Here is a 55,024-nt window from a genome sequence, read left to right as displayed (position 1 = left end):
CCCCCAAATTCACTTATTTGAAACGGGCGTTGGTTTTTTCTACAAAACTTAAGAAAAATCGTATTTTTCATCTATTTTTTGATCATATTTATCATTTTTTCTCTTATTTCTTTCAACATGAGCATTTCATTTCCAATCTTTAAAAGTCTTTTAAGCTTGAAATTTAAGCCTTAGCATTTATTTTTTCTTTCAGCAGAGTCTTACCAATCTTCTAGCAACGTTGTTTTCAGACTTAAAATCACTCTGTATTCCGTTCATCTCTGTATTTTTGATAAATCATCTTTCTAAAGACGTAGTTCTTTTATATTTGATACATGCCTAAGCTGAAAAACTGCCACGTCGCTACAAAGGCACCTAATTATTTAACAAGAATGGAGTGCTTAGTCTGTTTTTATTTCATTCGCATAAATAGCAAAACCCTCTTCTATGCACATCTCAATCAAAATAATTCAAGACAGAGCTGAAATAACAGCCACGATAAAGCTTAATGATACAGAGCATCTGGATATAAGTAGAAAACGCTGTGCTATATACTGTAAGGTAATGACCATCTTTATTGAAAAGTCTGTTGCACCTAACTTTTATGACAACTCGTTATTTGTCTGCGAGAAACTGATTTTAAAAACTAAATTTTTGCCAATAAAAAAGGAAGAGATCTCTCCCAAAACCTCTTCCTCGGAGTTAGATCGTTATCTGATCCATAGATGTCATTATTGTAGTTATCTTAAAAAGCCCCTTAGGGAAGAGACTTGAAAACTGTGGAGAGTTATTCTTATTGACCCTTCTAGCGATGTTAAAAACATCAACTAGACGTTGAAATCTTATACACACTCATTTTAAATTGCAATATTTTTGGAAAAAATTAAGCATTGTTTTTATAAGGTTTTTTTTGAATTTATTTATTTGATTTTTTTATAAAGATTAAAAAATAAAAAGCAGGCCGAAGCCTGCTTTTATATCAATGACTTAAAGCATATATATGCACTGACTTAGTCTGTAAAAGTGACTTTCGCAATGGCTTTTTTACCCGACTGGATAATTAAAGTGACATTTTCTTTAACAGAGAAACTCATATCGACCACGTTCCAATCGACTTTGACCGCACCACGACCCACGGCATCTTTTGCCGCTGCAGCATTTGGGTTTAAACCGGCTACGCGAAGAATTGTTGCAATAAACAACTCGCCACCAAATTCTGCACGTGAAATTGTCACTTCAGGTGTTCCTTCGGGTAACTCACCCTCAGTAATCAGATTGCCTGCACCTTTATGTGCATTTTCTGCCGCTTCTGCACCATGGAAACGCTCTACCAACTCAAGCGCAAGAATCTTTTTCACTTCTTGTGGATTACGCCCTTCAGCAATTTCGTTTAGCAGGACTTTAATGTCTTCAACGGATTTAAAGCTGAGTAAATCGAAATAGCGTTCAATTAATGCATCTGGCATCGAAAGGACTTTTTGATACATCGCGCCTGGTGCATCAAATACGCCAATATAGTTACCCAAAGACTTAGACATTTTGTTCACACCGTCTAAACCTTCAAGGATTGGTACAGTAATGCACACTTGTGCTTCTTGATCATAACGACCTTGAAGTGTACGCCCCATCAATAAGTTAAAGGTTTGGTCTGTACCGCCTAATTCAACATCCGCCTCAAGGGCAATCGAGTCATAGCCTTGAACCAATGGATACAAAAACTCATGAATTGCAATCGGTTGATGGTTGTTATAACGCTTGGTGAAATCATCACGCTCAAGCATACGTGCAACCGTTTGCTGTGAGGCCAACTGAATTAAATCAGCCGCTGTCTTGGTTGCAAACCATTCTGAGTTAAAACGCACTTTAGTTTTGTTCGGATCAAGAATTTTAAACACCTGTTCTTGATAAGTTTTTGCATTTTCAAGCACTTGCTCACGCGATAATGGTGGGCGTGTTGCACTTTTTCCAGTCGGGTCACCGATCATTGCGGTATAATCCCCAATCAAGAAGGTCACGTCATGACCCAAGTCTTGGAAAGTTTTCAATTTATTAATTAAAACCGTATGCCCCAAGTGCAAGTCAGGCGCAGTCGGGTCAAAGCCCGCTTTAATTTTTAAAGGACGATTTTCTTTTAATTTCTTCAGAAGATCTTCTTCAGAAATAATTTCATGCGTGCCTCGTTGAATGAGAGCAAGTTGTTCTTCAGCCGGCAGGAAATTTGACATCACAAAACCCAAACACATCAGTTATTCAATTTGTGCGATATACTAACACTTTTTCAGCACATTGCAGGCTTTAGAATAATCATGACAGCGATCTATATTGGGGTAATGACCGGCACCAGCATGGATGGTGTTGATATTGTTGCTGCTTCTTTTGATCCATTGCAGCTTCACGCCACCCTCACTCTTTCTTTCGACCCAGATTTACGCGATGAACTGATGGCACTCACTTTGCCCGGTGACAACGAAATCGACCGTATGGGCAAGGCAGATGTGGCTTTAGCAAAGATGATTGGCGAAGGCATCAATCAACTGATTGAGCAAAGTCATTTAGATCGTAGTCAAATCAAAGCGATTGGCTCACATGGACAAACCATTCGCCACCGCCCAGAGCATGGCTTTACCCTGCAAATTGGTGACCCAAACATCATCACTGAAATCACCCAAATTCCTGTGATTTCAGATTTTCGACGTCGTGATATGGCCGCAGGTGGACAAGGTGCCCCGCTGGTTCCTGCTTTTCACCAAGATATGTTCCAACATGAGAGCATTCATCGCGTCATCTTAAATCTAGGCGGCATCGCCAATGTCAGTATGTTGCCCGCAGGCCAACCTGATCAGGTCTACGGTTTTGATACAGGCCCAGCCAACATTTTAATGGACGCTTGGTGTGAACGCTTTACTGGACAGCCCTATGATGAAAATGGCAATTGGGCAGCTTACGGCCATCCGATTCGTAGCCTGCTCGATCGGCTCCAAGCACATGAGTATTTTTCTAAAGAACCACCGAAAAGTACCGGCCGTGAAGACTTTAACCTCGAATGGTTAGATGAACAAATTGCAGACTGGCGCAATGACCTTGAATATGACGAGCTTGAAGATAGTCCTGAAAATGTTCAGGCCACCTTAATGAAGCTCACCACGCGCGCCATTAAAAAAGCCATCTATCGCTCCGATATGGATACCGGTGAAGTCTACGTCTGTGGTGGTGGTGCCTATAATTCACACCTTTTAGAACAATTACGTTGGCGCTTACGTAAGCACAATTGGTCTGTACAAACCACCTCCGCCGTTGGCTTAGCTCCAACGTGGGTAGAAGCAACCGCCTTTGCTTGGTTGGCTATGCGCTTTATCCATCAACTCAGCGGCAACTTACCGACAGTGACAGGCGCACAAGGTAACCGTATTCTCGGGACGATTACCGCGGTTTAAACATCAAAGTGCTTCTGGTCTTTTAGACGCAACCCGAGCAAATCAAAAAAGCCAGTCAAGTGAATAACCAACTGGCTTTTTATCTATCTCAGCGATTTTTTGCTGTTAATGTTAACGCATCATCAACTTGGCATTTTCCTGCCGAAAGGCTTTTAAAATTTGCTGTCCCGCTCGTCCCGTCGGACTTAAACCTAAACGGATTTGCTCCTGTCGAATCGCTTGACGAGTTTTATCACCAATCAAACCATCCACCGCGCCAATATCATAGCCACGATTCAGTAAAAACTGCTGAATTTCACGACGTTCAGAACGTGAAGTGCCTGCATCATCGGTTGGCCAAGCTGTACTAAACCCACCTTGCCCTTGTAAACGGTCTGACAAATGCGCAATCGCTAATGCATAACTTTCTGCTGCGTTATAACTATAGATTGCATCAAAGTTTTTAAACACTAAAAATAGTGGACCATTTTCACCAGCAGGTGCCATCAACCCCGCTTGCGAGCTAGAAGATAAATTGCCTTGAATTAACGCTGAGCCATCTGCGCGTACCAAGCCATTCTGCACCCAGTAAGACAATGACTTCTTATTGCGACGACTTTCACCACTCAGAGAAATCGCTTGCGGATTTTTTACTTCAAAGCCCCAAGGCTGCCCAGTTTGCCAACCGCGTTTTTTGAGGAAATTGGCTGTTGATGCCAAAGCATCTGTAGTACTCGACACCAAATCACGGCGTCCATCACCATCAAAGTCGACGGCCAACTCTTCATACGTTGATGGCATAAACTGGGTATGGCCAAACGCACCTGCCCACGAGCCTTTCAGTTGTGATTCAGTTAAATCGCCACGCTGTAAAATGCGCATCACGGCAAAAAACTCTCCACGGAAATAGCTTTGACGGCGCCCTTCACAACTCAATGTGCCTAGCGCTTGTAATAATGGATATTTACCTGAAATATCGCCAAAATTACTTTCCACGCCCCACACGGCAACCACGGTCTCCGCAGGCACACCATACACTGCCGCAACACGATTCAACACTTCACGATGCTTCGCCAATTTTTGCTGACCCACAGCAACACGCTCATCATCCACCAATCCTGACAAATAATCCCAAATCGGCGTGGAAAATTCAGGTTGGTAATTTAATTTTTCAATCACAGAATAATCTGGCGTTAAATTTTGCGTGTAGCGATCATAACTAGAGGCAGACACACCATTCGCCATCGCTTGGCTTTTTAAGTTGGTAATACAGCTTTGAAATGAGTTCTGAGGGCTATAATCGGAAGTTACGACATTTGAACTGCCTGTAATTTTTTGACCATTAATAATGAGCTCAGCATTCGCCTGAGTCGCCGCTAAAAAAAATGAACCTAAAAGAAAAGCAAAACGGTGCATAAAATCCCTAATGATTCTTTATCTCTAAATTATGCTTTTTACCTTAACACTTTCGATTTCACTTTTCTGAATCAAAACGTAAATGAATATTCATTCTGGTTTAAATTCAAAACCATCTTTTAAATTTAAACCAAATTATCCACAGCACCACAAACCTCAACTTTTGAATTCAAAAACAATCTCTGACTCAGCAAGCACTTTAAATTCAATCATCTTGTTTTAAATTCATTTATCCACAAATTTTATTTAACACTAACAATCAACAACATATAGAAAATTAACCTTCAAAACCCAAGCTCAATATTTTTAAATTCAAACTCTCAAATTCATTCAGCGGTCTTTAAATTTATTCTTTTGAATTTAAATTCAAAAAGCATCAACACTTTTAAATTTAAACATTCGATTTAAATTTAAAATGCACTTTTGAATTCAAAATTTTTACTTCTATTTTTTAAATTCAAAACACGCTTACAAAGATATCCACAGACCCAAGTTAACCGAGATTTCTGCTGTTTCAGCTTTTTTAGGTGAAAATCAGTGTCACATTCAATTATGGACTTTGTTTTAAACGTACTTCTCTGCACAAAACTCGCTTTATTTTGCTTTCAGTTTATTTTTCTATACCCTGATTTTATCTAAACGGATAAAAAACATGCAATTTATTTTAAATTTGATCCGATTAACGGTCACTTTTTTCGAAGAGGCGCAATCATGCCTGAATGAATCTAAATAAAAAAGCGACCACTCTTGTGATCGCCTTTTTTAACAACAACTGAAGCTTTAGATGGTCATATCTTCACTCAGTGCCAATGGATTCGGTAAGATTTTCGCCAACTGACGACATAGCGTCGTGAGTTGAGCGGTATCATTCGGCATTAAAGTCAGGTGACCAATCTTACGACCTTCACGTTCTTCCTTATTATAAAGATGTAGATGTACACCTTCTAAGGCCAAGACTTGTTCAGACTGTGGATATTCACCAATAATATTGATCATGACCGTAGGGCGAACCACTTCAGTTGAACCCAAGGGTAAGCCTGCGACTGCACGAATATGGTTTTCAAACTGAGAGCATACTGCGCCTTCAATCGACCAGTGTCCTGAATTATGCACACGTGGCGCCATTTCATTGGCATACAAACCTTTGTCTGTGACAAACAGTTCTAAGGTCAACACGCCAACATAATTCAAATGATTCAATAGGCGAGTGATGTAGTCTTGTGCAACGGGTTGTAAGTCCGCACTATTCGGTGCAGGAACAATCGAGTGCGACAAAATACCATGATGATGATGATTTTCAGCCAATGGCCACGTTTTCACATCGCCATTTTGACCACGTACCGCAATGATCGAAACTTCACGCGAGAAGGTCACAAAGCTTTCTGCAATTAAACTTCCAGCAGGGCCTAATTCAGCCCATGCTTGTTCAATTTGTTGTTCAGAGCGCAATACAAACTGACCTTTGCCATCATAGCCACCTGTGGCTGTCTTCAGCACAATCGGTAAACCCAGCTCAGCAACCGCAGCACTTAAACTTTCTAGGGAATCTACCGCTTTATAAGGCGCAACAGGAATCTCAAGCTCATCAAATAACGCTTTTTCAGACAAGCGATGCTGTGCAATGGCTAAAGCCTGACGCGGCGGATGCATATCTTTTTGCTTGGTCAAAACATCAACATCAGACAAAGGCGTATTTTCAAACTCAAGGCTGAAGACATCTGCACTGGCAATAAAGTCTTGTAAACCGTTTTCAGTTTTGCTTGAAATCACAGTTCCTAAAGCCGCTGAAGGGCAGTCTGTACTCACATCAAAGAACGTACATTGAATATTCAGTGGCAAAGCCGCTTGCGCCATCATGCGACCCAGCTGCCCACCACCAAAAATACCGATGGTTTTATTCATGAGGAATGCCCCGTATTAAGCTTGGCCTGGAATGTTGTTGCTTGCGACTTTGTCGGTTTGTGCAGCACGGAAATCGGCCACATTTTTTGCAATTTCAGGACGTGTCAGACCTAAAATTTGTGCTGCCATAATCGCGGCATTGGTTGCACCTGCTGGACCAATCGCTAAGGTACCCACTGCAATACCTGCTGGCATTTGTACAATCGATAACAGTGAATCGACACCGTTTAAAATCGAAGACTTCACTGGCACACCAAGTACAGGCAAATCAGTTTTCGCCGCACACATTCCCGGTAAATGCGCCGCACCGCCCGCACCCGCAATAATCACTTGGATACCACGGTCACGTGCTTGTTCAGCATATTCAAAAAGACGATCTGGCGTACGGTGCGCAGACACAACTTCCGCTTCAAATGGGACACCAAGTTGCTTAAGCATATTGGCAGTGTGTTCGAGAGTGGCCCAATCTGATTGAGAACCCATGATAATTCCAACGAGAGGAGTGTCTTGTGAAGCGGCCGCATTCATTGCAATGTTTCCAGAGATAGTTAAGAGAGATAAATCTCGACTAGCGCCAAGCTTTAATAAGAGCCCCGTATTATAGACTGATTTTTCAGCTCTCCAAAATTTAACCGTGCAACTAAATGCAGATTTTTCTTGTTTTTTTATTTCGTAGCATAAAACTTAAATAAAAAGAGGACTGTAGCCTCATTTTTTGAGTTATTGGCTGCGAAAAACAAAATACACACAACCAAATAAACACAGTCCGGCCCACAAATAATCGAGCTTAAAAGGCTGTTTAAATAAGAAAAGCATAAACGGTACAAAAACCAATAACGTCACCACTTCTTGGGTGATTTTCATTTCACCCATTGACCAGCCTTGCTGTGACAGCATACGGGTCGCAGGAATCATAAAACTGTATTCCACCAAGGCAATGAACCAGCTAAATAAAATGGCTTGCCAAAGCGGCACACCCGGCAAAAATTTTAAATGTCCATACCATGCAAGTGTCATAAAACAGTTGGCAATAATCAATAAAATAAAGGGCAGGGACATGAAGCAAAATCGCTGAGTTTAGGAGCATTTTATTCTACGTTTTTTGCGAGGAAATTCAGCAAATATTGCACTTTTCAGCCAGCTTTTTTACAAAATAAAAGCGTTTTTCAAGCCGCAGAATAATTAAACGATTAGATACAAGAATCACTATCTTTTCGCTAAGCGCCTTGCTATGGTTGCTTTCACATCGAATTAATCACGACAACAGCACCAACAATACGTGATGTGTCTATAAAAGCAGTGGAGTGAGGCGGAATGCATCTGCATATTTTGGGTATTTGTGGCACCTTTATGGGGTCTTTAGCGCTTTTAGCACGTGATCTTGGCCACACAGTGACGGGTTCGGATCTAAATGTTTATCCTCCCATGTCCACCCAGCTCGAAAATGCAGGCATTACCTTAATGCAAGGTTATGACCGCAGTCATTTACAACCGCATCCTGATTTAGTCATCGTCGGCAACGCGATGAAACGCGGGATTGATGCAGTTGAATACATGCTCAATGAAGGCTTACCGTATATTTCAGGCCCACAATTTTTGGCCGATCATGTGCTCCAAGGCAAACACGTACTTGGTGTAGCAGGGACCCACGGTAAAACCACCACCACCACTATGTTGGCTTGGGTGTTGGATCAGGCGGGTTTAGAGCCAGGTTTCCTGATTGGCGGTGTACCTTTAGGTTTCTCTGAAAGTGCACGTTTAGGTGGTGGCAAATACTTCTGTGTCGAAGCCGATGAATATGATTCTGCCTTTTTCGACAAACGTTCGAAGTTCGTGCATTACCACCCTAAAACAGCCATTTTAAATAACCTTGAATTTGACCATGCCGATATTTTTGATGATCTAGCAGCGATTCAAAAACAATTTCATCACTTGGTCCGTACCATTCCAAGTGAGGGTCGTATCATTGCTCCAATTACTGAAAGCAATATCGATGAAGTTTTAGAGCAGGGCTGTTGGACACCTGTGGTTCGTACCTCTTTAGAGGCCCACGACAAGTCTGAATTGTATGCCGAACAACTCAGTGCTGATGGTTCACACTTTAAAGTACTCCAACACGGCGTGGTGAAAGGCACGGTGCAATGGAACATGACTGGGCAGCACAGCGTAGCCAATGCTTTGGCGACTATCGCTGCGGCTGAACATGTTGGCGTAAGCATTGAAACAGCGTGCGAAGCACTGTCTAACTTTGGTGGCGTGAAGCGCCGTATGGAGCTTTTAGGCACGGTGCGTGGCGTTGAAGTGTATGATGACTTTGCCCATCACCCAACCGCAATTGATACTACGCTAGAAGGCGCACGTAAGCGTTTAGGCGAACGTAAGTTGTGGGCAATTATTGAGCCTCGTTCAAATACCATGCGCATGGGAAGCCATAAAGATGGACTCGCACACTCTGCACGTTTGGCCGATGAAGTGATTTGGTATCAACCAGAAGGTTTGGACTGGGACTTGCAACCTGTCATTGCCGCTGCACCCAACAAGGCCGTGGTCGTACGTACATTAGATGACATTATCCATACCATCGTCAGTGAAGCAGGCGAGGGCGATGCTGTCGTGATCATGTCCAATGGAGGCTTTGGTGGTTTACACCAAAAATTGATCAGTGCCTTAAACGCAGAATAAGTTGTCCCATTAGAAGAAAAAACCCGCATATGGCGGGTTTTTTTACAAGCGTATCCAATTAAAAACCAGACATCGTACCCGTATATTCAAAGTCTTTTAGTTTTGACCAACCTTGAACCGTGTCTCCCAAGCGTTTACTAAAATACATGATCGAAATCCACTGTTCTTGGCCATCATCATAGGTGCTATAAGCAGTGATATGGTCATTTTTAATCATAAACAGATCTTTGATTTTACAAGCATTGCTCGGTGCTGAATAAAAATATACTCTGGTTGGAGCAATCACTTTCATACCCCAACGTGGAATGATCTGAACTTCTTTTTGTTCTGCCTTTTCCTCAAGTTTTACACAATCTTCAGCATGCAATAAAGGGGCAACTGAACAGAATAGGGCAATAGATAAAAGCGTCTTCATATACTTTAATTTCACCATCATTCAGCGCTGCAAAACACAAAATAGAACTGTAATGGCAGCTATATCGATCTCATTTTAGTTTAACGCTTAGAACCGCGATGAATGCTGTGAACAATTAAGCCGCGACATCTTCAAAACTTTTCTCACGGCGAAACATCACATCGACATAAGAGCAGGTCGGGATAATCTTCAGGTTTTTCTCACGTGAAAAATCAACCAGAGTATCCAACAGCAAACGCGCCACACCTTGACCTCGCAGTGAATCATCGACCCAAGTATGGTTGGCATCAATGGTTGTGTCATCCCGCCAAATATAGCTAATTTCAGCAATGCGCTGACCTTCTGCATTATTTAAAAAAAACTCACCTTTTTGATCACGATCTACATGTTGAAATTGCATAGCACACTCGTTGAATGGATTGATTTATCGTTCTCTATCTTAGTGGAATAAAACATCATGAATAGATGGATCTTTGTCGAATACCGATTTGGAAAAGGGACATAAGGGTAAAATTTTCACGCTCTTATCACGGGCAAAGTTAACCAAAACATCCAATAACTGACGCCCCACATGTTGCCCACGGAGCAACTCACTGACCCAAGTGTGATCAATGATAAACTTATCATCCCCAGCCCAACTATAAGTCATTTCCGCCACACGCTCGTTTTCTTGCTCAACAAAAACTTCGCCTTTACTACCTGTTTCTTGATGTTGAATTTTCATTATTATTCCTCTTTGGTTTACTGTTTTTTTTAGCTTGCCACAAATTGAAGCAAAATTTTGTCTCATTTATATTTCATCTACAATTTTCTTTAATATTTGCTCAAACCATAAAAATATGCGATGCTTAGCTCACTTTTGGATCAAATCCAAAACCAAATTTATGTTGAACAAGGGGAGTAGCCTCCTCCAAACGTGAAAAATCAATGCCATGCATAACTTTCACGTGTCAGATTATCGTCATTACACTTTGCAAAAAGTCGGTATCTGAGCATTTTAGCGCACAAAATACATACGCTAAAATGTAGGCAAGACCTTGATCATGTTGTCACAGATGTTTTATTTCATCTGGCAGCAGGTCAAGGTTTTTTTGTGGCCGATTGCTGGATGTGGAGGATTTCATGGAATCTATCGGCAATTTATGGCTATACCTTGCTTTTTTCGGCATTGTTACCGTGATGCTACTGATCGACTTTTTAGGCTTTAAACAAAAAGAAGGCCAAGAAGTTAAAATCAAAACAGCCGCGTTATGGAGTATTGCGTGGGTTTCCGTCGCATCACTCTTTGGTGCAGGTCTCTGGCTGTATTTACAACAAACTGCAGGTGTCACTGTGGCCAACACCAAGGTCATGGAGTATTTCGCAGGTTATTTACTTGAAAAATCTTTAGCCGTCGACAACGTCTTTGTCTGGCTGATGATCTTTGCTGCTTTTGCCATTCCACCTGCACTACAACGCAAATTACTGCTGTATGGTGTATTGGGCGCAATTATTCTACGTACCATCTTTATTTTTATTGGCGCGTGGTTCGTACAAGAGTTCTCATGGATTCTGTATATCTTCGGTGCGTTCTTGGTGTATACGGGTTTCAAATTCTTCAAAGGGCAAAACGAAGAAGAAACCAATATCGAAGACATGGCGATCTTAAAATGGTTGCGTAAACATATGCGGATTACCCCGCAAATGCATGGCAATAAGTTCTTTGTCCGTCAAAACGGGATGTTGTGGGCAACGCCGCTGTTCTTGGTGTTAATTTTAGTTGAAGCGTCGGATGTAATTTTCGCGGTGGATTCCATTCCTGCAATTTTCGCGGTGACTTCTGATCCGTTTATTGTGTTGACTGCAAACTTAATGGCAATTTTGGGTCTACGTGCGATGTTCTTCTTGTTGTCTGGTGCAGCAACCAAGATGCATTACCTCCCGTATGGTTTAGGTATTATCTTGGTATTCATCGGCTTTAAGATGCTCATGCTGGATGTGTTCCACATGCCAATTTGGATTTCACTGGGCTTTATTGTGTTGGTGCTGACCATTACTGCGATCTTGTCGATTCGATACAGTAAGAAACATCATCAAACCACTCTCTAATGTTTTAAAAAGCCTTCCTCTGTGAAGGCTTTTTTCTGATCAAATTTTAGTATGCACAAGACTTAATCCTATGATTTTCTGTGCAAATGCACTGTACTTTATGCAAACAGCTCCCTATGATAAGCGGGCTTAAAACCCTTGGTTTTACCTGTAAAAATAAAAGAACCTGAAGGTTGCTCATCCATGCGTACCAAAAAATTAACTCTTGTTGTAGTGCCCGTTTTACTCACGGCATGTAGCGGTTCTAAAACCCTACAACAGGATGTTTACAATAACCAATACAACTGCTACCAAGACTGGCATTTTGAACTGTGCGAACCTGCTAACGAAAATAGTGAATCGAGCTATAGTGGCTCTACTGGGGTTTATATCGGCCCACAATATTATAAAAACAACCGTAAAGTCCGTTACATGGGCCAAGTCTTGAAAGCTCGCGGACGTCATTCAACGGGCGCACCCAGAATCTCGACTCATGTTTTTAGCCATGCCAAATCCCAGCCCATTCGCGGAGGCTTCGGCCGTGGCGGGGGCTCATTCGGAGGTTAATACATGAAACGAGTTCTACTGCCTGAGCGTGCAAACTGGCAACAGGCGCATCAAGAGATTGGTTTTGACTACTACAACTTGCCGTCGCGGGATGGTTCAATGTATTGGTCAGAAGGGGTAGCCTATGAGTTTAGCCTCAAGCAAATTGAACAGCTAGAAGATGCCTCGAACGAATTACACCAAATGTGCCTTGAAGTGGCAGGGGATATGATTCAACGCGGTCATTATCCCGAATATTTTCAACTCCCCCCAGCAGCGATTCCTCTGATTGAGCACTCATGGAAAAACCAAGCGCCGATGCTGTATGGCCGTTTCGATTTTGCCTATGATGGTCAAGCCATCAAAATGCTGGAATACAATGCCGATACGCCAACGGGTTTACTCGAAGCCTCAGTTGCACAGTGGCATTGGATTGAACAAGTCGAAAACATTGCAAACCGTGATCAATTCAACAGTATTCATGAAAAGCTAATTGAGCGCTGGAAACAGCTCTATCCTGCGCGAAGCCGTATCCATTTCGCAGCCTGCCAAGAAGCAGGCCGTGAAGATTGGGGCAATTTAGAATACCTCATGGATACTGCTTTTCAGGCAGGCTTAAATGTCAGCGAACTGTCGATGGAAAACATCGGTTGGAATGGCACAGCCTTTGTCGATTTGCATCAGCAAGAGATTCAGCATTTATTTAAGCTGTATCCGTGGGAATGGATTTGGGAAGAAAATTTTTCACAGTTTCTCAAACCTGAAACCGAATGGATTGAACCATGTTGGAAAATGCTGCTCTCCAATAAAGCCCTGTTGATCGAGCTATGGAAACGCTTTCCGAATCATCCATTATTGTTAGAAACCCATGCTTATGATGCGCACGCCCACTATGCAGGGAAATGGGTGCGTAAGCCAATCTTAGCGCGCGAAGGCGCAAATATTCATATCTTACAAAACAATGTCGATTGCGGCGCAGCCTCAGGTAGTTTTTACTTCGATGACTACGACAAATATGGTTATGTCATGCAGCGCTGGGTAAAAACTCCGTTGCATGAAGGCATGCTGCCCACCTTGGGACTTTGGATGGTCGGAGATGAATGTGCGGGGATGTCACTGCGTGAAGATGTGTTTGATGTGATTGGCAATGATGCGCATTTTGCTGCGCATTATTTTGTGGGATAAAGAGGCGCTCTAAATCACCTATTTAAAATAGATGTCCAAAGATTAAGCGGGTCTGTTCAGGCGTTTTAGTAGGAGCACCATCACTTTTAGGTTATTCACGGCGGAGTCTTATCTTTTTTAAGTTCGATACTGGGAGCTCAATTATTCTTTTGTTTCACCAAATGAGAAGCGAAGCTTCGTAAGGAAAGCATTTGTCCTCCGCAAAACCTATTCACTTTCTATAATTAAAAAATTTGTGTTGCAAAAATAATCTACTCCAAACACTACGCAGGTTGCGGGTGACGCTTCCATGTATCAAATAAAGTTTAAATTGAAAAAAAAATGCCTGTCAACTCTAAAACTGACAGGCATACATTCGAAAACAATATTTTTTTCAAGCTTAAATGGTATGCGCTTTAACCCGCTTCATATAAGACACTAAACGCGTGAAAAACAAGATTTGCAGGAAGATGGTAAATAGCGAAATAGTCCACTCATACCAATTATCAAACGCCGTGCCTTCTAGATTAAAAGCAAAATAAAGGCCTAATAACACTGCACCAAAGACAACACCAGCCACAGTGGTTTGTACCAAAATGGGAAAAGACAACGCTGTGATTCGACCTAAGAAATGCTCACCCTCATCGCCACCATTGGCTTTGTAAGCGCTTTGAATCCCGATAAACATAATCAATAAAGTCAGAAGTCCCTCAACACCAATCACACGGACATCACCATAGGGCGAATACATCCCGTAGTAATACACCACTGAAACCAGCAAGGCGGTGACTAAGTAATAATTTTTATAATGCTTTTTATCGAGGGTGTTGCTAGATAATTCATGTGCTAATGCTTTGGTATTCCAAAAATACATGCCGGTCATTGTCTCTTATTTTATCAATGCCGACACTGTACTGACTCAGCATTTAAAGATAAAGACTTTCTCAACAAAATTTTGCGAATAGATTGAATCATTTAAGCTCAAAGCTTGTGCTTATGGATTGCATAAAAAAATCATGATCTTATCGATGGCATGGATACATGTTTGGCCTTAAAACAGTTCAATTTTTTAGAAAATACTGCTCCAGTCTTCCATTTAAAATCTAGCGTTCACAACACACATAAAAACTTCAGTAAATAGCCGTGAAAAAAATCCAGTTTACGGTACAATCAATCGAAAAAAAGTCAAAACGCAGGTTTAAAATGTCTTCTGTAGTTGCAACGACGGCGGTTCGCGGTCGCTTCCTAGATATTCAGAATACGGTTGCCCAAGCGCGTGAAATTCACGACCAAGTGCGTTACGTAGAAGATGGTTTACTGATTAGCCAAAATGGCAAAATCCAATGGTTTGGATCTTGGCAGGAGGGGCAACAGCACCTTCCTGTTGGCGTCGAGGTTCAGCACTATCCTGAACAATTGATTGTGCCCGGTTTTATCGACACCCACATTCATTTTCCACAAACAGAAATGGTGGGGGCCTATGGTGAACAGCTACTCGAATGGCTCAATACCTATACCTTCCCAACCGAATTACAATTTTCCGATAAAGCCTATGCCGACCAGATTGCCCAATTCTTTGTGCAAGAACTGCTGAAAAATGGTACCACCACAGCCTTAGTCTTCTGTACCGTGCATACCGAATCGGTAGATGCACTATTTGAAGCGGCAGGGCAGCACCAGATGCGTCTGATCGCAGGTAAAGTCATGATGGATCGTCATGCACCTGAAGATCTGTGCGACACACCTGACAGTGCTTATGCCGACTCTAAAGCACTGATTGAAAAATGGCATGGCAAAGGCCGTAACCTGTATGCGATTACGCCACGTTTTGCCCCAACCTCGACACCAGAGCAATTGGCTAAAGCAGGGCAGCTCAAAGCTGAATATCCAGATGTGTATGTGCATACTCACTTAAGTGAAAATAAAAATGAAATCGCTTGGGTAAAAGACTTATTCCCTGAACAGCAAGGTTATCTCGATGTCTATCATCACTTTGGTTTAACCGGTTCACATTCGGTCTTTGCCCACTGCGTACACTTAGAAGAAGCTGAGTGGGACTGCATGCATCAGACTGACTCTGCCATTGCTTTCTGTCCGACCTCCAACCTATTTTTAGGCAGTGGTTTATTTCCATTGAAAAAGACTTGGGACAAGCAGGTAAAAGTTGGGCTGGGTACAGACATTGGTGCGGGGACCTCTTTTAACCAACTACAAACCCTCAATGAAGCCTATAAAGTGCAGCAGCTTCAGGGCGATAAACTGTCTGCGTTTGAATCGTTCTATCACGCTACGCTGGGCGGTGCCAAAGCTCTGAGCTTGGATGATAAACTCGGTAACTTTAATTTGGGCAAAGAAGCCGACTTTGTGGTGCTCGATCTCAAAGCAACTGCGTTGCAAGCATTACGTCAGCAACGTGCAAAAGGGATTGAAGACGCGTTATTTGCCCTAATGACCATGGGTGATGACCGTAATATTCATGCGACTTATATTTTTGGTCAGAAAGCCTATGTGCAAAACTAAGTAGCAAATAGCGAAAATTTAAGCAGCTAATCGAGTTTTGAAACAACTTTGATTTTCTCCTCTAAGCCAAGCTGCATCCCGCCTGCAATGAAATGATTACATTTTCAGCGGGCAAAAGGGGGTGCATCTCGTTTAGAGATATATTAAAATTAATGCATATATAGAGGTGTTGCAGGTCAACGCCTTTTTTATTTTTGATTTTTTTTAATTTTTAGGTATCTACCCATGACCGTTCAAATGAGCGTAATGATTTCTACTGAAGAGATTCAAGCGAAAGTAAAAGAGCTTGGTGCACAAATCGATGCGCATTATGCAAACAGTGATAAGGAACTTGTACTGATTGGTTTATTACGCGGTTCAGTCATTTTCATGGCAGACTTATGTCGTACCATTTCAAAACCCCATGAACTCGATTTCATGACGGTTTCAAGCTACGGTGGCGGTACGGTATCTTCACGTGATGTAAAAATTTTAAAAGATTTAGACGGCGAAATCCGTGGTAAAGATGTCTTGGTCATTGAAGACATCATCGACTCAGGCAACACCTTGAGCAAAGTACTCGAAATTTTAGAAACACGCTCGCCCAACTCAATTGAACTTTGCACCTTAGTCAGCAAACCTTCACGCCGTGAAATTGAACTCGATGTGAAGTTTTTAGGCTTTAATGTCGAAGATCGATTCATTGTGGGTTATGGCTTAGACTACAACCAAAAGTACCGTCATTTGCCATTTATTGGGGAAATTGGTCTTTAAGAGCAATCGACAAAAGAGTGGCCGAAGGCCACTTTTTTTATTTTTACTGTTAGCTAAGTACATAAAACATACAGTTTTTAGCAGATTCGCTCTACTGCACAGTCGCATTATGCCCGATGATATTTTTGCACATGATGTAAAAACAAAGACATGATAAAAAAGGAGCTGGCTCATGTGGTCACTTATTGTTGCAATCGTGATTGGTTTTATTGCAGGTCTCATCGCACGTGCTATCCATCCTGGCGATGACAAAGCGGGATTTATTGTCACCACTTTACTGGGGATTGCAGGTTCTCTCGTAGCCACTTATGGTGGTCGTTTACTTGGTCTCTATAGTGAAGGCTCTGCCGCAGGCTTTATTGCGTCAGTTATTGGGGCTATTGTTATTCTATTCATTTACAACATGGTCACCAAAAAAACCTAAACTCAGTCATTAAAAAAAGCACCGTTTCAGGTGCTTTTTATCTGTATCTTTGAACTCTTATAAGCCCAGTTCACGCCACATATTTTCAATAGTGGTTGAAGGCACAGCACCATTCACTTTAAAGCCATTTGAGAAAATAACCACGGGCGTCCCTTGTAAACCCAGACTACGACCGAGTTCAATGTTGCGCTCAATTGGATTGGCACACGGTTTTTTCGACGTTGGCTGAATCCCTTTCGCAATCAAATTTTTCCATGCGAGGGCAGGGTCTGCTTCACAAAACACTTGTTTCGACGGTGCAATCGATTGCGCCTTAATGGCATAAATAAATGTATAGATGGTCACATCATTTAGTTTATTCAGTTCAGCCTCTAACTGCTTACAGTAAGGGCAGTTTGGGTCTGAAAAAACCGCCAATTGGCGTTTGCCGTTGCCTTTAACGCTTTTAATGGCATCTTTTAGCGGCAGCTTGTTCCAATCAAGCGAATTCTGTTGCACATATAAGGCAGCACTTAAATTTTTCTGATCTTTTAAGCGTACCATCGAACCGGCAATCACATGCTCAGCCGCTTCGCCTAAATACACAATTTCGCCATCTAAAGATCCGCTATAAATGCCCGACATTTCTGTTTTTTGAATATTTTGAACATGAATATTTGGGTAATTCTTTTTTAAGTTGGCTTGAACACTTTCTACGCTGGCCATACTCATGCTTGCAATTGCACTTGTAAGTAGTGCCAAACCCAGTTTTTTTATCATCACTTTTTGCTCTTTCAATCGGAGAACCACGGCGCTAGTGTAGAGCGTATTATTCAAGCATTGAATCATTTTTTCCTTGGCTTTACCGAAACCCAACACGCCTTGCTTATGAACTGGCCAAAGTTTCACGTGGAACAGTTAGAGCCTTGCTATTAATTTCCACCGAGACATGAACAATTTCCTCATGAATCGAGAGCATTGCCCGCACGCGATCCGCAGTTAAGTCTACCGTCGTTTCTAAAGCCAAAATGCAGGAAAACTTACCTTTGCCTACTTTCCACACATGTAAATCAGTCAAGGTCGTATGCGGTAGTTCTGCCAACACTTCGCGAATTTCATCCACCACATGATGATCCATTTCAGCATCTAACAAGGTTTTTCCCGTTTCTTGCATTAAGCTCAATGCCCATTTGGCTACCAGTATTGATCCTACGATTCCAAGGGCAGCATCGAGAAAATCCCAACCCAAATATTTACCAAAAATCAGTGCGATAATCGCGAAAATAGAAGTCACTGCATCTGCCACCACATGCATAAATGCAGCTTTCTGATTTAAATCATGATGATGGCTATGTACTTCTGATGCATGATCATGATGGTGATGGTGATGGTGATGGTGATGGTGATGGTGATGGTGATGGTGATGGTGATGGTGACCATCATGCAGCAACCATGCACAGATTAAATTCACCAATAAGCCTAAAATCGCAATTGGAATCGCTTCGTTATAATGAATTTGTACAGGCGAGAATAGACGCTGAATCGAGTGAAAAGCCATAAAACCTGCTACTACCATCAGCAAAATAGCACTGCTGTAACCTGCAAGAATTTCAATTTTCCATGTGCCGAAACTAAAGCGCTGATCATGGGCATAATGCCGTGCAGCACGATAAGCAAAATAAGCCAAACCCAGTGCCAACATATGCGAACTCATATGCCAACCATCCGCCAGCAAAGCCATTGATTGGAAAATCCATCCACCAATCACTTCTAATAACATCATGACTGCCGTTAAAATGGTCGCCATTAAAATCCGTTTTTGTGCCAGTGGATTACCGTCATCAAAATGATGCGTATGCTGACGTGATGGGGTATTTTGCATTTAAAATCATTCACCAATATACTCCCTCTTAGTATATTTATTTTTGGAGCAATGTGTTGAGTCATTTGCATGAAGATAAAAAAATTTTAAACCGTGTGAAACGCTTACAAGGACAGGTCAACGCCGTTGAACTCTCGATCACACATCCCGATGCCAGTTGTATCGACGTTTTACAACAAGTCGCTGCTATTAAAGGCGCGGTCAATGGGCTGATGAATGAACTGGTTGAAGCACACTTACGCCATCATGTATTAGCACAAGCTGAACAGGTTAATGAAGAGGAGTTGGCTGAGTTCTTAAAACTGCTGAAACGCTATGGCTAAGTTTTATTGCGTTCTTTTTCAAGTTTTTAGTTGACCATTTTTTCCACAAACCGATACACTGTTGCTCTCTATCCTTTTTCTCTTGGGCATCAAAATATTCTTGTTTTGACCGAGAGAGCCGCATGGCATTTGCATGACAACAAGCACTTCTTGGCGTCCATTTTGTATGGTCAGCCTCGCCTTAATGATGGGAACCATGGGGACTGCCTTAGCCAGTCCACTTTACCCGCTGTATCAAGCCTTATGGCATCTGGTGCCGAGTCAGATCACCTATATTTTTGTGGCTTATATGTTTGGTTGTCTCGCTACTTTACTGTTTCTCGGCCGGACCAGTAATAGCATTGGCTATTTACGAACCTTACAAGTAGGGTTGATGTTTATTAGCATCGGGTTGGTGATTTCCGCTTATGCTTCTGATGCTCTCATTTTATCTTTGGGGCGTTTTATTATTGGTATTGCATCTGGTTTGATGACCACTTCTGCCTTACTGGGACTGATGTATACCGTGCCCAAAAGCCATCAACAGATTGCACCACAACTCAGTTCGATTATTACCGCAGTAGGCTTTGGCTTAGGCCCGCTGATTGGTGGCCTGATAGCTCAATTTTCAGAATATCCGTTGGTCAGTCCTTATCTACCCGTTATTCTTGGCGCTGTACTGTGTTTCTTTGGTTTATTTTGGGTTCAATCTCCCACGTTTACCTCACAGCCCTTTAGTATCGCCCCAAAGCTACTCCGTCCAGAAGTGCAATATCATCAGTTGTTTTTGATCGTTGGATTTACCGCATTTAGTGCCTTTGCCGCGTTTAGCTTGTTTGCATCCTTATCTCCTTCATTTGTGCGGGATATTTTGCCGTGGCACGGCCCCCTCATCAGCGGTTCTGCTATTACCAGTATTCTAATTGTCTCTGCCGTGGTGCAGTATTTTGCCAGAAGTATTCCTGCTTATAAGTGCCTCAACTATGGCTTAATCACCTTGATTGCAAGCTTAGGCATTTTGGTGCTGTGTATGCTATTTCAACTGAGTGCATTTTTCTTTATCAGTGATTTTCTCGTTGGTGTCGGACATGGCCTGACCTTGATTGGTTCCTTTGGTCTCATTCATGCCATGACCAGCTTAGAGAATCGTGCTGCAGTAATGTCGACTTATCTTTTTATTGGTTATTTGGGTACGATTGTACCCATTGTAGCTGTGGGTTATTTGGCAGATCACTTTGGATTAAGCTTCGGGGTCATTAGCTTTTGCATTGCCATCGCTTTATTGTGTTTTTATCTGTGGTTTGCGCATAAAAGCAGTATACGTCTGGCTTCGGCATAGGAAGAGTGAAGCTAAAATCATTTGGATTTAGATCGTTCTTCAGATGCCATTTTTCAGTCGATCCTTGCTATAACTTAGGTTCTTTTCTTATTGGCATGGGCTAAGTCCGTATGTTCATTTAAATACTGACTTAAATGTTCTAAAAAATAGGACACTCTTGGTGAGTGCTCGAGCCGATCCATATAAATCGCATAGATATCGGCAGGAGGCGTCTCATAGTCCTGTAAAACTTGGACTAAACGACCACTTTTTAAATACTTGGCCACGTCCCATTCAGCGCGCATTAAAATACCATGGCCATCGAGTGCCCAGCCAATGGTGACTTGGCCATCATTGCTACTCAATTTTCCATGCACTTTAACTGTCTCTTCCTTATCCCCTTGAGTTAAACGCCAGTTCGCATATGCCGCATCATTTTGTCTTAACACAATGCATTGGTGCAAGGTCAGTTCGCGTGGCGTAAGTGGTGCCCCAGCGTGCGCCAAATAACGCGGAGAAGCACATAGAAGCCGTCGATTGGCCGCAATTTTTTTCGCAATTAGTCGTGAGTCTGGTACCTGCCCAAAGTGAATCGAGACATCAATCGCATCATTCGGCAGATGAATCGGACGATCGGTCAGATGTAACTGGACTTCAATATCTGGAAATTTTCGCGCAAAGTCTGAAATCGCAGGAGCAATGTAGGTTCGACCAAAACCAAACGGGGCATTGACCCGCAGCAAACCCTTAGGTGTGGTGCGACTGCGCGCTACTTGCTGTTCCATTTCTTCAATTTCTTTCAAGATTCGCGAAGCATTCTCAAAATAAATTTCGCCTTCATTGGTCAAACTGATGCGTCTGGTGGTCCGATTCAACAACCGAACCCCTAAACGCTCTTCCATTTGTGTCAGACGTCGTGATACCGCAGGGGGCGTTAAATTCAGCTCACGCGCTGTTGCAACCAGACTGCCCTGTTTTATTAGTAAACAAAAAAATGCTAATTCGGTATCTGAGCTCATGATTATTCAGTTTTTTGCAAGAGTGATTTAACTTTATATCGATTCATCGGTTTTGCAAAGTCTCTAATATCCCTATCACGTTACCCCCCAAACAACATATCTCACCCAAGCAAGGAAACTTAAGTGAGTCATAAAGTCCACCGTGTAAGGACAACGGTGCACAAACGGGGAGCTGTTTCGCCAAACTCGATTGCGGTGTGACTTCGACCCAATCGGGAGGTAATCGCTACTGATATGGAGATAAGCCATGGACATGGATATCGAGAAACGGACGCTACGCAAAATCACTTGGCGTATTGTGCCGTTTATCATGATTTTATATTTAATTGCCTATATTGATCGGGTCAATATTGGTTTTGCTGCCATTACCATGAAAGAAGATTTGGGCTTTACCGCTTCGATTCTCGGTTTTGGTGCAGGAATTTTCTTTTTGGGCTATTTCCTCTTTGAAGTTCCCTCCAACATTATTTTGCACAAAGTTGGCGCTCGCATTTGGATTGCACGGGTCATGGTGACTTGGGGCATTATTGCTGGCGGGATGGCCTTTGTCGAAAGCTCAACCAGCTTTTATGTTATGCGATTTTTACTCGGTGTCGCCGAAGCAGGCTTTTTCCCCGGCATTATTTTGTATTTAAGCTACTGGTTCCCTGCACGAAACCGAGCAGGGGTAATTGCCTTATTTATGGCTGCCGCCCCTATAGCCACAGCGATTGGTTCTCCTATTTCAGCAGCATTACTGGAAATGCACGGCATCATGGGCTTAGCAGGTTGGCAATGGATGTTCCTGATTGAAGCCATTCCTGCGGTGATCCTAGGCGTCGTAGTGTTTTTCTACATGACAGATCGACCTGAAAAAGCCGCATGGTTAAAACCCGATGAGCGTGAATGGTTGGTTAAAACCATGCAAGCAGAAGATGCCAATAAAGGAGGGCAACAGCATCACAGTATTTTACGCGGACTCGCCAATCCACGTGTGCTTGCTCTGGCACTCATTTATTTCGGTACCTCAGCGGGGCTGTATACCCTTGGCATTTGGGCGCCTCAAATCATTAAAGAACTGGGTGTCAGCTCAATGACCGTCGGTCTATTGAACGCCATTCCTCCTATTATCTCTGTGGTTGCCATGATTCTGTGGTCACGCCACTCCGACAAAACCAATGAACGCACATGGCATGTGGCTTTGGCTTGTTTAACCGCAGCTGTGGGGCTCGCGATTGCAGCCAGTACTGGCAGTATGTTTGGCCTGATTGCAGCATTAACCATTGTCAACGTCGGCATCAGTTGCTCTAAACCACCACTGTGGAGCATGCCAACCATGTTTTTATCGGGTGCCGCAGCAGCGACAGGCATCGCAACCATTAACTCGATTGGGAACTTAGGTGGCTTTGCGGGTCCAGCCATGATCGGTTGGGTTAAAGACCAAACTGGAAGCTTTGCAGGCGGTTTGTATTTCGTCGCAGGTCTGCTGATTTTATCTACCGTCCTGACCCTCGTTTTAAGTTTTACTCAGAAAAACAAAGCCAATTCGGCTGAATTGAGTAATTCATGATCTTCATTTTTACCTTATTCGATATTCGAGCGAATTGAACGCTTAACAAGGAGCCTCCCATGGACAAAGAACTTGCCGTACAGTCCCTCACGGACACCATGGCCAAATTTACAGCCTATATTGGCAAACGTTTACCCAAAGATGTCAAAAGCAAACTGATTGAGCTGAAAACATTGGAAACCAACCCATTGGCCAAATCAATTTATGATTCAATGGATGAAAACCAAGAAGCAGCAGATCGACTAAACCGTCCCAGCTGCCAAGACACCGGCGTGATTCAATATTTTGTTGAAGCGGGTGCGCATTTCCCACTGTTGGGCGAATTGCAGGAAATTTTACGTGAAGCGACCGAAGAGGCGACCCGTACAGGCCCCTTGCGCCACAATGCAGTTGAAACCTTTGATGAGAAAAACACGGGCACCAATACGGGCACTCAAATTCCGTGGCTAGACTGGCGCATCGTCCCGGAACAGGATACCTGTACCATCGATGTCTATATGGCAGGCGGCGGGTGTACCTTGCCAGGTGCAGCTAAAGTTTTGATGCCAGGTCAAGGCTATGAAGGTGTAGCTGAGTTCGTGATGGATGTGATTACCGAGCGTGGTGTGAATGCTTGCCCGCCGTTACTGGTCGGTGTCGGGGTGTCCACTTCAGTTGAAACCGCTGCACGCTTGTCCAAACTGGCCATTATGCGCCCTGTAGACTCAAGAAGTGATAACCCCCGTGCTGCGCTGATGGAAGACTTGCTGGAACAAGGCTTGAATGAAATTGGCATTGGCCCACAGGGCTTAACAGGCAATAACAGCGTCATGGGCGTCAATATTGAGTCTTCGGCTCGTCACCCATCCACCATTGGCGTGGCAGTCAACACTGGTTGCTGGGCACACCGCCGTGGCAAAATTAAAATTAACCCTGATATGTCTTACGAAATTCTGTCACATGAAGGAGTTGTGCTATGAAAAAAGTACTGACCACCCCATTACGTGATGAAGACTTAGCCGATCTTAAAATTGGTGACGTGGTATATCTAACTGGACGTTTAGTTACTTGTCGTGATGTGGCACATCGCCGCTTAATTGAACAAGGTCGACAACTTCCCGTGAATTTAGAAGGCGGTGCGATTTTCCATGCCGGCCCCATCGTGCGTAAAAAGGATGATGGCGGTTTTGAAATGGTCTCCATTGGGCCCACCACCAGTATGCGTATGGAAAAATTTGAACGCGAATTTATCAAACAAACTGGGGTGAAACTGATTGTGGGTAAAGGTGGCATGGGCCCTGAGACTGTCGCAGGCTGTCAGGAGCACAAAGCAGTCCATGCGATTTTCCCTGGAGGATGTGCGGTACTGGCAGCCACTCAAGTCGAGGAAATTGAAGGCGCTGAATGGCAAGACCTCGGGATGCCTGAAACCTTATGGATTAACCGCGTCAAGGTATTTGGCCCGCTGATCATCTCGATTGATACCCATGGCAATAATCTTATTCAGCAAAATAAAACCCAGTTCCAAGCCAAAAAGAAACCAGTGCTGGACCGGATTAGTAAAGAACTGAGTTTTATTAAATAGTGCTTTACAGACAGCACCTCAAACGATCCTGTTTGGTGTTGTCTATCTCTCTTTATTTTAACTCTAAGCCTGCATTTGGTCAGACACATCACAGCCAAATCAGGCATTTCTCTTCACTTGTGTCCCTATTCACCACAACGTCTCGACGTTTAATCCATACTTCTTTCAGCAGAATACGGACATTGCAATCGATGTAACGAGATCAAGCTCATGATGGATCATGTAACCATAAAAAAACCGCTCTATATTCCCTATGCAGCTCATTCACTTTTAGAACTGCCGTTGTTGAATAAAGGAGCTGCATTTTCAATACAAGAACGCAATACCTTCAATTTACACGGCCTAATTCCACACGTGATCGAAACCATTGAGGAACAAAGTCGCCGCTCCTATCAGCAGTATTTATCGTTTAATGATGACATCAACAAACATATCTATTTACGCAATATCCAAGATACCAACGAAACTCTGTTTTACCATCTGCTCAAACATCACTTAAGTGAAATGATGCCGATCATTTACACCCCAACTGTGGGTGAGGCCTGCCAACGTTTTTCCGATATTTATCGCCGACATCGTGGCATTTTTATTTCCTACCCAGATCGCGCGCATATTGATGAAATTCTACACAACGTGAACCGCAAAAATGTCAAAGTTATCGTGATGACCGATGGAGAGCGGATCTTAGGTCTTGGGGATCAAGGCATTGGCGGCATGGGGATTCCCATTGGTAAACTGTCGCTTTATACCGCCTGTGGAGGCATCAGTCCAGCCTATACTTTGCCTATTACGCTGGATGTTGGGACCAATAACCAACAGTTACGCAACGATCCGCTGTATTTGGGTTGGAACCACCCCCGTATTAGTGGCAATGAATACAATCAATTTATCGATGATGTGATTCGTGCCATTCAACGACGCTGGCCGAAAGCCCTGATTCAGTTTGAAGATTTTGCTCAACAAAATGCCATGCCTTTACTAACTACCTACCGTGAACAAATCTGTTGTTTTAATGATGATATTCAAGGTACGGCGGCTGTGGCGTTAGCTAGCCTGATTGCAGCATCTCATGTGGTGAAAAAGCAGGTAAAAGATCAAACGATTGTTATTTTAGGTGCAGGTTCAGCAGGCTGTGGTATTGCGGAACAAATTATTGCACAAATGAAAATTGAAGGGCTCAGCGACCTTGCTGCACGCTCACGTCTTTATTTGGTGGATCGCTTTGGTTTAATGACTGAACAGCAGCCCAACTTACTCGATTTTCAAAGGAAGTTGGCTCAGCCTTTGCGTGCCATTGAGACATGGGCAAATGTAGCGCCAGAGATTTCTCTGCTCGAAGTCATTCAACATGCCAAACCCACAGTATTAATCGGAGTTTCAGGACAAACTGGCTTATTTAGTGAAGAGATTATTCGCACACTGGCTGAAAACTGTGAGCGCCCGATCGTCTTTCCCTTGTCCAATCCCACCTCTCAGGTCGAAGCGCTCCCCGCAGATATTATTCAATGGACAGAGGGTAAAGCCTTAATCGCAACAGGCAGTCCATTTGCACCAGTACATCATCAAGGCCATATTTACCCCATTGCTCAGTGCAATAATGCTTATATTTTTCCTGGGGTTGGTCTAGGTGTCATTGCCGCAGGTGCGCAAAGCGTGACCGACCGAATGCTAATGGCCGCGAGTAATGCACTAGCCAGCTGTTCACCCATGCTGAAAAACCCAGACCATGATTTACTGCCAAGTATTGACGCCATTCAGGACATCTCTAAAATTATCGCCTTGCAAGTGGGTCTTGCCGCGATACGGGAGGGGGTTGCCCCACTGATGGATCAAGCGAGCTTGCAAAAAGCCATTGAGGCGCACATTTGGAAACCCGAATATCGAGATTACCGACGAATTACCTTTTGATTGGCTTCTTACAGCATAGGAGTCTCATAAATTTTTGTGCCAAAGAGAAGCTCAATAGCAGCACTAGCCATCCTATGTATAAAAAAGCACCCAGCCTTTAAAACTGAGTGCTTTTTATATCCATCTACCTAAATAGGCACGATGCTAAATGTCGGCATTATTTTCCAATACAGAACGATCCAAAAATTTTCCCAAGCAAATCATCCGCACTAAAATCCCCTGTAATTTCGCCGAGAGCATTTTGCGCCAAACGTAGCGACTCTGCGACCAACTCACCTGCGTTATACACCACCAATTGTTCACGAGCTTCAGCAAGGTAAAGCTGAGTGCGTTTCATTGCGTCTAAATGGCGTGTACGTGCAATAAAGGTATCTTCTTCAGGCTGGAAGCCTGCATGCGCTGTAATCGCTTCTATGAGCGCTTGAACGCCAGTTTCTTGCTTTGCCGAAACCATAATATGACGGAAGCCGTTAAAGTCTTCGATATGCGATGTCGTTTCCATCAAATCACACTTATTGCCTATCAGCATTAAACGTTTCGGTTCAATATGCTCAGCAAAATATTCTTGTGCCAGTTTGAGTGGGTCTTCGCCTTGGCTTAAGTCATAAACCAAAAGTAACAGATCAGCTTGCTCAATTTCTTTAATGGCACGACGTATCCCTTCTTTTTCTACAATATCACCAGTTTCACGTAAACCCGCGGTATCGGTTAAGGTAATGGGTAAGCCATTGAGGGTAATTTTTTCATGCAAGACATCCCGCGTCGTACCTGCAATATCCGTCACAATAGCGCGTTCAATGCCTGCTAATGCATTGAGCAGTGATGACTTACCCGCATTCGGTTTTCCTGCAATTACCACTTGTAAACCTTCACGCAGCAACTGTCCTTGACGAGCCGATTGTTGCACTTGGTTCACAGCAGCCGTAACGCCATCTAAAAGATTTAAAATTTTCCCGTCCGCGAGAAAATCAATTTCTTCTTCAGGAAAATCAATCGCAGCTTCCACATGCAAACGTAGATGAATCAATTGCTCCAACACGCTATTTACTTTAGTTGAAAATGCGCCTTGTAATGAACGTACCGCAGAACGTGCAGCGGCTTGAGACGTCGCATCAATCAAATCGGCGATCGCTTCAGCCTGTACCAAATCCAGCTTGCCATTTTCAAAAGCACGCATGGAAAACTCACCGGCTTTTGCTGCAATCGCTCCGAGCTCCAATAAACGCCCCAGTAAAGCATTTTGAATAACAGGGCCACCATGACCTTGCAACTCAACCACATCTTCACCAGTAAACGAGTTCGGGTTTGGAAAACAAATCGCTAAGCCCTCATCCATCACTTCGCCAGATGCATCATAAAACTGACGAAAACCTGCAAAACGCGCTTTAGGTAAATCTTTTTGAGTCAAGGCCTGTGCAATCTCATAAGACTTGGGACCAGATAGGCGAATGACCCCCACACCACCACGCCCAGGTGGTGTTGCAATGGCAGCAATCGTGGTTCGGTTGTACATAACATTCACCTAAAAAATCTTAAAAGTCACACAATGAAAAATCCGCCTAAGATTACCATCTTAAGCGGATTTATTCAGCTTTTCGCGAAAAGTTACCTCGATTAACTCGACGCACTTTCCTTATTCAAACGGTCTTTTTCAACAGATTTGTTGATCAAGGTCTGCTGAATAATCGTGATACTGTTGTTGACAATCCAGTACAACACGAGACCCGCAGGGAAGAACAACATAAAGACTGTGAAAACAATCGGCATGATTTTGAAAACTTTCGCTTGCATTGGATCAGCCGGTTGTGGATTTAAAGACTGCTGAATGAACATCGTTGCGCCCATTAACAGCGGTAAAATAAACCACGGATCCATCGCTGACAAATCTTGAATCCAAAGTAACCATGGCGCATGACGAAGCTCAACAGACTCCATCAACACCCAGTACAACGCAAGGAAGATTGGCATTTGTAATAACAATGGCAAACAACCCGCAAGCGGATTGACTTGTTCACGTTTATACAGTGCCATCATTTCTTGAGAGAAGCGCATGCGGTCTTCACCGAACTCTTCTTTCATACGCTGCATTTCAGGTGCAATGACACGCATTTTCGCCATTGAACGATAACTCTTAGACGACAATGGCCAAAGAATCAGTTTCACCAAGACCGTTAACAAAATAATTGCCCAGCCCCAGTTACCCACTAAACCGTGGAAGAACTCAAGCCCCAAGAACAATAATTTCGCAATTGGCCATAACCAACCATAGTCAACAGTTTGGTTTAAACCAGTTGCCAGCTCTTTTAACTCAGATTGAACTTTAGGACCTGAATAGAAGGTCGCGTCAATCTCAGCCACTGTACCAGCAGGCACAGTAATCGTCGGCGAAGTAAAACCAATGATATTCATATCATCCGTTGACTTACGCGACTCTAATTTCGCGACATAAGGTTGACCATTGGCTTGCGTCAATTTTAAGTCACCAGGAATCCAAGCACTCACAAAGTAATGCTGAACCATAGCAACCCAGCCGCCTTTTGCTTCAACATTCAATTTTTCTTCATTAAAGTTAGCAAATTTAAGCTTGTTATAATGTTCTTCAGGCGAACCCCAAGCACCACCTAAGAAAGTGCCCAGCGTGAAAATACCTTGATCTGATTTGCCTGGATCATCAGAGTTGTCACGCTTGAGTTGACCAAACATTTGACCCTGCCAGTTTTGACCACTGCGGTTCACCACTTTATGGTTCACAACAACAGGATATTCACCTTGCTTAAAGGTAAAGGTTTTAATGATTTCCACACCATCAGCTGTTTTCAGTACCATCGGTACGGTTAACACTTTGATGCTTTTTCCATCTTCAGTTTGAATCGCTTTGGCATCATTCAATGTATAAGCAGATTTTTCAATCTCATACATTGGACGACCGCTACGGTTACTGTCTGGACCATTAAGACCAATTAAACCAGACTGCGCCACATAAGTACGTTTTGCATCACTTTCAAGCATGACAAATGCTTCGTTACTGTCTTTGCTCTTGTCATGGTTTAACAATTCAATACGAACAATATCACCACCTTTAGGATTAATCCAAAGATGATAAAGGTCAGTCTGTACTGAAATAAGCTGTTGATTTACAGATGCTTTTGCTTCTGTAGCTGGTTGCTGAGTCGCGATATTTGCTTGTGGCATATCAGACGCTGCTGAAGCCGTTTGAGCATTTGGCAAATCTGCAGATACTTCATGTGAAACTGCTGCAGCCTGTTGTGGCTGTGGCTGAGTTTCAGCATGTCCATAATCTTTTTGCCAAGCCAAAATGAGCAAATAAGCGACAACAAACATGGCCCCGAGAATGGCAAACCTGGCCCATTGTTGCATATCGATTACCCCAAGTGGTTAGAGTGATTTTGGTTCAAGAAACAATCACGAAAGGGTACAGCAACCAGATGCTTTTGAGAATCTATTTGCTGAAAAGAGATAAAACGAATCCTTTTGTTTGGAACAGGGTCATACCCCGATCCACCCCAAGGATGACAACGGCAAATACGTTTAGTAGCCAACCACACACCACGCACAGCACCATGTGTATGGACTGCTTCCAATGAATATTGAGAACATGTAGGGATATAACGACAACGCGGCCCAAGTAAAGGACTAATCGCAATTTGATAAAATCGAATTAACCAATGCAGTAAGCGTACCATTGGCCATCTCTACTTTTGCAGGGAGGGAGCTATTTTTTGATGCTTTTTGGCAAGACGTTGTAATTTTTGCCAAGCAAATTGTAATTGCTGGTGCAACTCTGCATTAGGCACTGTTTCTATCCCCATTTTAGGCATAACCACAATATCTAAAGTTAATTGCTGTTGATGCAAGCGAAAACTTTCGCGAGCCAAACGTTTTACTCTATTTCTTTCGTGTGCACGACGCACTTTCTTTTTAGCAACAACAATGCCCAAACGACTTTGAGGTTGTTCGGTCAGTTTTGCTAGAAATAAGAAATGGGGCTGATGCACTTTAAAAAGCGCACCATCGAAGACACTTTTATAATCGGCAGCACAGCGAATACGAACCTCTGTGCTGAAGCCATAAAGTGTAGTCATAACACCCAAAATCGTTTAAGCGTTAACTATTAATTAAACAGTTAAGCTGTGACGACCTTTTGCACGACGACGAGCTAATACTTGGCGACCAGCTTTAGTAGCCATACGAGCACGGAAACCATGAACGCGCTTACGCTTTAATTCAGATGGTTGGAATGTACGTTTCATATCGAAACTCCAAAAATGATCATTCAATGAAGGTTCGCGATTTTAGTGTTCATTGCTTGAGCTGTCAATGGAAAACCGATTTTCTTGTGAAATTAAGCCTTTTTATTTGTAACAGCAGCTTGAGCTTGCTCTTTTCTCGATAACGTTTGAACAACTGCACTTTTTTCTTATACACAATCTAGATTATTGTTTATTAAAGTGATATAAGTTACTAACAAGATTACCCACATAATTATCCACAAGTCTTTAAATTCACTTACTGTACATGTTTTTAAATTTAAATTCATTTTGGATCTCCAGTTATCCCCAGAAAACAGGTCTCTTATAAATAAATTCAAATTTATAAATTTAAATTTATTACTATTAGGGTGGTCTTTTTCTGTGGAAATGACACTTTTTTAATTATAAAACAATAAAATATGATGTGGATAAGATTGTTTTTATAAAACTAATAGTTTGTGGATAACTTTGTGTTATATTCTATCCACAGTTTGCGGGTAACCTTATCCACACCAGTATTTGAATTTAAATTTATTTTCATAAGCAGGCTTTTTGAGCAATATTTGCAGAATTTTCCATGACAGATGTGGATAACTTAGTTAGAATGGCGACCCGCTTCGGTGGGTACTTGGTGTTTTTATTAATTATCGATGGAATGAATAGGGGTTTCACATGCTTTGGACGGACTGCTTAACTCGCTTGCGACAAGAGCTCTCTGGGAATGTCTTTACAATGTGGATACGCCCTTTAGTTGCAGAAGAGTTAAATGACACATTACGTCTTTATGCTCCAAATCCCTATTGGACACGTTACATTCAAGAACATCACCTAGAGCTGATTACAATTTTAGTGGAGCAGCTCTCTGAAGGGCGTGTACGTAAAGTTGAAATTTTAGTCGATTCACGTCCAGGTGCAATTTTATCTGCGAGTGAGCAACCTGCAACGACGACGGCAGCTTTAGAGTCTGCTCCAGCACCTGTTGTACGTCCGAAAAAAGAAAAAGAAGAAGGTAATTCTAAAAACAACCGTAAACGTCAGTTAAATCCCTTATTTTCCTTCTCACTTTTTGTGGAAGGTCGTTCAAACCAAATGGCTGCTGAAACATGTCGTAAGGTTTTAACCCAGTTAGGTGCTTCTCAGCACAATCCCTTATTTTTATATGGCCCCACTGGTTTAGGTAAAACACACTTAATGCAAGCAGTGGGCAATGCCTTGTTGCAAGCCAAACCGAATGCACGTGTCATGTATATGACGGCAGAGAGCTTTGTTCAAGATTTTGTTAGTTCTTTACAACAAGGCAAAGTGGAAGAATTTAAGAAAAATTGCCGATCTTTAGATCTATTGTTGGTCGATGATATTCATTTGCTGGCGGGTAAAGAGGCGAGTTTAGTTGAGTTTTTCTATACTTTTAACGCACTTTTAGACGAATCTAAGCAAATTATTCTGACTTCAGATCGCTATCCAAAAGAATTAACGGAATTGGATCCACGTTTGGTTTCACGTTTCTCTTGGGGCTTGTCGGTTGGGGTTGAGCCACCTGATATTGAAACCCGTATTGAAATTTTGCTGAAAAAAGCAGAAAGCAATGATGTGGAATTACCGAGAAACTGTGCGTTATTTATTGCGCAACAAGTGGTTGCAAACGTACGTGAATTGGAAGGTGCACTGAATAAAGTGGTGGCCATTTCACGTTTTAAGGGTACAGCTATTGATTTGGATGTTGTGCGTGAGTCATTAAAAGACGTCTTGGCCATTCGTGCGCGAACCATCAGTACTGAAAATATTCAACGTGTGGTGAGCGAGTACTTTAGAATTCCACTCAAAGAGTTGGTTGGGCCTAAACGTACCCGTATTTATGCTCGTCCGCGCCAATTGGCAATGGGTTTGGCACGTGAGCTAACGGGAGATAGTTTCCCTGAAATTGGTATGGCTTTTGGCGGCCGAGATCACAGTACCGTCATGCATGCTTGTGAAAAAGTTTTAAGTCTGCGCGATGAAGATCCGATCTTCAATGAGGACTATAAAAACTTGCAACGTTTGCTGCAAAGTTAAGCAAAATTGCTCAAATTCTATTCTTGCAATGCGGCATGTTCTGCCGCATAGTACACTGCTAAAAACACATTTATTTATTATTTTATCTTCAGTTTTTCGAGGAATGTATCGTGCGTTTAAAAATCGCGAAAGAAAGCTTACTTAATGTTCTATCACATGTCGTAGGAGCGGTTGAACGTCGCCATACTTTAAATATTCTCTCAAATGTTAAAGTACAAGTAAGCCAATCGTCGTTGACGATCACAGGTTCAGACTTAGAAGTAGAATTGGTTGCAAGTACCCCTCTTGCAGAAGGGGCGTGTTTACAAGCGGGTGAAACCACGGTTCCTGCACGTAAGTTGATGGATATTTGTAAATCTTTACCGACTGCTGCACTGATAGACTTACAAATTACTGAAGATCAACGTTGTATTTTAAAGTCTGGTAATAGCCGTTTTGTGTTGGGGACTTTACCGGCTGAAGATTACCCGTTATTGACCACAGAGAACACGCAAGGCACGCAAGTTGCGGTGACACAGCGTGAATTAAAGCGCCTATTTGAAAAAACTGCATTTGCTATGGCTGTGCAGGATGTGCGTTTTTATCTCACGGGAACCTTGCTTGAAATTGATAATAATCAACTGCGTGCAGTGACCACAGACGGCCACCGCTTAGCTCTGTGTGAAACTGTTGCTAGCTCAAATGCCACTCAATTGATTCAAGCGATTGTTCCACGTAAAGCGGTGGGTGAACTACAGCGTTTATTGAGCATTGAAGATGAACAATTGGCGTTGTTGATTGGTCGTGAACTATTGAATGTGACCATTTCTATTGCCAGCCGTGACAAAGAACAAGGGGATACAACGGTTCGTTTCACCACTAAACTGATTGACGGTAAATTCCCTGATTATCGTCGTGTGATTCCACGTGGTGGGGATAAAAATGTGTTAATTGCACATGATGTCTTTAAGCAATCTTTACAACGTGTTTCGATTTTAAGTAATGAAAAACTACGTGGTGTGTTCTTAAACTTTGCCGCAGATACTTTGCAGCTGCGTGCCAATAACCCTGAGCAAGACGAAGCCGTAGAGGATTTGGCAATTCAATATAATAATGCGCCAATGGAAATGTCTTTTAATGCCCAATACATCTTGGAAGTTTTAGGTGCATTGGATGGTGATGATGTGTCAATGACGATGACCGAAGCAAATCAATCGGTTCTAGTGCAAGATCCAGCTCATCAAGATCAGACCTATGTGGTCATGCCAATGCGTGTTTAAGCCCTAGGTTCAGGCATGCAAATCACGCGTTTAAACATCGAACGTGTTCGAAATCTCAGAACGGTTGCTCTCCATGGATTGCAACCGTTTAATGTTTTTTATGGACAAAATGGTTCAGGTAAAACCTCGATTTTAGAAGCCATTCATCTGTTGGCGACTGGACGTTCCTTTCGTACCCATATTCCGAAAAACTATATTCAAACCGATACCCACAACGCGATTGTCTTTGCCCAATCCAGTTCTGAAAAAATAGGGATGCAAAAGCTGTTGTCTGGTGAACAACTCATCAAGGTCAATGGCGACAACATTGCCACTCAAGGTCAATTGGCTAAGATTCTTCCTTTGCAACTGATTGATCCGCAAAGTACCGATATTATTGATCATGGTGCCAAGCCTAGACGGCAGTTATTAGATTGGCTGATGTTCCACGTGGAACCTGAGTTTTATCATGCATGGCAATATTATTCACGAGCATTAAAACAGCGTAATAGTTTACTAAAAACACGACGGAATCTAAGCCTGGCAGATTTGGAGCCGTGGAACAAAATGCTCAGTGACTATGGGGAAATGCTGCATTCGCAGCGCGTCAGCATTGTGGAGCAGTGGAAGGGCTTTTTTGAGCAAGATTTAAAACACCTGCTGCCAGATATCGAGGTTCAGTTAGAATATAGCCCTGGCTTTCATACCGAGTTAGGGTTGCTGAATGACCTGCAAAGTCACCATCAAAAAGACCTTGAACGGCGCTATACCGAGTATGGTCCACACAAGGCAGATTTACGTTTAAAAACAAGCCTTGGCGATGCCGATGTCGTGCTGTCACGTGGACAAAAAAAGCTGTTAATCATAGCCTTAAAACTGTCACAGATTGCAATGCTACATGCTTGTAATAAGGAAACTGTGGTATTATTAGATGATCTGACAGCAGAATTAGATTTAACAGCACAACAACGTTTAATTGAGCGATTGAGCCAACTGGGTAGTCAAGTTTTTATTACCACTTTAGAGTATGAATCAGTCAAAAATCACTTACATGATTTATCTATTTCTTATCAATTATTCTGTGTTGAAAACGGTCAAGTTCAAGTTGTCGCACAATGATTTTAGATTTTACCCATCACGGGATAGACCTATTTTTCGCTAGGGAGAAACCATGAGTTCAGAAGATCAACAAGCTGCTTCTCAAACGGAACAAACCACAGAAAAAGCTTATGATTCCTCTAGTATCAAAGTATTACGTGGATTGGACGCAGTACGTAAACGTCCGGGTATGTATATTGGTGATACGGATGATGGTTCAGGCTTACACCATATGGTGTTTGAGGTGGTGGATAATGCGATCGATGAGGCGCTTGCAGGTCACTGTGATGAAATTTTGGTGACGATTCACGAAGATGAATCTGTAAGTGTATCGGACAATGGGCGCGGTATTCCGACCGATATTCACCCTGAAGAAGGGGTTTCTGCCGCAGAAGTGATTTTAACCATTCTGCATGCAGGTGGTAAGTTTGATGACAATAGCTACAAGGTTTCAGGTGGTCTACATGGTGTAGGTGTATCAGTTGTGAATGCCTTGTCGCGTAAGTTAGAACTGACGATTCATCGTGCAGGTCATATTCATCAACAAGAATATAAACACGGTGATCCGGTTTACCCACTGACTGTTGTGGGGGATACGGATACGACAGGAACAACTGTCCGCTTTTGGCCAAGTGCTGAAACTTTTAGCCAAACCATTTTCAATGTTGATATTTTGGCGCGTCGTTTACGTGAATTGTCTTTCTTAAACGCGGGCGTGCGCATTGTTTTGCGTGACGAGCGTATTCATGCAGAACATGTGTTTGACTACGAAGGCGGTCTGTCTGAGTTTGTGAAATATATTAACCAAGGCAAAACCCATCTGAATGACATTTTCCATTTCACCGTACAGGCTGAAAATGGCATTGGTGTTGAAGTGGCGTTGCAGTGGAATGATACCTATCAAGAAAACGTACGTTGCTTTACCAACAACATTCCACAAAAAGATGGTGGAACGCATTTAGCGGGTTTCCGTGCGGCATTAACGCGTGGTCTAAACAGCTATATGGAAAATGAAAACTTACTCAAAAAAGAGAAAGTAGCGGTTTCTGGTGATGATGCACGTGAAGGTTTAACTGCGATTGTTTCAGTGAAAGTGCCTGATCCGAAATTCTCTTCACAAACCAAAGAAAAGTTGGTTTCAAGTGAAGTGAAACCTGCGGTTGAACAGGCAATGAATAAATCATTCTCTGAATATTTGCTTGAAAACCCGCAAGCTGCAAAATCAATTGCAGGCAAAATCATTGATGCGGCTCGTGCCCGCGATGCGGCACGTAAAGCGCGTGAAATGACGCGTCGTAAAAGTGCGTTAGATATTGCAGGCTTACCAGGTAAGCTCGCAGATTGCCAAGAAAAAGATCCAGCATTGTCTGAATTGTATCTAGTCGAGGGTGACTCTGCTGGCGGTTCAGCAAAACAAGGTCGTAACCGTAAGATGCAAGCGATTTTACCGTTGAAAGGTAAAATCCTAAACGTAGAACGTGCGCGTTTTGACAAGATGATTTCATCTCAAGAAGTTGGCACGCTGATCACGGCATTGGGTTGTGGTATTGGCCGTGAAGAGTACAATCCGGACAAATTGCGTTATCACAAAATCATTATCATGACCGATGCTGACGTGGATGGTTCGCATATTCGTACCTTATTGTTGACCTTCTTCTTCCGTCAAATGCCTGAGCTGGTGGAGCGTGGTTATATCTATATTGCTCAACCACCGCTGTATAAGCTGAAAAAAGGCAAGCAAGAGCAGTATCTGAAAGATAATGATGCGCTTGAAACCTATTTAATTTCAAACGCGATTGATGAGCTTGAATTGCACATCAGTGCTGCTGCACCTGCAATCCGTGGTGAAGCTTTGGCGAATGTGATTGCGGACTATCAAACGTCTCAGAAGAGCTTACAGCGTTTAACTGTACGTTATCCTGCCAGTGTTTTAGATGCGTTGATTTCGGTTGAAGGCTTTAAGCTTGATCAAAATCATGACCGAGCTTATGTTGAGCAGTGGGCTGAACAAGTGCGCAGTGCTGTGGCAGAGATTCAACCGAGCTTGCGCCCTGAATTAAGCCTAGAGACGTTTGAAAAAGAATTGGCAGATGGTCAAAAGATCGAGACTTACTTACCTCGTATCACCATCTATGTACACAATCTGCCGCACAGCTATTTATTAGATGCAGGCTTATTGGGTTCTGGTGAATATGCGCGTTTGTTGAAAAACTCTAAGAGTTGGTTCACATTGTTGGAAGATGGTGCATACCTACAAAAAGGTGATCGTAAGATTGCAGTCACCAACTTCCATCAGGTATGGCAGCATATTTTGTCTGATTCACGTCGTGGCATGATGATTCAACGCTATAAAGGCTTGGGTGAGATGAATGCGGAGCAGCTTTGGGAAACAACCATGGATCCTGAAAACCGCAACATGTTGCAAGTCACCATTCAGGATGCGATAGAAGCCGATCGTATGTTCTCTTGTTTGATGGGTGATGATGTGGAGCCACGTCGTGCATTCATTGAAGAAAATGCACTGAATGCGGATATTGATGCCTAAGCGCTTTACAAAATAAGTCATAAAAGCACCCTGCGGGGTGCTTTTTTTTACAGCATTTTTTATGCTTTTGAATAAAATATAAGCAATGTACACTGTTATTAAACTGACTTATAGCGATGTCATGATGTGAGTATCAAGTCTTTTGCACAGTGCAAAATGTGAGGTCATTATGATGGATAACCAACTAGAACAAGTACGCGACATTTGGGTGAATGCATTTTTTACGGGCAATTATGAAGTTTTAGCTCAATATGAAGATGAGCATTTTAAAGTGGTCTATGAACAAGCTGATCGTGTAGAGAGTAACTATACCCGCTATGAAAAGATCGCACATGCTGTGAAAAATGGGGTTTGGAAACCTCAAAAACCCGACGTCGAATTTGAAGAATTTGAGTTTAACCGTGACCAAACACGCTGTCAGGTGTTGATCGGTTTGGTTGAAAATCGCCAACAAATCGAAGAAACATGGATCTTCGATCAGGGTTGGAAAATACAAGAATTACGTTTTTTAAAGGCACAAAGAGCTGCATTAAATTAAGGAAAAAGAGCGTAAAAAAGAGGATGGATTTGCCTAAAACAACTGAATAAATAAACAGCATTGGCCTGTGGATAAATAAAAATAGCACTTTATATCAGCTGCTAAAATACGTATAATTTTATCCACAGTTGTTTCAAGTGCGGTCTTTAAATTTAAAACCATGCCTTATTTTTAAATTTAAATCGGATCTTTTAAATTTATTCCCTCTTTTTAAATTCAAAACTTGTTGTCTTGAAAGGTGTATGTGTGCACATGATGGAGATTCGCTGTCTGTTGTGAAGATTATATTTGGCTTTAAGCTGTGAAATGCATGGAAATAGGGCTGTATATATTTGAATATTCAATTAATTTAGCTAAATTAAACAATCTTGTTTTTTGCTTTTTAAGAATATCTAAATAATAAAAATCCATCAATTTATCACTTTATTTATTAAAAAATAATTTTAATTACTTATATTTTTAAAATGCTCAGACTAGGTGAGTGCATGTCCTATTGAATTACATGCATAGACCGAAAAGGCAGGTTTTGGGAGATCGATTGGTGTTGCAGCAAAGTAAATCAATCAAAATGGTTAAGACATAAAAATACCCGCCATGCATAAACAGAGCGGGCAGGGTGTATGAGGAAAGATTATTCGTTTTCGAATGAGCTTTCGAGCTCTTCAAGTTGCATCATCAGCTCTAGCATTTGTTCTTCAGCTTCACTGACTTGGTTTTTAAGTTCAGTTTGCTCATTCATGAGTTTCATGAGTTCATCTTTGCGTGCAGCGTCATATAGGCCAGCATCACCGAGTAAACTTTCAATGTCGAGTAAACGTGGCTGGTGTTTTGCCAGTAGGCTTTCACATTTTTCGATATTTTTACGAATCGGACGCGTTTGTTCACGGCGCTGTGCAGCTAATTTACGCTGCGCTTCTTTATCAACCTTTGAAACCATAGTTTTTTGAGTGCTGACTTTAGATACGATCGGCGCTACGATTCCACCTTGTTTAATCATTTCTAGGCGTGCTTGGCGTAACCAGTTGGCATAATCGTGAAGATCGCCTTCAAATTCGGTCGATTTTCCAGCATGGACTAAAATGAGGTCATCACACACGCTGGCAATCAGTTGGCGTTCATGCGAAACCAAGACCACAGCACCTTCATAGTCTTGTAAAGCCATGGTCAGGGCATGGCGCATATCTAAGTCTAAATGGTTGGTCGGTTCATCTAGAATCAAGACATTGGGACGTAACCACACGATTAAAGCCAATGCCAAACGTGCACGTTCACCACCTGAGAAGCTCTCGCAAGGGGTATCCATCCGTTCGCCACTAAAGCCAAAACTGCCTAAAAAGGCACGTAAGGTTGCTTCACTGATTTTTTTATCCGCAATCCGTGCCAATTGCAGCATTGGGCTGGCCGACTCATCCAGTGAGTCCATTTGATGCTGTGCAAAATAGCCAATATTCAGTAGCTCTGAGGCTTTACGTTGTCCTGCCAATAAAGGTAAATCACCGACCAAGGATTTGATTAAGGTTGATTTACCTGCACCATTCATCCCCAATAAGCCAATTCGGCTCGTCGGGGTGATTTGTATGTTGATATTGGTGGCAATCAGTTTGTCGCCATAACCAATATCAGCCTGCTCTAAAGTCAGCAGTGGTGAACTCATTTTAGTGGGTTCACGGAAGCTAAAGGTAAATGGGGTATCGACATGCGCAGGCGCAAGCAGCTGCATCCGTTCCAATTGTTTAATTCGGCTTTGTGCCTGACGTGCTTTAGTGGCTTGGGCTTTAAAACGATCAATATATTTTTGAATATGTGCCCGTGTTTCGAGCTGCTTTTCATAGGCTTGTTGTTGTTGTGCTAAACGTTCAGCACGAGTGGTTTCAAAGGTAGAATAGTTGCCGCTATAGAGGGTGAGTTCTTGATTTTCGATATGTAAAATACGGTTAGTAATCGCATCTAAGAAATCGCGGTCATGCGAAATTAAAATCAGGGTGCCCGTATAGGCATTTAACCAATCTTCTAACCATAAAATAGCATCGAGATCTAAGTGGTTGGTCGGTTCATCCAGTAATAATAGATCCGAACGGCTCATCAAAGTACGCGCTAAGTTTAAACGCATTCGCCATCCACCAGAGAAACTCGAAACCAAGAGTTGGTTTTGATGTTCCATAAAACCCAGACCCGCCATAAGCTGAGCGGCTTTAGCGGGCGCGGAATAACCGTTAATTTCGTCGAATCGGCCATGTAAATCAGCCAGTTCAGTGTCAGTTAACTGTTCAGGATGGTTGAGCTGTTGTTGAATGTTCCAATATTCTTCATCACCGGTCAGGACGAAATCAATCGCAGCCATATCTAAGGCTTTTACTTCCTGTGCCATGTGTGCCACCGTCCATACGGCAGGGCGGCTTAGGGTGCCATCATCAGGACCTATCGAGCCTAAGAGCGCAGCAAACAGGGTTGATTTTCCAGCACCGTTGACACCGGTGAGACCAACTTTCCAACCCGGATGGATTTGCATGGAGGCTTTTTGAAATAACACTCGTCCACCACGGCGCAATGAAACTTGATCAAGCTGAATCATGGAACTATCAAATATCAGAAAAAGGTGCACCTATTCTAATGGATGCGTCAGCAAAAGACTAAACATTCAAAATTTATCTGAACTGAAATCTCTAAGCGTTTCTTTTAAGGCGGGGGGATGAAACCATTTGACCTTTGGTCGGAAAGCTAAAAATTGACCTTTTTTGACCTATATTGAGGAATAGCACACAGATATATTTTCCCAGTAAAACAAAAATATGAAGGGATAATAATGAAAAGAAAAGGATTTTTTATTTTATCGACGCTAGCCCTGTGCGGCTTCTCAAGTATGGTGCAGGCGAAGCAGCAGGTCTGTGTCTTTGATTTACTGGGTAAAGCAGGGGAGTCTTATAAATTCTTAGAAGAATGGGCTTTGGTCAGTAAAAAATGGGGTGCACAAGTACAGTTGATTTCGTTTCAGGACGAAGACTTGGCCGATAAAGCCTTTCAAAATGATAAATGCGATGCGGTGTATATGACCTCAATGCGCGCGCGCACCTATAACAAGTTCGCAGGTTCGATTGATGCCTTAGGCGGAGTGCCAAGCAATAAAATTGCACAAAAGGCGGTGGAATATGTGTTGGATCCTAGAAATACCAAGCGCATGACCACCACATTACAAGGGGAAAGTTATGAAGTGGCAGGTATCGGCTTGATTGGTTCAGCCTATATTTTTGTAAAAGACCGAAGTCTGAATACCATCGAAAAAGCGCAAGGTAAAAAATTTGCCATCCTGCATTATGACCGGGCACAACGGGTGATGGTGGAGCGAGTGGGTGCTGTACCTGTAATGTCGGATATTTCCAACTTTATAAAAAAGTTTAATACGGGCGAAGTCGATGTGGTTGCTGCACCTGCATATGCCTATAAACCCTTAGAAATTGAAAAAGGTCTAGGCTCTAAAGGGGCTATGCTTAACTTTCCCGTAGTCAATGTCACTGCAGATTTAATTGTAAGACCCGAGCGTTTTCCTGCTCAATTTGGCGAGCAATCACGGCAATGGTTTTTGCAAAAAATTCCGCAATCCTTTGCTATGGTGCAGCGATTGGAAGCTGCCATTCCAAATAAAATCAAAATGCAACTCAGCAAGGAAGACAAAGAAAAATATCAGCGCTTGCTAAGGGAAGGGCGCATTGATTTAACCAAACAAGGGGTCTATGACCCAGGGATGATGCGCGTGTTGAAAAAAGCCCGCTGTACGGTTGAACGCACCAATTTTGAATGTTCATTGGGCGGTGAATAAGGTGAAAATCTGTATTTCTTTGTAATATTAAGCATCATTCATGTAAAACGGATGATGCAGGATTTTTATTTTAATATGATGAATTTAAAATGCTTTTACTAATCCTGTGAAAATAAAAAAGAGAGAAAAGAAAAAAATTTGCCCAATTGACAGTAATTTTTGAGTAAATGCTCTATTTTTTTAATTTTAACTTGCTTAATATTTTGCATGTGTATGGACACCTGTCAAACAACAAAACGAACAAGGACACAAGAATGAAAAAATTAACCCTCGCACTCGCTGCTTTTTCTGCTTTGGGTGTAGCGTCGACAGCACAAGCGGCTAAAGTGGACATCTGTGTATTTGACTTGCTTGGCAAATCTGGTGAGTCGTATCAAATGGCGCAAGAATGGGCTTTGGCGGCAAAAGGCTGGGGAGCTGAAATTAATTTAATCCCTCGTCAGGATGAAGCCGTTGCCGACAACGACTTTAAAGCAGGCAAGTGTGATGGCGTGTTTATGACCGCTATGCGTGCACGCCAGTACAATAAATTTGTCGGTTCTATTGATGCATTGGGCGGTGCTCCAAGCAATGCCATTGCACAACGTGCGATTACTTTTGCATTGGATCAGCGTAATGCGGCCAAAATGGTGACCAATCTTAGCGGTAAAAAATATGAAGTGGCAGGGATTGCACCTTTAGGTTCAGCTTTTATTTTTGTACGAGATAAAAGTATTAATTCCATTGAAAAAGCGGCAGGTAAAAAGTTTGCAGTCTTGGGCTATGACGATGCCCAAAAAATCATGGTGCAACGTGTCGGTGCGCAAGCGGTGATTTCCGATGTGTCTAACTTTGTGGCGAAGTTTAATAATGGTCAAGTTGATATGGTCGGCGCACCGGCTTATGCTTATAAACCTTTAGAAATTTATAAAGGTTTAGGCACGAACGGCGCAATGTTTAACTTCCCTGTACTACAAGTGACAGCTGACTTTGTGATTCGCCCAGATCAATTTCCCGCAGGCTTTGGACAAAAATCGCGAGATTGGTTTGTGAAAAACCTCCCGAAAAGTATCGCAATGATTGGTCGTTTAGAAGCAGGCATTCCTGCAAAATACAAAATGAACCTCACAGCAGAAGACAAAACCAAATATCAAAAAATGCTGCGCGATGGTCGGATGGATATGACCAAACGAGGCATTTATGATCCAGCAATGATGTCGGTCTTGAAAAAAGCCCGCTGCTCGGTGGATAAAGCCAACTTTGAATGCTCACTGGGCGGTGAGTAATTTGCCGAGTGTGATCAAAGAAAGCTCAGTTTAAATTGAGCTTTCTTTTTTTCTTTTAATTGAGAGATTTAAATGGATTTGACGCAGCTAATTTGTATAGCGCGTAGGAAATAAGTGGTTTTGAACCGAGTGAAGTGTCATTCGGGGCATTAAAAAATAACAATGAGCACAAGTGAGTGACTCATCACAATAAACAACAATAAGTCTAAAGGAAGATGTATGAAACAGTGGATGAAAAGCCTCAGTGTTGGGACATTAGTCATTTCTGCAACAGCGATGGTACAGGCCAAACAAGTGGTTTGTGTCTTCGATTTGGTTGGCAAAAATGGTGATGTCTATAGTTTGATGAAAGATTATCAGTTGGCGGCTAAAAACTGGGGCGCGGATATTGAACTGCGGGTCGGACAAAACGAAGCCGTGATTGCTGAGGATTTTAAAGCAGGAAAATGCGATGCCATTAGTGTTACAGGCATGCGTGGGCGTCAATTTAATTCGTTTACAGGCTCACTCGACGCAATTGGTGCGATTCCCGATCTCAATTTAGCGGTTAAAGTGATGCAAGGCTTGGCCAGCCCAACTTTTGCTAAACATATGGTCAATGGTAAGTACGAGGTCGCAGGTGTGATTCCTGTGGGGGATGCCTTTTTATTGGTGAATGACCGTAGCATCAATACTGTAGCGAAAGCCGCAGGCAAGAAAATTGCGGTTTTAGACTATGACCAAGCGCAAAAAGTCATGGTTCAACAAATTGGTGCGCAAGCTGTGAGTGCCGATGTCACGAATTTTGGTGCAAAGTTTAATAACGGTCAAGTCGATATTATTGGTGCACCTGCAGCGGTTTTTAAGCCCTTAGAGTTACATAAAGGCTTGGGGACGAAAGGGGCGATTGTAAATTATCCGATTTTACAGGTCACAGGTAATATCATTATTCGTCCAGATAAATTCCCTGCAGGTTATGGACAAAAATCACGGGAATGGGTCAAAGGCCAGCTGCCGCGTGCATTCGGTATCTTGGGTAAAATGAAAGCCGAAATTCCGCAAAAATATTGGATGCAGGTGCCTGCTGCAGATCAACCCGGTTATCAAAAGATGATGCGGGAAGCACGAATTGATCTCACCAACCGCGGTATTTACGATAAGCGAATGATGAAACTGTTATGGCAATTCCGTTGTAAGCAAGCGGCGAAAAACTTTGAATGTGGACTGCAGGATGAAAATTACAAACAATCTTGAGAAAATTTGTCTGATTTGACTTTAAATATTCAAATAGGGACCATATATTGAGTATGCTATACTCGAAATATGGTCTTTTTGATTTGAAAGACAGCTGAACCGAACTGAGGAATCTAAGATGAATGCCCAAGCACTTGAACTAAGCGACAATGCCGCAAATAAAGTACGTCAATTACGTGACAGTGAAGGGAATCAAGATTTAATGCTTCGTGTGTATGTTACGGGCGGTGGTTGTTCAGGTTTTTCTTATGGTTTTAACTTTGCTGAAAACCAAAATGAAGACGACGCAGAATTTATCAATGGTGATGTGAAAATGTTGGTTGACTCGTTGAGTTATCAATATTTGGTCGGTTCAGTGGTGGATTATATTGAAGGTTTGGAAGGTTCACGTTTCATCGTGCAAAACCCAAATGCAACAACCACCTGTGGTTGTGGTTCATCTTTTTCGATCTAAACCTGATCTGATTAAAAAAGCCCTCATGATGAGGGCTTTTTTATGTGTAAACATTCGCTTTCAATCGAGTTTAATCGCATCGAGTAAGTCAAAAATAATCGTGGTGACATCTTGGCTTAAATCACGATTATTAAAAACTTCATAGGCAGTAATGGTGACATCGGTGTCACTCGGTAACAGTTTCTGTTCTTCTTCAATCAAGTCATTGATTGGTAAAAGCGTCTGTTTCACTTCCAGATGTAAAACATCCTTAAACTCTAAATTTTCATCTTCAAGTTCTAACAGCTGCTCGTTAAAATAGGGCAATAGAATAGAATGGAGATAAGGTTGAATCTCAACAATATCAAAGATTTCGATATCACGAGTTTCTTCAATCGTACTGATGTGGTCATTTACTTCGATTAAGATATGGTAGTAACTCACATTCGTCTCCAAAGCTTCTAGTGGATATTCAATTATTTACAATAACACGAACCCGAGTCAAGATGTGCTGTGATTGTATTTCATACACATATTAAAATTAGGGGATTATTTTTAGCAATCCATCACTTCAGCGGGCATTGAACAACGCAATATCGGCACTTTGTAAACGAAAATGCTGCATGTCTTGCTCTTCTAGCATTGGGTACATCAGGGCTTTCGGATCATTATGATGTTTCATTCCGAGGGCATGGCCAAATTCATGCGCTAAAGTCAGACGTAAGTCTTCTTTGGACTCAAACTCATAAATATGAATTTCACGCCCATTGAACAGTCCTTTATCAAATAGACGGGGTTGGAAGCGTTGGTTGAACTGGTCGATGGCCAGATTGTGACCTTGATCCAAACGGTTCAGCTCATCTACCTTTTGGTTGTAGGCATTCACTTGCAGATTAAAGCTGGCAATTTGTTGGTCTAAAACGTGTTGCTGTTGATGCAGCTGCGCTAAACTCTGTTGTACGGCCGCTTGCTGCGAAGCAGGAACTCCGCCGTGCTGGTTATACTGACGGATCATGGCATTATAGTTTTGGCTAAGTTCTTGTAGACTCTGTTTTTGCACATCTAAGGCCCCTGAGTGACGTGCCAGATTTTGTTGCATGGCTTTGAGTTCATTATTTTTTTGACTCAGCCCGTGTTCATTTTGTGTCAGTTTAGACAGTTGATCGCGGCGTTGTAACGACTCATCTTGACGCTGGTCATAAATGAGTCGAATACTGAGCCGAGCATTAGGGTCATAGACAAAGTAGTCTTGGCCCAAACCCTGTTTCCAAATGTCCGTGGCTTGCTGGCTAATCTGCTTTAACTCATGTTCACTAAGAGCAAAACGTGGATCGACTTCCGCAATACGATAGCGAATACGCTGATCGAAAGGATGGGTGAGCCGATCCAGCAGTGGGTTGAGACGCAGCTGGGGCTGTTGTATATTTTGATACAGAATCAACCCTAAAAAGCCCAGTAAAGCAAACAAGAGACTTTGACGCATATTTCTTCATATATCTTTATTTTTAGCTACTTTAGCGTAAATAATACCTTTGCAACATAAAAAATGCGTCTTCTCTGTGGGTTTAAATTATTCCCAACGCTGTCAGACTTTGTTTGACCAGTTGCTCACGCACGCTAGCTGAAATCCCTGTTTTCATATGCATATTCAAAGCAAAATACACTTTTTCACCTGTTGCTGTTTCGACCCAGCCTGTCCACCAGCCCACTTGCGGTTCTAGGTCCATGCCCCAACCAGATTTGGCGTAGAGTTTATAATTCGCTTTTTGTTCAATCAGCAGCATGTCTTGTACGGTATGTTGCACATCTGGCTTAAAAGCGAGTTGTATATTGGCCAGCTTCTCTACAAAAAGGACTTCTTGAACAGGCGTAATTTGCAGTGGACCGACTAACCAAAAATTATCGACAACGGTGCCAATCTGTTGATTGCCATATCCAATGCGCTGCACTTCTTTTTTCATCAGGTCTAGGCCAATACGCCGTGCAAGCTCCTGATAAACGGGAACGGCAGATGCTTGCATGGCTTGCCCTAAAGTCATGTCTTTTTCCCAAGCAGGGAAGCTGCGCTTTTGACCATCCCATTTAAACACCTCGGTGCTGGTTGCTTTACCATGTTCTAGTCCGATTAAGGCATTCAGCATTTTAAAGGTAGAGGCAGGTACATAGGGTGTCTGAGCACGGCTCAAGTCATTGCCGTAGCTGTGTAAGCCATATTTATCCTTAATGACAATCACACCCGTGGTTTGGAGTTGATCGAAGGCCTGTTGGATCTGCTGCTGCGCACTTTGTTGCTGTTGGTTTTTAGCTGTTTCTACAGAAGGGCTTATTGTGGTACATGCGGAACCGAAGGTTGTAATGAGGGCGATGAGGCCCAACTGTAAATTTTTCATGGGTGGCTGAGATCTAAATTTTTTATCAGCCTAAGGTAAAAGTGGAATGTGAAACAACAATATTTAGGTAATAAAAAACCGCGCGAAAGCGCGGTTTTTTATTAAAGAGACAAATTATTTTTTGTCATCTTTTACTTCAGTGAACTCAGCATCTACAACGCCATCGTCCGCTTTTTGTTGTTGACCAGCGTCACCGCCAAATGCATTCGGGTCGAACCCTTCAGCACCGCCTTGACCTTGCGCAGCTTCATAAGCGCGTTGCGTGATCGGCATGATGATGTTTTGAAGTGCTTCAGTTTTCGCTTTGATGTCTTCTACATCATTTTCTTTAGTTGAAGTTTCAAGCTCAGCGACTGCAGTTTCAACAGCAGTTTTTTCGTCAGCAGTTACTTGCTCGCCTAGATCTTTCACCGCTTTTTGAGCAGAAGATACCAATGCATCCGCTTCGTTACGTGCTTTCGCAAGTTCTTCGAACTTACGGTCTTCTTCAGCATTCGCTTCAGCATCTTTGATCATTGCTTCGATTTCAGCATCAGACAAACCTGAGTTTGCTTTGATCTGGATGGATTGCTCTTTACCCGTGCTCTTATCTTTAGCCGATACTTTTAAGATACCGTCAGCGTTAATGTCGAACGATACTTCAATTTGTGGCACACCACGTGGAGCAGGTGGAATGTCGCCCAATTGGAAGTTACCCAACAATTTGTTTTGCTGTGCCATTTTACGTTCACCTTGGAACACAGAAATGTCTACAGCAGGTTGGTTGTCCGCAGCAGTTGAGAACACTTGAGATTTCTTCGCAGGAATCGTGGTGTTTTTCTCAATAATTGCTGTTAACACGCCACCCATGGTTTCGATACCAAGTGTCAACGGAGTAACATCAAGAAGAAGTACGTCAGTTTTGTCACCAGACAATACCGCACCTTGAATCGCAGCACCCATTGCTACCGCTTCGTCAGGGTTCACGTCTTTACGTGGTTCACGACCGAAGAACTCTTGTACTTTTTGTTGTACAAGAGGCATACGAGACTGACCACCCACCAAGATCACATCAGAAATCTCAGACGTTGAAAGACCTGCATCTTTAAGTGCAATACGGCAAGGTTCGATTGTACGTTCAACCAAATCAGCCACTAAACCTTCAAGTTTTGCACGTGTTACGTTGATCACTAAATGTTTAGGACCAGTCGCATCTGCCGTGATGTACGGAAGGTTAATTTCAGTTGCATTTGATGAAGAAAGCTCAATTTTTGCTTTCTCAGCTGCTTCTTTCAAACGTTGTAATGCAAGTGGATCTTGTTTCAAGTTGAAGTTTTGTTCTTTCTTGAACTCTTCAACCAAGAACTCGATTAAAGCGTTATCGAAGTCTTCACCGCCAAGGAAGGTATCACCGTTAGTCGACAATACTTCAATTTGTTGGTCGCCATCTAAGTCAGCGATTTCAATGATAGATACGTCAAAAGTACCACCACCTAAGTCATAAACCGCGATTTTACGGTCGCCTTCTTTTTTGTCCATACCGAACGCAAGTGCAGCAGCCGTTGGTTCGTTGATGATACGTTTAACTTCTAAACCTGCGATTTTACCCGCATCTTTAGTTGCTTGACGCTGTGCATCGTTAAAGTAAGCAGGAACAGTAATCACCGCTTCAGTAACCGTTTCACCTAAGTAATCTTCTGCTGTTTTCTTCATCTTTTTCAAGATTTCAGCAGAGATTTGTTGTGGTGCAAGTTTCTTGTCGTTTACATCAACCCAAGCATCGCCATTGTCTGCTTTGATGATTTTGTAAGGGACAAGACCGATGTCCTTTTGAACCGCTTGGTCTTGATACTTACGACCGATCAAACGTTTGATTGCGAATAATGTGTTTTTAGGGTTAGTCACTGCTTGACGTTTTGCCGACTGACCCACCAAGATTTCACCATCTTTATACGCAATAATCGATGGTGTTGTACGTGCACCTTCAGCGTTATCGATCACTTTAACTTTGTCGCCTTCAAGTACAGCGACACAAGAGTTTGTTGTACCTAAGTCAATACCAATGATTTTAGCCATTTGGATGATTCCTCAAAAATTTTTGCAATGTTTTTGCTTGTTATTCGATATGAGAGCCGTTCAATTTTTTTCAAGTGATAATGAAGAAAAAATTTTACAAACTCTCGAATTTATAGGGCTTATGCGCCAACCATGACCATTGCTGGACGGAGCAAACGACCATTTAAGGTATAACCTTTTTGCAATACCGTTCCGATCTCGTTGGCTTTTGCATTTGGATCAATCCCGACTGCTTGATGCAAATCCGCATTGAAACCACTTGCTGTATCAACTGCGACCACACCAAATTTTTCCAGTGCAGTCAGTAACGATTTCAACGTCAGTTCCACACCTTCAAACATTGGTGTTTTTTCTTCACCCGATGCGCTAAGGGCACGTTCTAAATTATCCACTGAGTCGAGTAACTCTTTTGCGAATTTTTCGAGAACGGTGTCTTTATGCTTATCTGATTCACGTTGAATACGCTCTACACTTTTTTGTGCTTCGTATACAGCATTTGCAGTACGTGCTTTTTCAAGTTTTAAGCTTTCTTCAAGATTGGTAATTTGAGCTTGTAAATCCTCAACTGAAACTTCAGCTTGCTCCGTTTCAGCTTGAGTTTGCGCTGTTTGTGAATCCGCTTGCTCTTGCCCTAGATCTTGAGCTTCTTGATTGTGCTCAGTCGCCATTGATTTACTCCGTTTAAATGGGTTCTTAAACATGTACAGTCCTTCAGGCATCAGTGTTAACTGGGTTAATCTGAACTGCCATGCGTTATTGAATTCAGGATTACTACAAAAGGTCGGGGCAACAGCCAAAAATTCAAGCGGCTTCAGTGATTAATTCATGTATTTTTGGTAAAAATTTGCTGAAATCAGGCTTTCTTGGCGCTTATTCTGTCCGAAGGTCCATTTCCAATCTGGCTTTAGTTTTTTTATGTTGAAAAAGGCTAATCGTTACATTGAATTATTTTAATTAAATTTATCTGTTTTACTAATTTTTCGCTTAATCACATAATGAGTTCATCAGCGGTGATCATACTTTGTGGAGAGAGCAAAGTATGGTGACTGCGACCTATTTGGATAGCTTGGGGAAACCCTCCTAATTTAGAGATTTAGGTTTTTGAATAGTACGTCTCCCAAAAGTACTCTATTCGGTGCAAAGGTATAATGCTGTCAGAGATTCGAGCTTTGCGCTCAAAATTCGATTTTTAAGGCTGTGGTTTCTTTATTTTTGTATGCTTTTTCGAGCTTAATCCACCTTGGGTTAAGCTTTTTTTTTGCTTAAAATTTAAAAATAACATTATTTAATCGTGTATCAGCATACAGGAGTTCTGCAATGCTGAAGAGTTGATGGGCCAAGTATGGATTTCCTTTTGTGCTGCTCACCGAAGAGAGAAACAATGAAGAATCAGCACATTAACTTGCATTGCTGTTGAGATGTAGTGCTAAGGTGATATTTGTGCCCAATTAATAAAAAATTGCACAAGTTGTACTCGAGTCTGCAAAAAATACAACTCAGCACGTGTGTAAAAGTTTTCGGATTTGACAAAGATAGGCAGGGCAAAGTTTGGCTTTGCTATTTTTGTATGACGTAAAAGGAAATGAAAGAATGTTAAATAAGAAAACTGCATTATTGTCTCTAGCGCTTTTAGGTTCAGCATTTGCCATTGTGGGCTGTAGCTCAAATGAAACCAGTACTGCACCAGAGTCTGCTCAAGTGACCACGGCACCAGATGCAACAGCAACCGTTGAGGGAAGTGCTGGAGTCGAGGTTCAAGCAGATCCTGCGGCTCAGATTGAACCCATCCAATCTACACCTGCGACAACACAACAATAAAGCTTAAAAGAGAACTTCTCTTACATTCGCTTTGTTAAAGACCTTCACAGGATGCCGTGAAGGTCTTTTTTAGGGAGTAAATAACTCAAGCTGTTCAGCCGTGTTATTTCATCAGTCTGATGTGCGATGACGATTTTATCGTTCTTGACGTGAGTTATCCCAACCTTTGTTTTGATCGCGGCGTTGATCATCGGGACGTTGCTTGCGATCGTTATTGGATTGTTTGCGTCGATCTTCAGTTCGTTGACGCTCTTGCTCACGACGTTTGCGTTCGGCATTTTGTCGTTGCTGACGCTCAGCATCATAACGTTTACGTTCTTGGTTTAATCGCTCTTGATCACGCTTTTTCTGTTGCCAGTCTTGATGACGTTGGTTAGCGATCCGTTTGCGCTCAGCTTCAATACGTTGCCGTTCTTGTTCGCGGTTTTGGCGTTCCCATTCAGCATGTCTTTGGCGGTTTCGGTCTGCCTCGCGACGTTCGCGTTCGATACGGTTTTGTCGTTGTTGGTATTCCCAACGTTGGCGGTCTCGTTCACGTTCATAGCGATTATGCTGGTCGTAGCGTCGATCGTCATAATCATAGCGGTGGTCATAGCGTCCGTCATAATAGCCATCCTCAGGAAAAGCCACACAACCAACAAATAAGGTGCTGATGAGCGAGAGGAATATTATTTTTTTAGTCATGGCAGGTCTCCTTCATAAAACGGAGTAGCAAAACACTCCTAAATCGGCATAAAAATTGTCAATGACAAGCTCTTAAAAGAAGATTAGCGTATAGGGCGTATTGCTATGTATCTTGATGTGAAGACTTATATAAGAGAATGGTCACGTAAGTGCTGATCATGTAGAGAATATGAAGAACGATAAAAGGATATTATTGACATGGGCGTGTTGAATCAAACTTTACAACAATGGATGGAACAAGGCCAAGGCAGTGCGGCACGAGTGATTGATCGCTTACCGACAGTAGCACAAGAAGGCTTGGTTAAAGCGCTGGGTTATCCTCACCAGTTTGAGCAATTAGATCCCTTTATTAAATGCTTAATGGCAGCTCAATATAAGCAAGGCAAATCGGGCTTTATTTTTGAAGACTATCATCGTTCGCGTAAATTGTTTGATCATCAAATTCAAATGTTGACCGCGAAACCCAGCGCGGTAAAACAAGTGGAAGATTTACGTCTACCTTTACAAAGTGGAACTGTATTTGCGCGGCATTATCATCCTGCACCGAATAAGAAACTTCCGATGTTGGTGTTTTATCATGGCGGCGGGTTCGTGGTTGGCAGCCTCGACAGCCATGATGAAGTCTGTCGCTTACTTGCAATCCATGCCAAAGTGCAGGTGCTCAGTATTGACTATCCTTTGGCGCCAGAAGTTGGTCCGAATTTATTGATTCAATCCTGTGAAGATGCTTTGGCTTGGGTCTATCAAAACCGTCGTCAGTTCAAAATTTTGAAAAATCGAATTGCGGTGGCTGGCGATAGTGCAGGTGGTAATATCAGTGCCGTGGTGGCGCAGCGAACTGCTGCAAAAGCTTATGCGCCAAGTGCACAACTGTTAATTTACCCCGTGGTCGATTTCAAAAGTCGCCATCCATCGTTCTTTGCTTATAAAGATGGACTGACCTTAACGGGGCAAGATGTCGATAGAGTGACGTCGTTGTATGCTGAACAACATCAGGTAGCTCTGGATGATCCTATTGTTTCGCCGACTTATGGCGTATTAAAAAGTGTCGCACCCGCTTTTGTCATCACCGCAGGTCATGATTTATTGCATGATGAAGGTGAAATTTATGCCATCAAATTAAAGCAGCAGGGCAATAAGGTTTATTATCAGAATTATCTAGATCAACCCCATGGGTTTGTGAACTTCACCATCATTTCTCGTCGGGCAAAAAAAATCACCATAGATATGGCAAAGGATTTTAGAAAATTTTGGGATAAGAATGCCAAATAAAAAAGCATGAATTTTAAAAAGAATGTTTCACGTGGAACATTCTTTTTTTATTTAGAGCGGATTTTGGCTTCTGGAAAAACGAGCTGAAAGCTCGGGACATAAAAACTTTGTAGAGCCTTGGCTTGGCCAAAGTCTGGAAAGAGAGTGGTATGGTTTTGCCATTCAAATTTTTTCAGTTTCATTAGCTTTGCGCGAAACTGTGGAGAAAACTCATAACGTTGACCTTGCCACGCTTGCTGTATTTTGAGCATAGAACGTGGAATGTGATGACTATTAATATAAAACGGACGTGCCTTTTTGCACTGGGTGAGTGTTAAACACAGGGTTTGGTTTTGAGTGCTGAGTTGACATTGTGTTGTTTCATTCTGCGTATACCAATCAAACTGAGCAAACTCTTTCGGAATACCCCAAAGTTGTTGACCATGTTCAACTGAAATCTGTGTAGACACATAAATTTTAGGAATCGAACTTAAACGCCGTTTGCTCAGTAAAGGATGGTCGAGTAAAAGTAGTTCATCATAAGGTCCAACAGGGGATTGATGATAACGCACCAACATGACTTGAACCACACGACCAATCGGGGACGGGGCGATACGAAACGCGTTATATTGTCGAATAAATTGCGGACTAATCCAATAATTCAAAATAAAGGCTTCACCTTGTAAATGCCAAGGTGGAAATTGACTCAATTGAGACAGGGCTAAAGCTTCATTCATCGTTATTCTCGTTTTCTTAGAAGAAGTAGTGTTTTATTTATACTGAACGATTAATATACCGAAATCTAATAACATCTGAATGCTGTGAGTAACGAAATGTTAAAGAAGAGTTTAGTTGCAGTGGCGGCTACATGTATGAGTATGGCGGTCATGGCAAATAACACGATTGTTGAAATGAAAACATCAATGGGCAACATCGAAATTGAACTGTTTAATGATAAAGCACCCATCTCAGCAAAAAACTTTGAAGACTATACGAAAGCTAAGTTTTATAACGGTACGATCTTTCATCGCGTCATTCCGGGTTTCATGGTACAAGGCGGGGGTATGACTGCGGACCTTGTAGAAAAGCCAACTCGACCAGCCATTCAAAATGAATCAAGCAATGGTTTATCGAATAAACGTGGCACTTTGGCGATGGCACGAACCAACCTACCGCATTCTGCAACCAGTCAGTTCTTTATTAATGTGGTGGATAATAACTTTCTAGATAGAAGTACCAATAACGCAGGTTATGCGGTTTTTGGTCAGGTTACTAAAGGTATGGATGTGGTGGATAAGATCACTAAAGTACCGACAGGACGTGCAGGGCCACATCAAGATGTACCGAAACAACCTGTTAAAATTCTCAGTGTGAATATTAAAGCAGCAGCAGTGCAAAAGTAATGAAAAAAGAGAGCAGAAATATTAAATTTATATTTTTGCTTTAAAATTATTGGGTTAGGTGTGTGACTGCATGTTTTTGAACCTTTTTAGTGCATAAAAATACAACACCCGATAAAACAACCAGTTAAAAGCAC

The 55,024-nt window shown here is 42.4% G+C and carries 51 protein-coding genes; 26 read left to right on the top strand and 25 right to left on the bottom strand.

The genetic code is table 11. The features are described from left to right. Positions 1-989 precede the first annotated feature (989 nt). Positions 990-2,222: a tyrosine--tRNA ligase gene (gene tyrS / locus KVY11_RS15640; RefSeq protein ID WP_148827032.1), complete on the bottom strand. Its 1,233-nt coding sequence runs from the start codon at positions 2,220-2,222 to the stop codon at positions 990-992. 63 nt (positions 2,223-2,285) lie between these two features. Between tyrS and KVY11_RS15635 the strand changes: the two genes are divergently transcribed. Next, positions 2,286-3,413 (top strand): anhydro-N-acetylmuramic acid kinase, encoded by a 1,128-nt coding sequence (locus KVY11_RS15635; RefSeq protein ID WP_218289460.1) that lies wholly within the window; start codon positions 2,286-2,288, stop codon positions 3,411-3,413. Positions 3,414-3,524: 111 nt separating this feature from the next. Here KVY11_RS15635 and KVY11_RS15630 read toward each other — a convergent pair whose 3' ends face one another. The 4 genes from KVY11_RS15630 to KVY11_RS15615 all read right to left on the bottom strand — a co-directional run bounded on the left by KVY11_RS15630 (position 3,525) and on the right by KVY11_RS15615 (position 7,769). Then, a complete protein-coding gene (locus KVY11_RS15630; RefSeq protein ID WP_218289459.1) occupies positions 3,525-4,808 on the bottom strand; it encodes a lytic murein transglycosylase in 1,284 nt (427 codons plus the stop codon). Positions 4,809-5,588: 780 nt separating this feature from the next. Then, positions 5,589-6,710 carry a 5-(carboxyamino)imidazole ribonucleotide synthase gene (locus tag KVY11_RS15625; RefSeq protein WP_218289458.1) on the bottom strand — a complete coding sequence of 374 codons (1,122 nt, stop codon included), beginning with the start codon at positions 6,708-6,710 and terminating at the stop codon, positions 5,589-5,591. 15 nt (positions 6,711-6,725) lie between these two features. Continuing rightward, the gene (gene purE / locus KVY11_RS15620) at positions 6,726-7,238 is read right to left on the bottom strand and encodes a 5-(carboxyamino)imidazole ribonucleotide mutase (protein ID WP_004697498.1); all 513 of its coding nucleotides are present in this window, start codon (positions 7,236-7,238) and stop codon (positions 6,726-6,728) included. Between the two features lie 192 nt (positions 7,239-7,430). After that, a complete protein-coding gene (locus KVY11_RS15615; protein WP_004977754.1) occupies positions 7,431-7,769 on the bottom strand; it encodes a DMT family protein in 339 nt (112 codons plus the stop codon). A 255-nt stretch (positions 7,770-8,024) separates the two neighbouring features. Here KVY11_RS15615 and mpl point away from each other — a divergent pair, with 255 nt between their 5' ends. Further along, complete coding sequence (mpl, locus tag KVY11_RS15610; RefSeq protein ID WP_218289457.1) at positions 8,025-9,392, top strand: UDP-N-acetylmuramate:L-alanyl-gamma-D-glutamyl-meso-diaminopimelate ligase; 1,368 nt, start codon at positions 8,025-8,027, stop codon at positions 9,390-9,392. Between the two features lie 58 nt (positions 9,393-9,450). On the opposite strand, the gene KVY11_RS15605 is transcribed toward mpl, so the two are convergent. The 3 genes from KVY11_RS15605 to KVY11_RS15595 form a co-directional block, all read right to left on the bottom strand. Then, entirely contained in the window at positions 9,451-9,828 is a 378-nt protein-coding gene (locus KVY11_RS15605) for a hypothetical protein (protein WP_218289456.1), read from the bottom strand. 94 nt (positions 9,829-9,922) lie between these two features. After that, entirely contained in the window at positions 9,923-10,207 is a 285-nt protein-coding gene (locus tag KVY11_RS15600; protein ID WP_058870643.1) for a GNAT family N-acetyltransferase, read from the bottom strand. A 39-nt stretch (positions 10,208-10,246) separates the two neighbouring features. Beyond that, complete coding sequence (locus tag KVY11_RS15595; RefSeq protein ID WP_087015032.1) at positions 10,247-10,531, bottom strand: GNAT family N-acetyltransferase; 285 nt, start codon at positions 10,529-10,531, stop codon at positions 10,247-10,249. A 398-nt stretch (positions 10,532-10,929) separates the two neighbouring features. Here KVY11_RS15595 and KVY11_RS15590 point away from each other — a divergent pair, with 398 nt between their 5' ends. The 3 genes from KVY11_RS15590 (at position 10,930) to KVY11_RS15580 (ending at position 13,605) form a co-directional block, all read left to right on the top strand. Then, positions 10,930-11,895, top strand: a complete 966-nt coding sequence (locus KVY11_RS15590) for a TerC family protein (RefSeq protein WP_218289455.1) — start codon at positions 10,930-10,932, stop codon at positions 11,893-11,895. 183 nt (positions 11,896-12,078) lie between these two features. After that, the gene (locus tag KVY11_RS15585; protein ID WP_168159917.1) at positions 12,079-12,441 is read left to right on the top strand and encodes a hypothetical protein; all 363 of its coding nucleotides are present in this window, start codon (positions 12,079-12,081) and stop codon (positions 12,439-12,441) included. 3 nt (positions 12,442-12,444) lie between these two features. After that, the gene (locus tag KVY11_RS15580) at positions 12,445-13,605 is read left to right on the top strand and encodes a glutathionylspermidine synthase family protein (protein WP_218289454.1); all 1,161 of its coding nucleotides are present in this window, start codon (positions 12,445-12,447) and stop codon (positions 13,603-13,605) included. A 379-nt stretch (positions 13,606-13,984) separates the two neighbouring features. On the opposite strand, the gene KVY11_RS15575 is transcribed toward KVY11_RS15580, so the two are convergent. Continuing rightward, positions 13,985-14,458: a hypothetical protein gene (locus tag KVY11_RS15575; RefSeq protein ID WP_159151802.1), complete on the bottom strand. Its 474-nt coding sequence runs from the start codon at positions 14,456-14,458 to the stop codon at positions 13,985-13,987. 329 nt (positions 14,459-14,787) lie between these two features. On the opposite strand from KVY11_RS15575, the gene guaD reads away from it, so the two are divergent. The 3 genes from guaD (at position 14,788) to KVY11_RS15560 (ending at position 17,281) form a co-directional block, all read left to right on the top strand. Then, the gene (gene guaD / locus KVY11_RS15570; RefSeq protein WP_218289453.1) at positions 14,788-16,104 is read left to right on the top strand and encodes a guanine deaminase; all 1,317 of its coding nucleotides are present in this window, start codon (positions 14,788-14,790) and stop codon (positions 16,102-16,104) included. A 225-nt stretch (positions 16,105-16,329) separates the two neighbouring features. After that, positions 16,330-16,857, top strand: coding sequence for a hypoxanthine phosphoribosyltransferase (gene hpt / locus KVY11_RS15565; RefSeq protein ID WP_005401780.1), 528 nt, complete (start codon positions 16,330-16,332; stop codon positions 16,855-16,857). Positions 16,858-17,029: 172 nt separating this feature from the next. After that, a complete protein-coding gene (locus KVY11_RS15560) occupies positions 17,030-17,281 on the top strand; it encodes a GlsB/YeaQ/YmgE family stress response membrane protein (RefSeq protein WP_004977734.1) in 252 nt (83 codons plus the stop codon). Positions 17,282-17,338: 57 nt separating this feature from the next. Here KVY11_RS15560 and KVY11_RS15555 read toward each other — a convergent pair whose 3' ends face one another. Both KVY11_RS15555 and dmeF read right to left on the bottom strand, forming a co-directional pair. Beyond that, positions 17,339-18,040 carry a DsbC family protein gene (locus tag KVY11_RS15555; RefSeq protein ID WP_159127933.1) on the bottom strand — a complete coding sequence of 234 codons (702 nt, stop codon included), beginning with the start codon at positions 18,038-18,040 and terminating at the stop codon, positions 17,339-17,341. 106 nt (positions 18,041-18,146) lie between these two features. After that, positions 18,147-19,142: a CDF family Co(II)/Ni(II) efflux transporter DmeF gene (gene dmeF / locus KVY11_RS15550; protein ID WP_218289452.1), complete on the bottom strand. Its 996-nt coding sequence runs from the start codon at positions 19,140-19,142 to the stop codon at positions 18,147-18,149. Between the two features lie 56 nt (positions 19,143-19,198). On the opposite strand from dmeF, the gene KVY11_RS15545 reads away from it, so the two are divergent. After that, positions 19,199-19,465 (top strand): metal/formaldehyde-sensitive transcriptional repressor, encoded by a 267-nt coding sequence (locus KVY11_RS15545; RefSeq protein WP_004697473.1) that lies wholly within the window; start codon positions 19,199-19,201, stop codon positions 19,463-19,465. Between the two features lie 166 nt (positions 19,466-19,631). Then, positions 19,632-20,783, top strand: coding sequence for an MFS transporter (locus KVY11_RS15540; RefSeq protein ID WP_218289462.1), 1,152 nt, complete (start codon positions 19,632-19,634; stop codon positions 20,781-20,783). Between the two features lie 74 nt (positions 20,784-20,857). Here KVY11_RS15540 and KVY11_RS15535 read toward each other — a convergent pair whose 3' ends face one another. Beyond that, positions 20,858-21,781, bottom strand: a complete 924-nt coding sequence (locus tag KVY11_RS15535) for a LysR substrate-binding domain-containing protein (RefSeq protein ID WP_159126916.1) — start codon at positions 21,779-21,781, stop codon at positions 20,858-20,860. Between the two features lie 247 nt (positions 21,782-22,028). Between KVY11_RS15535 and KVY11_RS15530 the strand changes: the two genes are divergently transcribed. The 4 genes from KVY11_RS15530 (at position 22,029) to KVY11_RS15515 (ending at position 26,802) form a co-directional block, all read left to right on the top strand. Beyond that, positions 22,029-23,330, top strand: coding sequence for an MFS transporter (locus KVY11_RS15530; RefSeq protein ID WP_094148879.1), 1,302 nt, complete (start codon positions 22,029-22,031; stop codon positions 23,328-23,330). Positions 23,331-23,389: 59 nt separating this feature from the next. Next, the gene (ttdA, locus tag KVY11_RS15525; RefSeq protein ID WP_062031161.1) at positions 23,390-24,289 is read left to right on the top strand and encodes a L(+)-tartrate dehydratase subunit alpha; all 900 of its coding nucleotides are present in this window, start codon (positions 23,390-23,392) and stop codon (positions 24,287-24,289) included. After that, positions 24,286-24,894, top strand: a complete 609-nt coding sequence (gene ttdB, locus KVY11_RS15520) for a L(+)-tartrate dehydratase subunit beta (RefSeq protein WP_062031160.1) — start codon at positions 24,286-24,288, stop codon at positions 24,892-24,894. The genes ttdA and ttdB overlap by 4 nt, the downstream gene beginning before the upstream one ends. A 210-nt stretch (positions 24,895-25,104) precedes the next feature. Then, positions 25,105-26,802, top strand: coding sequence for an NAD-dependent malic enzyme (locus KVY11_RS15515; RefSeq protein ID WP_371315998.1), 1,698 nt, complete (start codon positions 25,105-25,107; stop codon positions 26,800-26,802). A gap of 157 nt (positions 26,803-26,959) precedes the next feature. Here KVY11_RS15515 and mnmE read toward each other — a convergent pair whose 3' ends face one another. From mnmE to rpmH, 5 genes are all read right to left on the bottom strand, one after another. Further along, complete coding sequence (gene mnmE, locus KVY11_RS15510) at positions 26,960-28,315, bottom strand: tRNA uridine-5-carboxymethylaminomethyl(34) synthesis GTPase MnmE (RefSeq protein ID WP_159126914.1); 1,356 nt, start codon at positions 28,313-28,315, stop codon at positions 26,960-26,962. Between the two features lie 101 nt (positions 28,316-28,416). After that, a complete protein-coding gene (gene yidC / locus KVY11_RS15505) occupies positions 28,417-30,180 on the bottom strand; it encodes a membrane protein insertase YidC (protein WP_218289451.1) in 1,764 nt (587 codons plus the stop codon). A 5-nt stretch (positions 30,181-30,185) separates the two neighbouring features. Next, the gene (gene yidD, locus KVY11_RS15500) at positions 30,186-30,506 is read right to left on the bottom strand and encodes a membrane protein insertion efficiency factor YidD (protein WP_004977726.1); all 321 of its coding nucleotides are present in this window, start codon (positions 30,504-30,506) and stop codon (positions 30,186-30,188) included. 9 nt (positions 30,507-30,515) lie between these two features. Beyond that, a complete protein-coding gene (gene rnpA / locus KVY11_RS15495; RefSeq protein ID WP_039890852.1) occupies positions 30,516-30,905 on the bottom strand; it encodes a ribonuclease P protein component in 390 nt (129 codons plus the stop codon). A gap of 33 nt (positions 30,906-30,938) precedes the next feature. After that, a complete protein-coding gene (gene rpmH / locus KVY11_RS15490; RefSeq protein WP_000831329.1) occupies positions 30,939-31,073 on the bottom strand; it encodes a 50S ribosomal protein L34 in 135 nt (44 codons plus the stop codon). A gap of 672 nt (positions 31,074-31,745) precedes the next feature. Between rpmH and dnaA the strand changes: the two genes are divergently transcribed. The 5 genes from dnaA (at position 31,746) to KVY11_RS15465 (ending at position 38,544) form a co-directional block, all read left to right on the top strand. Further along, complete coding sequence (gene dnaA / locus KVY11_RS15485; RefSeq protein ID WP_168159895.1) at positions 31,746-33,125, top strand: chromosomal replication initiator protein DnaA; 1,380 nt, start codon at positions 31,746-31,748, stop codon at positions 33,123-33,125. A gap of 110 nt (positions 33,126-33,235) precedes the next feature. Beyond that, on the top strand, positions 33,236-34,384 hold the full coding sequence (dnaN, locus tag KVY11_RS15480; RefSeq protein ID WP_218289450.1) for a DNA polymerase III subunit beta: 1,149 nt from the start codon (positions 33,236-33,238) through the stop codon (positions 34,382-34,384). Positions 34,385-34,399: 15 nt separating this feature from the next. Beyond that, the gene (gene recF, locus KVY11_RS15475) at positions 34,400-35,482 is read left to right on the top strand and encodes a DNA replication/repair protein RecF (RefSeq protein ID WP_159127929.1); all 1,083 of its coding nucleotides are present in this window, start codon (positions 34,400-34,402) and stop codon (positions 35,480-35,482) included. Positions 35,483-35,534: 52 nt separating this feature from the next. Next, positions 35,535-38,006, top strand: coding sequence for a DNA topoisomerase (ATP-hydrolyzing) subunit B (gene gyrB, locus KVY11_RS15470; RefSeq protein ID WP_218289449.1), 2,472 nt, complete (start codon positions 35,535-35,537; stop codon positions 38,004-38,006). Positions 38,007-38,175: 169 nt separating this feature from the next. Further along, positions 38,176-38,544, top strand: a complete 369-nt coding sequence (locus KVY11_RS15465) for a hypothetical protein (protein ID WP_218289448.1) — start codon at positions 38,176-38,178, stop codon at positions 38,542-38,544. 631 nt (positions 38,545-39,175) lie between these two features. Here the strand turns inward: KVY11_RS15465 and KVY11_RS15460 are convergent. Continuing rightward, on the bottom strand, positions 39,176-41,116 hold the full coding sequence (locus KVY11_RS15460) for an ATP-binding cassette domain-containing protein (protein ID WP_218289447.1): 1,941 nt from the start codon (positions 41,114-41,116) through the stop codon (positions 39,176-39,178). Positions 41,117-41,347: 231 nt separating this feature from the next. Between KVY11_RS15460 and KVY11_RS15455 the strand changes: the two genes are divergently transcribed. From KVY11_RS15455 to erpA, 4 genes are all read left to right on the top strand, one after another. Then, positions 41,348-42,358 (top strand): putative solute-binding protein, encoded by a 1,011-nt coding sequence (locus KVY11_RS15455; RefSeq protein WP_218289446.1) that lies wholly within the window; start codon positions 41,348-41,350, stop codon positions 42,356-42,358. A 254-nt stretch (positions 42,359-42,612) separates the two neighbouring features. Further along, entirely contained in the window at positions 42,613-43,623 is a 1,011-nt protein-coding gene (locus KVY11_RS15450; protein ID WP_125281102.1) for a putative solute-binding protein, read from the top strand. A 231-nt stretch (positions 43,624-43,854) separates the two neighbouring features. After that, on the top strand, positions 43,855-44,856 hold the full coding sequence (locus tag KVY11_RS15445) for a putative solute-binding protein (RefSeq protein ID WP_171065367.1): 1,002 nt from the start codon (positions 43,855-43,857) through the stop codon (positions 44,854-44,856). A gap of 118 nt (positions 44,857-44,974) precedes the next feature. Then, the gene (gene erpA, locus KVY11_RS15440; RefSeq protein WP_004697409.1) at positions 44,975-45,310 is read left to right on the top strand and encodes an iron-sulfur cluster insertion protein ErpA; all 336 of its coding nucleotides are present in this window, start codon (positions 44,975-44,977) and stop codon (positions 45,308-45,310) included. Between the two features lie 60 nt (positions 45,311-45,370). On the opposite strand, the gene KVY11_RS15435 is transcribed toward erpA, so the two are convergent. From KVY11_RS15435 to grpE, 5 genes are all read right to left on the bottom strand, one after another. Next, positions 45,371-45,745 carry a hypothetical protein gene (locus KVY11_RS15435; RefSeq protein ID WP_005401765.1) on the bottom strand — a complete coding sequence of 125 codons (375 nt, stop codon included), beginning with the start codon at positions 45,743-45,745 and terminating at the stop codon, positions 45,371-45,373. A gap of 115 nt (positions 45,746-45,860) precedes the next feature. Further along, positions 45,861-46,772 (bottom strand): matrixin family metalloprotease, encoded by a 912-nt coding sequence (locus tag KVY11_RS15430; RefSeq protein WP_218289445.1) that lies wholly within the window; start codon positions 46,770-46,772, stop codon positions 45,861-45,863. Between the two features lie 82 nt (positions 46,773-46,854). Further along, the gene (gene blaOXA, locus KVY11_RS15425) at positions 46,855-47,679 is read right to left on the bottom strand and encodes an OXA-211 family carbapenem-hydrolyzing class D beta-lactamase (RefSeq protein ID WP_218289444.1); all 825 of its coding nucleotides are present in this window, start codon (positions 47,677-47,679) and stop codon (positions 46,855-46,857) included. A gap of 114 nt (positions 47,680-47,793) precedes the next feature. Then, positions 47,794-49,734: a molecular chaperone DnaK gene (gene dnaK, locus KVY11_RS15420; protein WP_062031141.1), complete on the bottom strand. Its 1,941-nt coding sequence runs from the start codon at positions 49,732-49,734 to the stop codon at positions 47,794-47,796. A gap of 119 nt (positions 49,735-49,853) precedes the next feature. Next, positions 49,854-50,402, bottom strand: a complete 549-nt coding sequence (grpE, locus tag KVY11_RS15415) for a nucleotide exchange factor GrpE (protein ID WP_004977697.1) — start codon at positions 50,400-50,402, stop codon at positions 49,854-49,856. A gap of 922 nt (positions 50,403-51,324) precedes the next feature. On the opposite strand from grpE, the gene KVY11_RS15410 reads away from it, so the two are divergent. Continuing rightward, entirely contained in the window at positions 51,325-51,552 is a 228-nt protein-coding gene (locus KVY11_RS15410; protein WP_004697397.1) for a hypothetical protein, read from the top strand. A gap of 135 nt (positions 51,553-51,687) precedes the next feature. On the opposite strand, the gene KVY11_RS15405 is transcribed toward KVY11_RS15410, so the two are convergent. Next, positions 51,688-52,236 (bottom strand): hypothetical protein, encoded by a 549-nt coding sequence (locus KVY11_RS15405; RefSeq protein WP_218289443.1) that lies wholly within the window; start codon positions 52,234-52,236, stop codon positions 51,688-51,690. Between the two features lie 198 nt (positions 52,237-52,434). Between KVY11_RS15405 and KVY11_RS15400 the strand changes: the two genes are divergently transcribed. Continuing rightward, positions 52,435-53,508: an alpha/beta hydrolase gene (locus KVY11_RS15400; RefSeq protein ID WP_218289442.1), complete on the top strand. Its 1,074-nt coding sequence runs from the start codon at positions 52,435-52,437 to the stop codon at positions 53,506-53,508. A gap of 47 nt (positions 53,509-53,555) precedes the next feature. Here KVY11_RS15400 and KVY11_RS15395 read toward each other — a convergent pair whose 3' ends face one another. Further along, positions 53,556-54,224 (bottom strand): acetoacetate decarboxylase family protein, encoded by a 669-nt coding sequence (locus KVY11_RS15395; RefSeq protein ID WP_218289441.1) that lies wholly within the window; start codon positions 54,222-54,224, stop codon positions 53,556-53,558. A 96-nt stretch (positions 54,225-54,320) separates the two neighbouring features. Between KVY11_RS15395 and KVY11_RS15390 the strand changes: the two genes are divergently transcribed. Then, complete coding sequence (locus KVY11_RS15390) at positions 54,321-54,890, top strand: peptidylprolyl isomerase (protein ID WP_005402030.1); 570 nt, start codon at positions 54,321-54,323, stop codon at positions 54,888-54,890. Positions 54,891-55,024 lie beyond the last annotated feature (134 nt).

Source organism: Acinetobacter sp. CWB-G5, from assembly GCF_019209785.1.
Taxonomy (GTDB): Bacteria; Pseudomonadota; Gammaproteobacteria; order Pseudomonadales; family Moraxellaceae; genus Acinetobacter; species Acinetobacter johnsonii.
The sequence above is the reverse complement of the archived record's forward strand: the minus strand, read 5'-3'. Positions and strand labels throughout refer to the sequence as shown.

Bases quoted from the DNA above. Each gene is read 5' to 3' on its own strand.
- grpE (WP_004977697.1), bottom strand. From the start codon at position 50,402: ATGGCGACTGAGCACAATCAAGAAGCTCAAGATCTAGGGCAAGAGCAA.
- KVY11_RS15465 (WP_218289448.1), top strand. From the start codon at position 38,176: ATGATGGATAACCAACTAGAACAAGTACGCGACATTTGGGTGAATGCA.
- KVY11_RS15515 (WP_371315998.1), top strand. From the start codon at position 25,105: ATGATGGATCATGTAACCATAAAAAAACCGCTCTATATTCCCTATGCA.
- dnaA (WP_168159895.1), top strand. From the start codon at position 31,746: ATGCTTTGGACGGACTGCTTAACTCGCTTGCGACAAGAGCTCTCTGGG.
- KVY11_RS15635 (WP_218289460.1), top strand. From the start codon at position 2,286: ATGACAGCGATCTATATTGGGGTAATGACCGGCACCAGCATGGATGGT.
- blaOXA (WP_218289444.1), bottom strand. From the start codon at position 47,679: ATGAAAAATTTACAGTTGGGCCTCATCGCCCTCATTACAACCTTCGGT.
- yidD (WP_004977726.1), bottom strand. From the start codon at position 30,506: ATGGTACGCTTACTGCATTGGTTAATTCGATTTTATCAAATTGCGATT.
- dnaK (WP_062031141.1), bottom strand. From the start codon at position 49,734: ATGGCTAAAATCATTGGTATTGACTTAGGTACAACAAACTCTTGTGTC.
- mpl (WP_218289457.1), top strand. From the start codon at position 8,025: ATGCATCTGCATATTTTGGGTATTTGTGGCACCTTTATGGGGTCTTTA.
- KVY11_RS15630 (WP_218289459.1), bottom strand. From the start codon at position 4,808: ATGCACCGTTTTGCTTTTCTTTTAGGTTCATTTTTTTTAGCGGCGACT.
- KVY11_RS15530 (WP_094148879.1), top strand. From the start codon at position 22,029: ATGGACATGGATATCGAGAAACGGACGCTACGCAAAATCACTTGGCGT.
- KVY11_RS15615 (WP_004977754.1), bottom strand. From the start codon at position 7,769: ATGTCCCTGCCCTTTATTTTATTGATTATTGCCAACTGTTTTATGACA.
- hpt (WP_005401780.1), top strand. From the start codon at position 16,330: ATGACCGTTCAAATGAGCGTAATGATTTCTACTGAAGAGATTCAAGCG.
- KVY11_RS15430 (WP_218289445.1), bottom strand. From the start codon at position 46,772: ATGCGTCAAAGTCTCTTGTTTGCTTTACTGGGCTTTTTAGGGTTGATT.
- purE (WP_004697498.1), bottom strand. From the start codon at position 7,238: ATGAATGCGGCCGCTTCACAAGACACTCCTCTCGTTGGAATTATCATG.
- tyrS (WP_148827032.1), bottom strand. From the start codon at position 2,222: ATGTGTTTGGGTTTTGTGATGTCAAATTTCCTGCCGGCTGAAGAACAA.
- KVY11_RS15535 (WP_159126916.1), bottom strand. From the start codon at position 21,781: ATGAGCTCAGATACCGAATTAGCATTTTTTTGTTTACTAATAAAACAG.
- KVY11_RS15445 (WP_171065367.1), top strand. From the start codon at position 43,855: ATGAAAAGCCTCAGTGTTGGGACATTAGTCATTTCTGCAACAGCGATG.
- KVY11_RS15390 (WP_005402030.1), top strand. From the start codon at position 54,321: ATGTTAAAGAAGAGTTTAGTTGCAGTGGCGGCTACATGTATGAGTATG.
- KVY11_RS15605 (WP_218289456.1), bottom strand. From the start codon at position 9,828: ATGATGGTGAAATTAAAGTATATGAAGACGCTTTTATCTATTGCCCTA.
- ttdB (WP_062031160.1), top strand. From the start codon at position 24,286: ATGAAAAAAGTACTGACCACCCCATTACGTGATGAAGACTTAGCCGAT.
- erpA (WP_004697409.1), top strand. From the start codon at position 44,975: ATGAATGCCCAAGCACTTGAACTAAGCGACAATGCCGCAAATAAAGTA.
- yidC (WP_218289451.1), bottom strand. From the start codon at position 30,180: ATGCAACAATGGGCCAGGTTTGCCATTCTCGGGGCCATGTTTGTTGTC.
- KVY11_RS15410 (WP_004697397.1), top strand. From the start codon at position 51,325: ATGTTAAATAAGAAAACTGCATTATTGTCTCTAGCGCTTTTAGGTTCA.
- KVY11_RS15575 (WP_159151802.1), bottom strand. From the start codon at position 14,458: ATGTATTTTTGGAATACCAAAGCATTAGCACATGAATTATCTAGCAAC.
- mnmE (WP_159126914.1), bottom strand. From the start codon at position 28,315: ATGTACAACCGAACCACGATTGCTGCCATTGCAACACCACCTGGGCGT.
- gyrB (WP_218289449.1), top strand. From the start codon at position 35,535: ATGAGTTCAGAAGATCAACAAGCTGCTTCTCAAACGGAACAAACCACA.
- guaD (WP_218289453.1), top strand. From the start codon at position 14,788: ATGTCTTCTGTAGTTGCAACGACGGCGGTTCGCGGTCGCTTCCTAGAT.
- KVY11_RS15405 (WP_218289443.1), bottom strand. From the start codon at position 52,236: ATGACTAAAAAAATAATATTCCTCTCGCTCATCAGCACCTTATTTGTT.
- KVY11_RS15555 (WP_159127933.1), bottom strand. From the start codon at position 18,040: ATGATAAAAAAACTGGGTTTGGCACTACTTACAAGTGCAATTGCAAGC.
- KVY11_RS15455 (WP_218289446.1), top strand. From the start codon at position 41,348: ATGAAAAGAAAAGGATTTTTTATTTTATCGACGCTAGCCCTGTGCGGC.
- KVY11_RS15450 (WP_125281102.1), top strand. From the start codon at position 42,613: ATGAAAAAATTAACCCTCGCACTCGCTGCTTTTTCTGCTTTGGGTGTA.
- KVY11_RS15395 (WP_218289441.1), bottom strand. From the start codon at position 54,224: ATGAATGAAGCTTTAGCCCTGTCTCAATTGAGTCAATTTCCACCTTGG.
- KVY11_RS15625 (WP_218289458.1), bottom strand. From the start codon at position 6,710: ATGAATAAAACCATCGGTATTTTTGGTGGTGGGCAGCTGGGTCGCATG.
- KVY11_RS15600 (WP_058870643.1), bottom strand. From the start codon at position 10,207: ATGCAATTTCAACATGTAGATCGTGATCAAAAAGGTGAGTTTTTTTTA.
- KVY11_RS15460 (WP_218289447.1), bottom strand. From the start codon at position 41,116: ATGATTCAGCTTGATCAAGTTTCATTGCGCCGTGGTGGACGAGTGTTA.
- KVY11_RS15585 (WP_168159917.1), top strand. From the start codon at position 12,079: ATGCGTACCAAAAAATTAACTCTTGTTGTAGTGCCCGTTTTACTCACG.
- rpmH (WP_000831329.1), bottom strand. From the start codon at position 31,073: ATGAAACGTACATTCCAACCATCTGAATTAAAGCGTAAGCGCGTTCAT.
- KVY11_RS15560 (WP_004977734.1), top strand. From the start codon at position 17,030: ATGTGGTCACTTATTGTTGCAATCGTGATTGGTTTTATTGCAGGTCTC.
- KVY11_RS15595 (WP_087015032.1), bottom strand. From the start codon at position 10,531: ATGAAAATTCAACATCAAGAAACAGGTAGTAAAGGCGAAGTTTTTGTT.
- dmeF (WP_218289452.1), bottom strand. From the start codon at position 19,142: ATGCAAAATACCCCATCACGTCAGCATACGCATCATTTTGATGACGGT.
- KVY11_RS15580 (WP_218289454.1), top strand. From the start codon at position 12,445: ATGAAACGAGTTCTACTGCCTGAGCGTGCAAACTGGCAACAGGCGCAT.
- ttdA (WP_062031161.1), top strand. From the start codon at position 23,390: ATGGACAAAGAACTTGCCGTACAGTCCCTCACGGACACCATGGCCAAA.
- KVY11_RS15590 (WP_218289455.1), top strand. From the start codon at position 10,930: ATGGAATCTATCGGCAATTTATGGCTATACCTTGCTTTTTTCGGCATT.
- rnpA (WP_039890852.1), bottom strand. From the start codon at position 30,905: ATGACTACACTTTATGGCTTCAGCACAGAGGTTCGTATTCGCTGTGCT.
- KVY11_RS15400 (WP_218289442.1), top strand. From the start codon at position 52,435: ATGGGCGTGTTGAATCAAACTTTACAACAATGGATGGAACAAGGCCAA.
- recF (WP_159127929.1), top strand. From the start codon at position 34,400: ATGCAAATCACGCGTTTAAACATCGAACGTGTTCGAAATCTCAGAACG.
- KVY11_RS15540 (WP_218289462.1), top strand. From the start codon at position 19,632: ATGGTCAGCCTCGCCTTAATGATGGGAACCATGGGGACTGCCTTAGCC.